The organism is Mycobacterium sp. 050134 (assembly GCF_036409085.1).
Classification (GTDB): domain Bacteria; phylum Actinomycetota; class Actinomycetes; order Mycobacteriales; family Mycobacteriaceae; genus Mycobacterium.
In genome coordinates, this window is the sequence record NZ_JAZGLV010000001.1 from 226,743 (window position 1) to 282,867 (window position 56,125).

57 protein-coding genes, 4 tRNA genes and 1 pseudogene (2 of these 62 only partly in view) are annotated in these 56,125 nt (G+C 67.6%); 38 read left to right on the top strand and 24 right to left on the bottom strand.

Annotated elements, in window-relative coordinates:
* The 4 genes from SKC42_RS01160 to SKC42_RS01175 all read right to left on the bottom strand — a co-directional run.
* Positions 1-446: the beginning of an MFS transporter gene (locus tag SKC42_RS01160; RefSeq protein ID WP_330962639.1), read on the bottom strand. The gene continues 817 nt to the left of window position 1, outside the view; only the first 446 of its 1,263 coding nucleotides appear in the window; it begins with the start codon at positions 444-446; its stop codon lies off the left edge, out of view.
* A gap of 141 nt (positions 447-587) precedes the next feature.
* A complete protein-coding gene (locus tag SKC42_RS01165) occupies positions 588-1,394 on the bottom strand; it encodes a methyltransferase domain-containing protein (protein WP_330962487.1) in 807 nt (268 codons plus the stop codon).
* A gap of 60 nt (positions 1,395-1,454) precedes the next feature.
* The gene (locus SKC42_RS01170; protein WP_442931927.1) at positions 1,455-2,147 is read right to left on the bottom strand and encodes a M15 family metallopeptidase; all 693 of its coding nucleotides are present in this window, start codon (positions 2,145-2,147) and stop codon (positions 1,455-1,457) included.
* A 57-nt stretch (positions 2,148-2,204) separates the two neighbouring features.
* Entirely contained in the window at positions 2,205-2,804 is a 600-nt protein-coding gene (locus tag SKC42_RS01175) for a TetR/AcrR family transcriptional regulator (RefSeq protein ID WP_330962488.1), read from the bottom strand.
* A 61-nt stretch (positions 2,805-2,865) separates the two neighbouring features.
* On the opposite strand from SKC42_RS01175, the gene SKC42_RS01180 reads away from it, so the two are divergent.
* Positions 2,866-4,584, top strand: a complete 1,719-nt coding sequence (locus tag SKC42_RS01180) for a CocE/NonD family hydrolase (protein ID WP_330962489.1) — start codon at positions 2,866-2,868, stop codon at positions 4,582-4,584.
* Positions 4,585-4,844: 260 nt separating this feature from the next.
* On the opposite strand, the gene SKC42_RS01185 is transcribed toward SKC42_RS01180, so the two are convergent.
* Entirely contained in the window at positions 4,845-5,504 is a 660-nt protein-coding gene (locus SKC42_RS01185; RefSeq protein ID WP_330962640.1) for a TetR/AcrR family transcriptional regulator, read from the bottom strand.
* 99 nt (positions 5,505-5,603) lie between these two features.
* Between SKC42_RS01185 and SKC42_RS01190 the strand changes: the two genes are divergently transcribed.
* From SKC42_RS01190 to SKC42_RS01205, 4 genes are all read left to right on the top strand, one after another.
* Positions 5,604-6,509: an alpha/beta hydrolase gene (locus tag SKC42_RS01190; protein WP_330962490.1), complete on the top strand. Its 906-nt coding sequence runs from the start codon at positions 5,604-5,606 to the stop codon at positions 6,507-6,509.
* Positions 6,493-7,128, top strand: coding sequence for a maleylpyruvate isomerase family mycothiol-dependent enzyme (locus tag SKC42_RS01195; RefSeq protein ID WP_330962491.1), 636 nt, complete (start codon positions 6,493-6,495; stop codon positions 7,126-7,128). The genes SKC42_RS01190 and SKC42_RS01195 overlap by 17 nt, the downstream gene beginning before the upstream one ends.
* A gap of 548 nt (positions 7,129-7,676) precedes the next feature.
* Positions 7,677-9,413 (top strand): alpha-keto acid decarboxylase family protein, encoded by a 1,737-nt coding sequence (locus tag SKC42_RS01200; protein WP_330962492.1) that lies wholly within the window; start codon positions 7,677-7,679, stop codon positions 9,411-9,413.
* A 416-nt stretch (positions 9,414-9,829) separates the two neighbouring features.
* Positions 9,830-11,038: an AI-2E family transporter gene (locus tag SKC42_RS01205; protein ID WP_330962493.1), complete on the top strand. Its 1,209-nt coding sequence runs from the start codon at positions 9,830-9,832 to the stop codon at positions 11,036-11,038.
* Between the two features lie 223 nt (positions 11,039-11,261).
* Here the strand turns inward: SKC42_RS01205 and SKC42_RS01210 are convergent.
* The 3 genes from SKC42_RS01210 to SKC42_RS01220 form a co-directional block, all read right to left on the bottom strand.
* Positions 11,262-11,338, bottom strand: a tRNA-Phe gene (locus SKC42_RS01210).
* 29 nt (positions 11,339-11,367) lie between these two features.
* Positions 11,368-11,444: transfer RNA gene (locus SKC42_RS01215), tRNA-Asp, on the bottom strand.
* Positions 11,445-11,473: 29 nt separating this feature from the next.
* Positions 11,474-11,546, bottom strand: a tRNA-Glu gene (locus SKC42_RS01220).
* Between the two features lie 132 nt (positions 11,547-11,678).
* Between SKC42_RS01220 and SKC42_RS01225 the strand changes: the two genes are divergently transcribed.
* Positions 11,679-11,751, top strand: a tRNA-Lys gene (locus SKC42_RS01225).
* Positions 11,752-11,903: 152 nt separating this feature from the next.
* Positions 11,904-12,713 carry a TIGR04255 family protein gene (locus tag SKC42_RS01230; RefSeq protein WP_442931928.1) on the top strand — a complete coding sequence of 270 codons (810 nt, stop codon included), beginning with the start codon at positions 11,904-11,906 and terminating at the stop codon, positions 12,711-12,713.
* Between the two features lie 12 nt (positions 12,714-12,725).
* On the opposite strand, the gene SKC42_RS01235 is transcribed toward SKC42_RS01230, so the two are convergent.
* Positions 12,726-13,634 carry a class I SAM-dependent methyltransferase gene (locus SKC42_RS01235; RefSeq protein WP_330962495.1) on the bottom strand — a complete coding sequence of 303 codons (909 nt, stop codon included), beginning with the start codon at positions 13,632-13,634 and terminating at the stop codon, positions 12,726-12,728.
* A gap of 164 nt (positions 13,635-13,798) precedes the next feature.
* On the opposite strand from SKC42_RS01235, the pseudogene SKC42_RS01240 reads away from it, so the two are divergent.
* From SKC42_RS01240 to SKC42_RS01250, 3 genes and pseudogenes are all read left to right on the top strand, one after another.
* A pseudogene (locus tag SKC42_RS01240) lies at positions 13,799-13,948 on the top strand (nucleoside deaminase); the annotation flags it as partial.
* A gap of 44 nt (positions 13,949-13,992) precedes the next feature.
* Positions 13,993-14,373: an ArsR/SmtB family transcription factor gene (locus tag SKC42_RS01245; RefSeq protein WP_330962496.1), complete on the top strand. Its 381-nt coding sequence runs from the start codon at positions 13,993-13,995 to the stop codon at positions 14,371-14,373.
* A 37-nt stretch (positions 14,374-14,410) separates the two neighbouring features.
* Positions 14,411-14,614 carry a zinc transporter Slc39a7 gene (locus tag SKC42_RS01250; RefSeq protein ID WP_330962497.1) on the top strand — a complete coding sequence of 68 codons (204 nt, stop codon included), beginning with the start codon at positions 14,411-14,413 and terminating at the stop codon, positions 14,612-14,614.
* A 21-nt stretch (positions 14,615-14,635) separates the two neighbouring features.
* Here the strand turns inward: SKC42_RS01250 and SKC42_RS01255 are convergent, their stop codons facing one another.
* Positions 14,636-15,661 carry an oxygenase MpaB family protein gene (locus tag SKC42_RS01255; RefSeq protein ID WP_330962498.1) on the bottom strand — a complete coding sequence of 342 codons (1,026 nt, stop codon included), beginning with the start codon at positions 15,659-15,661 and terminating at the stop codon, positions 14,636-14,638.
* Between the two features lie 65 nt (positions 15,662-15,726).
* Here SKC42_RS01255 and SKC42_RS01260 point away from each other — a divergent pair, with 65 nt between their 5' ends.
* The 5 genes from SKC42_RS01260 (at position 15,727) to phoU (ending at position 21,714) form a co-directional block, all read left to right on the top strand.
* The gene (locus SKC42_RS01260) at positions 15,727-16,341 is read left to right on the top strand and encodes a TetR/AcrR family transcriptional regulator (protein ID WP_330962499.1); all 615 of its coding nucleotides are present in this window, start codon (positions 15,727-15,729) and stop codon (positions 16,339-16,341) included.
* 172 nt (positions 16,342-16,513) lie between these two features.
* Positions 16,514-17,530 carry an acyl-ACP desaturase gene (locus tag SKC42_RS01265; protein WP_330962500.1) on the top strand — a complete coding sequence of 339 codons (1,017 nt, stop codon included), beginning with the start codon at positions 16,514-16,516 and terminating at the stop codon, positions 17,528-17,530.
* A 6-nt stretch (positions 17,531-17,536) separates the two neighbouring features.
* A complete protein-coding gene (dusB, locus tag SKC42_RS01270) occupies positions 17,537-18,670 on the top strand; it encodes a tRNA dihydrouridine synthase DusB (protein ID WP_330962501.1) in 1,134 nt (377 codons plus the stop codon).
* A gap of 199 nt (positions 18,671-18,869) precedes the next feature.
* On the top strand, positions 18,870-20,990 hold the full coding sequence (locus SKC42_RS01275; protein ID WP_330962502.1) for an LCP family protein: 2,121 nt from the start codon (positions 18,870-18,872) through the stop codon (positions 20,988-20,990).
* A 55-nt stretch (positions 20,991-21,045) separates the two neighbouring features.
* Positions 21,046-21,714, top strand: a complete 669-nt coding sequence (gene phoU / locus SKC42_RS01280) for a phosphate signaling complex protein PhoU (RefSeq protein ID WP_330962503.1) — start codon at positions 21,046-21,048, stop codon at positions 21,712-21,714.
* 3 nt (positions 21,715-21,717) lie between these two features.
* On the opposite strand, the gene pstB is transcribed toward phoU, so the two are convergent.
* The 4 genes from pstB to SKC42_RS01300 form a co-directional block, all read right to left on the bottom strand.
* The gene (pstB, locus tag SKC42_RS01285; RefSeq protein WP_330962504.1) at positions 21,718-22,494 is read right to left on the bottom strand and encodes a phosphate ABC transporter ATP-binding protein PstB; all 777 of its coding nucleotides are present in this window, start codon (positions 22,492-22,494) and stop codon (positions 21,718-21,720) included.
* 112 nt (positions 22,495-22,606) lie between these two features.
* A complete protein-coding gene (gene pstS / locus SKC42_RS01290) occupies positions 22,607-23,734 on the bottom strand; it encodes a phosphate ABC transporter substrate-binding protein PstS (protein ID WP_330962505.1) in 1,128 nt (375 codons plus the stop codon).
* Positions 23,735-23,842: 108 nt separating this feature from the next.
* The gene (mshD, locus tag SKC42_RS01295; RefSeq protein WP_330962506.1) at positions 23,843-24,754 is read right to left on the bottom strand and encodes a mycothiol synthase; all 912 of its coding nucleotides are present in this window, start codon (positions 24,752-24,754) and stop codon (positions 23,843-23,845) included.
* Positions 24,751-25,527, bottom strand: a complete 777-nt coding sequence (locus SKC42_RS01300) for a winged helix-turn-helix transcriptional regulator (RefSeq protein WP_330962507.1) — start codon at positions 25,525-25,527, stop codon at positions 24,751-24,753. The genes mshD and SKC42_RS01300 overlap by 4 nt, the downstream gene beginning before the upstream one ends.
* A gap of 176 nt (positions 25,528-25,703) precedes the next feature.
* Between SKC42_RS01300 and lmeA the strand changes: the two genes are divergently transcribed.
* The 9 genes from lmeA to SKC42_RS01340 all read left to right on the top strand — a co-directional run bounded on the left by lmeA (position 25,704) and on the right by SKC42_RS01340 (position 33,780).
* Positions 25,704-26,516, top strand: coding sequence for a mannan chain length control protein LmeA (lmeA, locus tag SKC42_RS01305; RefSeq protein ID WP_330962641.1), 813 nt, complete (start codon positions 25,704-25,706; stop codon positions 26,514-26,516).
* 73 nt (positions 26,517-26,589) lie between these two features.
* A complete protein-coding gene (locus SKC42_RS01310) occupies positions 26,590-27,012 on the top strand; it encodes a thioredoxin family protein (RefSeq protein ID WP_330962508.1) in 423 nt (140 codons plus the stop codon).
* Between the two features lie 28 nt (positions 27,013-27,040).
* Positions 27,041-27,133, top strand: coding sequence for an Ms5788A family Cys-rich leader peptide (locus SKC42_RS27650; protein WP_442931930.1), 93 nt, complete (start codon positions 27,041-27,043; stop codon positions 27,131-27,133).
* Between the two features lie 101 nt (positions 27,134-27,234).
* Positions 27,235-27,708, top strand: coding sequence for a DUF4395 domain-containing protein (locus SKC42_RS01315; protein WP_330962509.1), 474 nt, complete (start codon positions 27,235-27,237; stop codon positions 27,706-27,708).
* A 45-nt stretch (positions 27,709-27,753) separates the two neighbouring features.
* Entirely contained in the window at positions 27,754-28,587 is an 834-nt protein-coding gene (locus SKC42_RS01320) for a sulfurtransferase (RefSeq protein ID WP_330962510.1), read from the top strand.
* A gap of 1 nt (position 28,588) precedes the next feature.
* On the top strand, positions 28,589-28,891 hold the full coding sequence (locus SKC42_RS01325; protein ID WP_330962511.1) for a DUF1416 domain-containing protein: 303 nt from the start codon (positions 28,589-28,591) through the stop codon (positions 28,889-28,891).
* Positions 28,892-29,031: 140 nt separating this feature from the next.
* On the top strand, positions 29,032-29,703 hold the full coding sequence (locus SKC42_RS01330) for an FABP family protein (RefSeq protein WP_330962642.1): 672 nt from the start codon (positions 29,032-29,034) through the stop codon (positions 29,701-29,703).
* Positions 29,704-29,785: 82 nt separating this feature from the next.
* Positions 29,786-32,188, top strand: coding sequence for a hypothetical protein (locus SKC42_RS01335; RefSeq protein WP_330962512.1), 2,403 nt, complete (start codon positions 29,786-29,788; stop codon positions 32,186-32,188).
* Between the two features lie 80 nt (positions 32,189-32,268).
* Positions 32,269-33,780, top strand: coding sequence for a sensor domain-containing protein (locus tag SKC42_RS01340; protein WP_330962513.1), 1,512 nt, complete (start codon positions 32,269-32,271; stop codon positions 33,778-33,780).
* Positions 33,781-34,028: 248 nt separating this feature from the next.
* Here SKC42_RS01340 and SKC42_RS01345 read toward each other — a convergent pair whose 3' ends face one another.
* Complete coding sequence (locus tag SKC42_RS01345; RefSeq protein WP_330962643.1) at positions 34,029-34,898, bottom strand: aminodeoxychorismate lyase; 870 nt, start codon at positions 34,896-34,898, stop codon at positions 34,029-34,031.
* 82 nt (positions 34,899-34,980) lie between these two features.
* Positions 34,981-35,562 carry a hypothetical protein gene (locus SKC42_RS01350; RefSeq protein ID WP_330962514.1) on the bottom strand — a complete coding sequence of 194 codons (582 nt, stop codon included), beginning with the start codon at positions 35,560-35,562 and terminating at the stop codon, positions 34,981-34,983.
* A 159-nt stretch (positions 35,563-35,721) separates the two neighbouring features.
* On the opposite strand from SKC42_RS01350, the gene SKC42_RS01355 reads away from it, so the two are divergent.
* The 3 genes from SKC42_RS01355 (at position 35,722) to SKC42_RS01365 (ending at position 37,538) form a co-directional block, all read left to right on the top strand.
* Positions 35,722-36,102, top strand: coding sequence for a metal-sensitive transcriptional regulator (locus tag SKC42_RS01355; protein ID WP_330962515.1), 381 nt, complete (start codon positions 35,722-35,724; stop codon positions 36,100-36,102).
* 9 nt (positions 36,103-36,111) lie between these two features.
* Positions 36,112-37,206 carry a CAF17-like 4Fe-4S cluster assembly/insertion protein YgfZ gene (ygfZ, locus tag SKC42_RS01360; protein WP_330962516.1) on the top strand — a complete coding sequence of 365 codons (1,095 nt, stop codon included), beginning with the start codon at positions 36,112-36,114 and terminating at the stop codon, positions 37,204-37,206.
* Positions 37,207-37,352: 146 nt separating this feature from the next.
* Positions 37,353-37,538, top strand: a complete 186-nt coding sequence (locus tag SKC42_RS01365; protein WP_330962517.1) for a DUF3073 domain-containing protein — start codon at positions 37,353-37,355, stop codon at positions 37,536-37,538.
* Positions 37,539-37,596: 58 nt separating this feature from the next.
* On the opposite strand, the gene purM is transcribed toward SKC42_RS01365, so the two are convergent.
* The 3 genes from purM to SKC42_RS01380 form a co-directional block, all read right to left on the bottom strand.
* Positions 37,597-38,691 (bottom strand): phosphoribosylformylglycinamidine cyclo-ligase, encoded by a 1,095-nt coding sequence (gene purM, locus SKC42_RS01370; RefSeq protein ID WP_330962518.1) that lies wholly within the window; start codon positions 38,689-38,691, stop codon positions 37,597-37,599.
* Between the two features lie 72 nt (positions 38,692-38,763).
* The gene (purF, locus tag SKC42_RS01375; protein ID WP_330962519.1) at positions 38,764-40,299 is read right to left on the bottom strand and encodes an amidophosphoribosyltransferase; all 1,536 of its coding nucleotides are present in this window, start codon (positions 40,297-40,299) and stop codon (positions 38,764-38,766) included.
* Positions 40,300-40,436: 137 nt separating this feature from the next.
* Positions 40,437-40,826, bottom strand: coding sequence for a sterol carrier family protein (locus SKC42_RS01380; protein WP_330962520.1), 390 nt, complete (start codon positions 40,824-40,826; stop codon positions 40,437-40,439).
* Between the two features lie 19 nt (positions 40,827-40,845).
* On the opposite strand from SKC42_RS01380, the gene SKC42_RS01385 reads away from it, so the two are divergent.
* Positions 40,846-42,060 carry an MCE family protein gene (locus tag SKC42_RS01385; RefSeq protein WP_330962521.1) on the top strand — a complete coding sequence of 405 codons (1,215 nt, stop codon included), beginning with the start codon at positions 40,846-40,848 and terminating at the stop codon, positions 42,058-42,060.
* Between the two features lie 12 nt (positions 42,061-42,072).
* Here SKC42_RS01385 and SKC42_RS01390 read toward each other — a convergent pair whose 3' ends face one another.
* The 4 genes from SKC42_RS01390 to SKC42_RS01405 are packed head-to-tail and all read right to left on the bottom strand — an operon-like array spanning position 42,073 to position 46,677.
* Positions 42,073-42,693 (bottom strand): Rv0804 family intramembrane glutamic endopeptidase, encoded by a 621-nt coding sequence (locus SKC42_RS01390; protein WP_330962644.1) that lies wholly within the window; start codon positions 42,691-42,693, stop codon positions 42,073-42,075.
* Positions 42,690-44,999, bottom strand: a complete 2,310-nt coding sequence (purL, locus tag SKC42_RS01395; RefSeq protein ID WP_330962522.1) for a phosphoribosylformylglycinamidine synthase subunit PurL — start codon at positions 44,997-44,999, stop codon at positions 42,690-42,692. The genes SKC42_RS01390 and purL overlap by 4 nt, the downstream gene beginning before the upstream one ends.
* Before the next feature lie 60 nt (positions 45,000-45,059).
* Positions 45,060-45,407, bottom strand: coding sequence for a VOC family protein (locus tag SKC42_RS01400; protein ID WP_330962523.1), 348 nt, complete (start codon positions 45,405-45,407; stop codon positions 45,060-45,062).
* A 10-nt stretch (positions 45,408-45,417) separates the two neighbouring features.
* Complete coding sequence (locus SKC42_RS01405; RefSeq protein WP_330962645.1) at positions 45,418-46,677, bottom strand: M18 family aminopeptidase; 1,260 nt, start codon at positions 46,675-46,677, stop codon at positions 45,418-45,420.
* Positions 46,678-46,795: 118 nt separating this feature from the next.
* On the opposite strand from SKC42_RS01405, the gene SKC42_RS01410 reads away from it, so the two are divergent.
* The 3 genes from SKC42_RS01410 (at position 46,796) to SKC42_RS01420 (ending at position 49,419) form a co-directional block, all read left to right on the top strand.
* Positions 46,796-47,812, top strand: coding sequence for a Dyp-type peroxidase (locus SKC42_RS01410; RefSeq protein WP_330962524.1), 1,017 nt, complete (start codon positions 46,796-46,798; stop codon positions 47,810-47,812).
* A complete protein-coding gene (locus tag SKC42_RS01415; protein ID WP_330962525.1) occupies positions 47,809-48,609 on the top strand; it encodes a family 1 encapsulin nanocompartment shell protein in 801 nt (266 codons plus the stop codon). Before SKC42_RS01410 ends, SKC42_RS01415 begins: the two co-directional genes overlap by 4 nt.
* A 66-nt stretch (positions 48,610-48,675) precedes the next feature.
* Positions 48,676-49,419, top strand: coding sequence for an SDR family NAD(P)-dependent oxidoreductase (locus tag SKC42_RS01420; protein WP_330962526.1), 744 nt, complete (start codon positions 48,676-48,678; stop codon positions 49,417-49,419).
* Between the two features lie 33 nt (positions 49,420-49,452).
* Here SKC42_RS01420 and SKC42_RS01425 read toward each other — a convergent pair whose 3' ends face one another.
* On the bottom strand, positions 49,453-50,277 hold the full coding sequence (locus SKC42_RS01425) for an SDR family oxidoreductase (protein ID WP_330962527.1): 825 nt from the start codon (positions 50,275-50,277) through the stop codon (positions 49,453-49,455).
* 148 nt (positions 50,278-50,425) lie between these two features.
* Between SKC42_RS01425 and SKC42_RS01430 the strand changes: the two genes are divergently transcribed.
* The 7 genes from SKC42_RS01430 to SKC42_RS01460 all read left to right on the top strand — a co-directional run.
* A complete protein-coding gene (locus SKC42_RS01430; RefSeq protein ID WP_330962528.1) occupies positions 50,426-51,304 on the top strand; it encodes an alpha/beta fold hydrolase in 879 nt (292 codons plus the stop codon).
* 71 nt (positions 51,305-51,375) lie between these two features.
* A complete protein-coding gene (locus tag SKC42_RS01435; protein ID WP_330962529.1) occupies positions 51,376-52,071 on the top strand; it encodes a TetR/AcrR family transcriptional regulator in 696 nt (231 codons plus the stop codon).
* An 18-nt stretch (positions 52,072-52,089) separates the two neighbouring features.
* Positions 52,090-52,752 carry a TetR/AcrR family transcriptional regulator gene (locus tag SKC42_RS01440; RefSeq protein WP_330962530.1) on the top strand — a complete coding sequence of 221 codons (663 nt, stop codon included), beginning with the start codon at positions 52,090-52,092 and terminating at the stop codon, positions 52,750-52,752.
* A 147-nt stretch (positions 52,753-52,899) separates the two neighbouring features.
* Positions 52,900-53,949 carry a zinc-binding dehydrogenase gene (locus tag SKC42_RS01445; protein ID WP_330962531.1) on the top strand — a complete coding sequence of 350 codons (1,050 nt, stop codon included), beginning with the start codon at positions 52,900-52,902 and terminating at the stop codon, positions 53,947-53,949.
* A 50-nt stretch (positions 53,950-53,999) separates the two neighbouring features.
* Positions 54,000-54,881: a DUF427 domain-containing protein gene (locus SKC42_RS01450; RefSeq protein WP_330962532.1), complete on the top strand. Its 882-nt coding sequence runs from the start codon at positions 54,000-54,002 to the stop codon at positions 54,879-54,881.
* 88 nt (positions 54,882-54,969) lie between these two features.
* Positions 54,970-55,677: a haloacid dehalogenase type II gene (locus SKC42_RS01455; protein ID WP_330962533.1), complete on the top strand. Its 708-nt coding sequence runs from the start codon at positions 54,970-54,972 to the stop codon at positions 55,675-55,677.
* A gap of 13 nt (positions 55,678-55,690) precedes the next feature.
* Positions 55,691-56,125, top strand: partial view of a dihydrolipoyl dehydrogenase family protein gene (locus SKC42_RS01460; protein ID WP_330962534.1) — the start only. Its footprint extends 1,014 nt past the window's final position; 435 of the gene's 1,449 nt are visible here — the first part of the coding sequence; it begins with the start codon at positions 55,691-55,693; its stop codon lies beyond the right edge, outside the window.

The window sequence follows — 56,125 nt, forward strand, 5'->3', positions numbered from 1 at the left end:
AGGACGAGGGCGACGCCGACGCCCAGCGGCGTGAACATGCCGTAACGGCCGCGCTGGGAGGCGGGCGCGTATTCGGCACCCAGCAGCGCCGATCCCGCCCACTCACCACCGACGGCGAACCCCTGCAACAGCCGCAAGGTGAGCACGATCAACGGCGCGGCGGCACCGATGGTGGCGGCGCCCGGGGTGAGGCCGACCGCGACGGTCGAGAGCCCCATGATGAGCAGCGTCGCGACCAGGGTGGCCTTGCGGCCCAAGCGGTCACCGAAGTGGCCGAAGACCGCACCGCCGACCGGGCGGGACACGAAGGCGGCCGCGAACGTCCCCATCGATGCGATCGTCGCCATGGTGTGGCTCAGGTTCGGGAAGAACACGGCGGGGAACGTGAGGGCCGCCGCGGTGCCGTAGATGTAGAAGTCGTAGAACTCGACGGCCGTGCCCACCATGCAGGCGATGGCGACGCGCGTCCGGGAGCCGGCCTCCGGCGGCGCGACGGCCGATGGTGAAGCGCCGATTTCCGGAGCCTGTTCGCTGCGCATCGTGCTGATGCTACAAAGCGCGCTTCGGCGAGCTGACCGAAAGTCGACCTACGCCCGACAGAGGATTTCGCCGTGCGGGATCGACAACCAGCCATCGGGATCGGCGGCCCACGCACGCCAGGCCGCGGAGATCGCCCCCAGCTGCGCGGATGTGGCGAGGCGTGAGTCCACCAGCTGGCGAGCCAGGTCTGAGTCGAGGATCCGGTCGGCCCACATCCCGCCCCACCAGTCGCGCGTCGCGGGAGTGGCATAGCACCAGACGCTGGCCGACGGCGCGACATCGTCGAATCCGGCCGCGTGGGCCCAGGCCACCAATTGCCGGCCGGCGTCGGGTTCACCACCGTTGGCGCGGGCCGCCCGGCTGTAGAGGTCCAGCCAGGAGTCCAGCGCGGGGAGGCGGGGGAACCAGATGAATCCCGCATAGTCGGCGTCGCGGGCCGCCACGATGCCGCCCGGCCGACAGACCCGCTTCATCTCCCGCAGCGCCCGCACGGGATCGGCCACGTGCTGCAACACCTGGTGAGCGTGGACGACGTCGAACGAGTCGTCGGGAAAGTCGAGGGCGTGGACGTCGGCCACGGCGAACGCGACGTTCGGCAGCTCGCGGCGCCGCGCTTCGGCTTCGGCGACCCCGAGGACTTCGGCGGACCGGTCGACGGCAGTCACCGGTCCGGCCGAGACCCGGGCGGCGAGGTCGACGGTGATGGTCCCGGGTCCACAGCCGATGTCGAGCACCGACAGCCCCGGGCACAGATAGGGAAGCAGGTAGGCCGCCGAGTCTTCGGCGGTGCGCTGCCGATGACTGCGCAACACTGACTCGTGATGGCCGTGCGTGTATTTGGCGTCGCTGCTCATAGATGCAGCCTACCGACCGCCGCCCATATTTTGGAATGCAAATCTCACATTATGGGACATTTAGTCGACGGGTACGTTGAGGATCGGTCGATCGACGGCGGCGCCCGGGGCGTCGAAGTGCCACCACTCCCCCGAGTACGGGGCCAGGCCGCCGTACGTCATGGCGTCGCGGAGCTGGGCACGGTTGGCCTGGGCAGCGGCGCTCACCCCCTGCGTCGCATATGCCGTTGCGCGAGAGGAGAAGTCGTCGAAGTCGGTTCCCATATCGGCCAGGCAGAGGCCATTCACCTGTCGGTCGGACGGGCACTGCGCTTGGACGGCGGTGAAGGTTACGTCGACCGAAAGCCCGGACTCGTGGCTGTGCGCGTACCTGCCGGGGCGCGCGACCCAAGCCGGGTTCGGAACGACGTTGAACATCCTGACCTGGACGTCGTGCGGCCGGTAGCAGTCCCAGAAGACCATTAGGTGGCCCTGCGGGCGCAGCGCGGCGGCGGCCGCCCCCAAACCGGGAGCCATGGATTGATGCACGAGGCACCGGGCGTCGGACGGATACAACTGCGTGTGCGTGAAGTTGTTCGTGGTGGCGTAGCGCAGGTCGATCACCCCGTCGGGAACGACGGTGCGGACGTCGACGAAACCGGCCGCGCGGGCGGCGTCGCTGACCGGCGGCACGTCCGCATGGGCCGGCGCGGGCACCACACCCCAGACCGCGACGGCGACCGCGGCCGCAAACCGGTTTCTCCGGCGAGCCATCCCAACATTGTCGGGGCTAGCGGCTCCAAATGCCGTGCGCCACACCCGCCGCTGCCCCTAACCAATGTCGCCGTCGACGTAGCGCTGCAGATTCGGCGCCACCGCGGCCACCACTTCGTCGTCGGGCATCGACGCCAGCGGCTCGATCCTCCACACGTAGCGCAGGAGCGCGAAGCCAATGAGCTGGCTCGCGATTAGGCCGCTGCGACGCAGGCGGTCGGCCTCGTCGTCGCCGAGCGTGGATTCGCCAATCAGGCCGCGCTCCACGATCATCCGGAGCTTCTCGCGAGTCTTGGGCTCATGCGCGGCGGTCAGCACGATCGCCCGCAAGACCGGGCCGACGTCCGCGTCGTCCCACGCCTCCAGCACGTTGCGGATCAGCCGCGCGCCGAGATCGGCCCGGGGGACCGCCCATGTGGCGACGACTGAATCGAGCCACTTCCGCGGCGGCGCCGTGGCCGCGTCGAGCAGGCCTTCCTTGGAACCGAAGTAGTGGTAGATCAAGGCCGGGTCGACGTCGGCGTTGCGGGCGACGGCCCGGATCGCCGTGCCGGCCCAGCCGTGCTCGGCGAATTCGTTGCGCGCCGCGGCCAGGATGCGCGCCGCCAGCACGCCGCGCTCGTCGCGCGGTCCGGGAGAAATCGATCGCTTCGCCACGCCGCCACCCTACGTCAAGTTTCATCTTGCGTTGAGACTTATCTCAACATACGGTGAAACTATGGCCGCCTCCAGGACACTCAACGGTCCGCAGACCACCGGGCGCGAGTACCGCAACCTCAGCGAGCCGCGGTACGCATCTCGCACGGACATCAATATCGCGATCGGAATGCGCGACGGCACAGACCTTTTGGCCGACATCCACCGACCCGACGCCCAAGGGCGATTCCCCGCCCTGGTGGCGGCCTCGCCGTACCCGCGGCAGATGCAGGACCTCGGCGCCCCGGCCGGGTTCATCGAGGCCGGCGTCACGGACTTCTGGGTCCCGCGGGGCTACGCGCACGTGATCGCGAACGTCCGCGGAACGTGCGGCTCGGGCGGCACCTTCGGGTTCTTCGACGCCCAGGAACGCCGCGACATGTACGACCTCGTCGAATGGGTTGCGGCGCAACCCTGGTGCGACGGCAACGTGGGCATGATCGGCATCAGCTACTTCGCGATGACCCAGCTCGAGGCGGCCGTCGAGCGCCCGCCTCACCTCAGGGCGATCTTCCCGCTCGCCGTGACGAGTGATCTCTACGAAGGCGCCAATCACCATGGGCTGCTGAGTTCCTCGTTCATCACACCCTTCCTCGCCATGATGGGCCTGACATCCGAACGCAGCGACGGGTTGTGGCGCAGCAAGCCGGTCGGGTTGGCGCGCCGGGTGTTGCACACGCAGCGCCTACACCAGAAGTTCGAGACCATGAACGGCGAGGCGGCGGTGACCATGCTGCGTCAGCTCCTGCGCCTGCCGCACGATCCGCACCCGTGGGACGAGCTGTGGCAGGAGGCCGCGGTCAAGCACCCCGCGCGCGACGAGTGGTGGGAGGAACGGAATCTGCTCCCGCTGCTGCAGAACATCGACATTCCCGTGTACCTGGGCTGCGACTGGGAGAACGTGCCACTGCACCTGCCCTCGACGTTCGCGACGTGGGAGGCGCTGGCGCACAACACAGGTGTGCGCATCGGGATGCTGGGCCGGTTCGGCCTGACGTGGCCATGGGAGAGCATGCACACCGAGGCGCTGGCCTGGTACGACCATTGGCTCAAGGGACGCGACACGGGCATCACCGAGGGCCCGCCGATCCGCTACTTCCTGCCCGGCGCCGGCGAGTGGCGCGCCGCCGACTCCTGGCCGCCGTCTCAGGCACCGCATCGTGAGCTCGCACTGCGCGCCGACGGCGGGCTAGACGACGACGAAGGGGAACCCGGCGGCCGCGTGCTGATGGTGCTGGGAGGCGGGCTCGGCCGCGTCAAGCCGAGCGCGATCGACCCGCCGTCGACGCTGAGCTGGACCGGCGCGCCACTGGCCCGCGACATCGACGTGGTCGGCGACATCGAGCTGCGGCTGGTCGCCTCTGCGACGGCGATCGACACCGCGTGGATCGCAACGTTGCAGGACGTCGCGCCCGACGAGGAAGCGATCGACGTGACGGCCGGGTGGCTGCGCGCCAGCATGCGCGAGGTCGACGAGGCCGCCAGCCGCCCCGGCGCGCCGATGCTGCCCTGCCGCAACCCGAGGGCCGTTCCGCTGGGCGAGGATGTCGTCTACCGAATCCCGTTGGTGCCTAATGCCCGGCGCTTCGAGGCGGGTCACCGAATCCGCCTGGTGCTCGCCAGCGACGACCAGGACCCGTCGACCCCGGCGATCATGAACTTCCGGCACGCCAGCGTGGGCACGAGCAGCCTCAACACGGTCCGATCGTCGTCGAGGTTGCTGATCCCGCTGCTGGGGTAGCGCGCGACCCCGACGCCCGACCAAGCACGGGATAATCTCGGCGGTGGCAACGGCATGACCAATACCGCAGCGGCCAGCGGTACGAGATATCCGAGACGACCTTCCCAAAGGGGGCGAAGCCCATCATGGCCGGGTACCGAAAAATCGCCGCGCTGGGCAGCTCGTATGCGGCCGGCCCCGGCATCGCCTGCTCGGACCCCGGGGACGAGGCAACGAATAACGGAACCCCGATGTCTTCGTCCATCCGGGAGACCTGCCCGTCACCCTCCGAGTTCGCTGCCATCTGCCGGAATTCGAGCTTGGATGCCCGCGAGCAGCATGTCGAGAGCCCGCTCGAAATCAGCGGCCATGGTCGACTTTTGGCTGGTTTGTGCGAGCGCGGCCATACGCGGGTAGTGGCTTCCGGCCAGTCTGCCGATGCGGTCGGCGACAGTTGCGTTGGCTTGCTCTCGGTCTATTCCCGGCAGGGGACCGGCGAGCTCGACCTGGGCCGCGCCCATGACGAGGCTGAGCACCCCGCGAAATGCCGCGAGTAGGTCTCGTTCGTCGAGTTGCCTACGATCAAGGGCTTCGATGAGGCGCTCGGCCGGCGGGTAGCCGGCATCGCTGGCGGTTCGCCGGGTCAGGACCAGCGGCACGGCGTTGGGATGGCGGCGCATCGCCTCCCAGATCGCGGTCGCGATGGATTTGACGTCGGCACGCCAGTCCGCGGAGCGTGGCGGGAGATCGACGTCGGCCATTACGGCTTCGGCGACGAGCCCTTCAAGGTCGTCCCGGTCTCTGACGTAGTTGTACAGCGTCATCGGCCCCGTACCAAGCGCGGCGGCCAGTGATCGCATGCTCAGAGACCCAAGACCGTCGCGGTCGACAATGTGGATCGCCTTGGCCCGCACTTCGTCGATCGTGAACCGCGCCCGCATCGTGCGCACCACCCGCCCTTCCACCCAAACAACCCTTGACACGTACGGCGTACGTATCGTACAACAGGTACACCGTACGTATTTCTGGAAGGATTTCACATGGGGGCTCAACTCACTACGGAGAGGGTGCACTTCGATTCGCACGGCACCCGGTGCGCCGGCTGGCTGACCTTGCCCGCGGGAGTGGGCCCGCATCCGGGAGTCGTCCTCGTCCATGGCCTCGGAGCCACCCACGAGATGTCGATGGCCCAGTATGAGCAGCACTTTGCGGCATCGGGATTGGCCACTCTGGCCTTCGACTATCGCCACTCCGGGGAGTCCGCCGGCCAGCCGCGGCAGCGGTTCGTGATGCGCCGCCAGCAACAAGACGTCGAGGCGGCGCTCAACTACTTGCGGCACCACGCCGACGTCGACCCAGACCGTGTTGGGTTGTGGGGCACCAGCCTTGGCGCGATGCATGCGCTCCGGGTGGCCAGTCAGCGCGCAGATGTCCGGGCCGTGGTCGTGCAATGCCCCATCGTGCATGGGCCGGCGACGCTGTCACGAAACGGCGCGTGGCGGGCCCTGCGAATGACACCAGCGATCGTTGAAGACGCGCTGCGTCGCGTGTGCCGAGCCGGCCACAGGTACGTCCCCATCGTGGGCGAGCCAGGCAGCCTCGCCGCGGTCACCATTCCCGGGGCCCTGGAAGGGTGGTATTCGACCGTCCCGCCCGACGGGGGCTTCGACAACCGCCTTGCCGCTGCTGACGTCATCGGCATCTCAATGGCCAGCACAAAGCGCCGAGCCGCGAAAATCTCTGCGCCGCTGCTCGTTTGCGTATCTCGGCGAGAGACGCTGATGGACCCGCGCCACGCCGAGGACGTGGCGCGATCGGCCCCGGGCGGAATCGCCCGCCACTTCGACGGTGATCACTTCCAGATCTACCATCCCCCGCTGCTGGCCGAGTTGCTCACCGAGCAAACCACATTTCTGCAAAAGCAGTTGCATGTCCGCAACGACTGATTCCCTGCGGGACAACGACGCCCGATTCGCCGAGCTGGCGCGCAATCTCACTGCCGCGCAGTGGGCCCAACCGAGTCTGTGTACCGAATGGACCAATCACGACGTGTTGGCGCACCTCGTCGTCGGCTACACGGCGTCGCTCGGCTCGATCGCCACCACGATCGTGCGGCGAGGCGGTTCGTTCAACGCGACCAACACCGACCTGGCGCGCACCGTGGCGGCACAACGTGCGCCCGACGACCTGATTGACGAATTCGCCGCCCTGACAAGGGTACCCCGCGGCATCGGTCGCGTCTTCCCCCGACGTCTGCTATTGGGCGACCACGTCGTCCACGAACTCGACATCGCCTACGCGCTCGGCAGAGATTCGGAGATACCCACCGCAACCGTCGCCGCCGTCCTCGACACGCAAGTCCGCATACCCAACCCGTTCGTGCCTGCCGCCGCGCGAGCGCGCGGGCTGAATCTGGTTGCCGCCGACGCGAACTGGTCGCACCACGCGAACGGACCCACCGTCACCGGGCAGGCCGCCCACCTCGCCTCGGTGTTGGCCGGCCGGCCCTGGGCGCTGCCAAAACTGTGCGGTCGGGGCGTCGAAGTGCTTGCCGCCCGGCTGTGAGCCATCGCGACCCATTTTCCGGAGACGATGACATGTTCACCCGCCAGGACGCACGGAATGCTACGGAACCTTTCCATGGCTATTCGTAACGCCCCGCTCCCCGTTTCGTGGCGTCGATCCGGACGGCGCCACACCGATGGCCCGATCATGGTGGTCATTCGCAAGTTACGAATTGCGCCGTCCCGCCCATGCCTCATGAGAGTTCACCCATCACGCCGGGGCGCAGATCGACCGCCGTCCGGAACGTCGGCTCCAGGACGTGACGCGGTAACTCCTTGCGGGACCGTCAATTACGGCAAGCGGCCGAGCCAATTCCAATTGCGGTCGCGTCCAGCGTTCATCCGATATACGATCCTATTTGCCCTGTATACAGAGGGGTGGGATGGCATACGATCAGGCGGCTGGCGCAGTAGCGCTCCGGCTATGCGCCGGGGTTCGAGGGCTTCGACGCGTCCTTGGCGGAGGGCACCTGACGACTCCAACACCGCGCGGGTGAATACGGCGAAGCGATCAGTTCAATCAGCTCGAGGGGAAGGGACAAATCCACCATGGCCGGTCCGGCAACCAACAACAATCCGTCAGTGGTCGATTATGTGGTGCGGCGACTCGCAGCCCTGGGCATCAAGCACGTGTTTGGCGTTGCCGGTGATTTCGCTTTTCCCATCGACATTGCCATCGAGGAATTCGACGGGCTCAGCTGGATTAACTGCAGCAATGAGTTGAACGCGGCCTACTCGGCGGACGGCTACGCGCGGATAAACGGCGCCGCCATTCTCAGCACCACGTATAACGTCGGCGAAGCCGCCGCGCTGGCCGGGGTCATGGGATGCAAGGCCGAACGGGTGCCCGTCTTCCACCTGGTCGGCGCCCCGAGCGCACGGATCACACGGTCCCGCAGGCATATGCACCACTCCTACGGGGACGGAAACCTGGACCAGTTCCGTTCTTACAGCGAGGTATCCGCTTGTGTGAGCGCATATCTCACCCCGCAGAACGCCATCCCGGAGATGGAGAGGGTGATCTTCGAGGCGCTGTCGCAACGCATGCCCGCCTACATCCAGATCCCCACCGACCAGGCGATGATGCCGGTCGTGGGTACGCCGGTCCGCGGCGTACCCCTTGCCGAGGCGCCGACGTTTTCGAGCAACGCTCAGGAACTCGACGCCGCGATGACGGCGATCACGGACCGGCTTGCGACGGCACAATCGCCGGCGATCCTGGCCGCATTCACGATTGCGCGCTACGGACTGCAAAGCGAACTGGAAGCACTGCTGGCCGCGACCGACATCCCGTTCGCCACCACAGGGATGAGCAAGGGGTTGCTGCCGGAATCGAATCCGCTCTACCTCGGCCAGTACAACGGGGAATCGTCGATGGGCGACGTTCGCAAGATTGTGGAGGGCGCGGATCTCGTGCTCGACCTGGGTGGCATCGTCTACAGCGACAGCGAAACCGGTGGGTACAGCGCACACCTCGATCCCGCCAAGGTGATCACGGTTTTCCCCGACCATGTCAGAATTGGCGCCGTCGCCGAGACGGGTGGCCGCGGCGAGTCGACCTACGGGCCGGTGCACTTCAAGGACGTCCTGGTGGCGCTCACCAAGCAAGCCGCCAGATTCACCGCGCCCGCGTTCGCGCGTCCCGTGTCACCGTTCCCCGCGTCGAGCGCGCCGGGCGATCCAGTGACCGACCTGTCGCTGTTCTCGCAACTCGAGCAGTTTCTCGAGCCCGGCGACACCCTGGTCGCCGACACCGGGACCTGTGATCTGGCAGCAACGGCAATGCTGTTGCCTGACGGGGTGCAGTTCCAGCACGCGCAACTGTGGGGCTGCATCGGCTGGGGAACGGCCGCGGCCTTGGGAGTGGCCCTGGCAGACCCAGATCGGCGCGTGATCCTGGTTCAGGGCGATGGCGGCCACCAGCTCACGGCCAATCACATTGGAACAATGGGCTATTACGGGATCAACCCCATCATCGTGCTGCTGAACAACGGCATCTTCGGCATCGAAGAGATCGTTCTGGGGAACAGCGATCCCGCCAAGATCCGGTACTTCAACAAGCTGGCCCCATGGCAGTACCACAAGCTTCCAGAAGCAATGGGCTGCCGCGACTGGTACTGCACGAGCGTCCAGACCAACGCCGAGTTCAGCGCGGCATTGGACCATGCGCGAACGCACCCCGGTGCCGCATACATCGAGGTCCTGTTGGGCAGCCACGAACTGGTTCCCGCCGAATCAGCCGAGTCCGTCGACAGGATCTACCAGACCGGACCGCCGGGACTGTAGGCATCGCGGCGGTCCGGATTTGCGTCCCATCGCCGCTGCCGACCGAAATTCACAAGGCGTGTTCCCTGTGAATGTGCAGTGCGCGAACCTGTGCCGACCCGCAGTCGATAGCCCCCATACACTCTGAAACCGGAAGAGCCACCAGATCGCGCCCAGCGCCGCGCCGAGCCGACCGGCTGCCCGAAATCCCCATGGCAGCCGCGACAGCAAGCCACAGCTTGGCATCGGCCGCGTTGCTCAGCGCCTCATGGACTCAATCTATGCCCTTGGTGACATCCGTGAGGCCAGGATGATTTGTTCGCGTGTGTCCTGCTCGACGCGACCGGTTCGAAACCAGAGGTGGCATTCGTCCACGACGGCGATACCGGCGCGTCATTGTAGAGGGGCGTTCGGACGCGACGCGCTTGTCTTGACTAATGATCGGGGTTCAGACAGTGGATAACGCCAGGAAAGGTCAGCCTATCGACCACGGCCTTGCTGATCAGGGCCATCATCGCCGCGTGGCTCGACCTCACAGTGGTGATGAGGGCGCAATTGCGGCCGCCGAACACATTGCGGCACAGATTCGTTCAGATGAACAACCCCTGGGCACTCGTGGCCAACCGTTCGCTCGACGCTCTCCCTTCATCGTCGGTCTGACGGCCTCCGCCGGTGTGGCCGTCACGTACGGAGCGGTGCGTATCCTGGCCTCCGCATCATCGGTTCTGGTGTTGGTGGGCGCGGCGCTTTTCTTCGCGCTGGGACTGGAGCCCGCCGTGTCATCTCTGGTGAACCGGAAAGTTCCGCGGTGGGCGGCGGTCAGCCTGGTCGTGGTCGTGGTGGTCGGTATCATCGCGGGCGCTCTGGCGGCCGCGATTCCCCCGCTGGTGGCCGAAGCACGCCAATTCATCGAGCAGGCGCCACATTATCTACAGGACGCCCAGAACCACTCCTCGGTAATCGGCAGGATCAACGATCGATTCCACGTGCAACAACGGATCACCGATCTAGTCCACGGCTCGGGATCTTCGACGGTCGAAGGATTTGTCAGGGTCGGCGAGTCGGTGTTTGGGGCGGTGTCACACCTCGGGATCGTCGCGGTCATGACCGTCTACTTCCTGGCCGATATGCGCCGGATCCGGGCGGTGCTTTACCGGTTCGTCCCGAACTCGCGGCGCCCCCGCGCGATACTGATCGGTGACGAGATCATGGCCAAGGTCGGCGACTACATGTTCGGCAACGTGCTCACGTCGGTGATCGCCGGGGCAGCCACGGCAGCGTGGTGTTTCGCCCTCGACGTCCCATACCCCATGCTGCTCGGCGTTTTCGTCGCGATCGCAGATCTGTTCCCCTACGGGTCATCGGTCGGCGGTTTTGTGGTGGCCCTGGTAGCCCTGACAGTGTCGATCCCGGTCGCCGCCGCCACGCTCGGTTTCTACATCGCATTCCGCCTGGCGGAGGACTACCTGTTGACGCCGAAAATCATCGGACACGCGGTCAGGGTCCCCGGGGGTGTCACCGTGGTGGCCGTTCTCATAGGCGCGGCGCTGCTGGGCGTGGTCGGCGCCCTGGTGGCGATACCGGTCGCCGCGGCCCTGCAGATCTTGGTTGCGGAACTGGTATTTCCCACCCTCGACGAATCATGATCGGCCACCGCGCCGGTGCGGTGAGCACCTCGGCGCGTCCGAGCCGAGCAGATCACCGACCGGCTGGTCGAAGACAGCGAAGAGTCGAGGGGGACGGATCCGACACAGAGTTAGGAGCGACGGCACCTCGTTTTTGGCCCATATTTGCCCCATCGCCGAGTCCGAATCGGTGATGACGAGTTCGTAGACAGAGCGAAGCGAGACGCTGAACTGCACAGATGCTTGGTGGCCAGGGGCGGGATCGAACCGCCGACCTTCCGCTTTTCAGGCGGACGCTCGTACCGACTGAGCTACCTGGCCGGAAGGCATGAAAACGTGCCTCGCCGTAGTGGCGACCCTGACGGGACTCGAACCCGCGACCTCCGCCGTGACAGGGCGGCGCGCTAACCAACTGCGCCACAGGGCCTTGCTACTGCTCCGCGTTACCGCGTCGCGTACCCCCAACGGGATTCGAACCCGTGCTACCGCCGTGAAAGGGCGGCGTCCTAGGCCACTAGACGATGGGGGCCAGAACCGAATCACTCCGGGGTACTCGCAACAACGATACGTTGGAGCCCCGTCAGCTTAGGTCACGCCGGCCCGAATCCTCAAACGAGCATCGTTCGGGCCCGCGCTCGGACCCAGTATCCTGAATCTTCGCGCCCCTATAGCTCAGTTGGTAGAGCTACGGACTTTTAATCCGCAGGTCCTAGGTTCGAGTCCTAGTGGGGGCACTCAAAATGGCGCATGACCTCGGTGGACACCCCGCCCGTCCGACGTCGAACCGGCTGCGCCCGCGCCGCCCGTCGACACCATCCTGGGCCGCCCGGAGCGAAGTTCGGCCGGTCGGCGGTGTGCCGGAGTTTGTCGGCCAAACGGCTTGACTATGCTTCGCAGGATGAGTGTCGATGCGACCCACCCAAAGGCGCCCGTAGCGCTGGTAACGATGGAAATCCGCCACCCAGCAACGGATTCCCTCACCGAAACTTCGAGCGGCGAGCTCAGACGCCTGCTCACCGACCACCTGCCGATCGAGCGCCAGGCCCAGGATGTCGCGTGGGGCATGGGCGCAGGGGGAAGTCCGGCCCCCCAGGCCGAGCGTTTCGTTCGGTACACCAACCGCGACAACACGCTCGCCGCCTCCATGAAGAGCCAGGCGATCACCATCGAGACCACCGCCTACTCCAACTTCGAGCAGCTCCTCGAGGTCGTGATGCGGGTCATCGACGCCCGCTCCATGGTGTCGGACATCGTCGGGGTGGAACGCCTGGGTCTGCGCTACGTGCTGGAAGTGCACGTCCCCGTCGGGGTCGACGGCCGAGTCGAGTGGGCTAACTGGATCGCCGAGCCGCTGCTCGGACCGCAGGGAATCGCCCCCGCCGGGCTCACCCTGACGGAGTGGCAGGGCGCCGCGGTCTACCGGGAAGCCCAGCCGGGTCGGTCGATGATCGTGCGTTACGGCCCGGGGGTGGGCCAGGCGCTCGACGCCAACTACCACCTCCGCCGGACCATGCCCGTCGAGCAGGGTCCGTTCTTCCTGCTGGACATCGACAGCTTCTGGACGCCCACCGGGTCGATCCCCGAGTTCAACCGCAACGAGGTGTTGACGACGTTCCAGGACCTCTACGAGCCGGCGCGCACCGTCTTCCAGGAGATGCTCACCAGCAAGCTGAAGGACGACCTGCTCAGCCGGTAGCCGCGGCGGGAGTCAGCCCGCCTTGTGGCGAAGCACCGCGCGGCTGTAGGTGACGTCGGCGAATGCCGCCGCGAGGTCGTCGTCGGGATAGACGAAGCCGTTGGCCGCGTACAGCTCCGTCACGACGTGCGATTCGGTCTCCCAGCCCCGCTGGGTCAGGTAGCCGAGGATGTGGCTGCGCTGACCGTGGTAGACGAGGTCGTTGAAGTCGATCTCGAAGCCGAGTTCGCTCATCCGGTCGTGGTGCGCGCGCCACCGCTCGTCGGTGAAAACGGCCGTATCCGGGACGAACTCGAACGCCAGCCGGCTGCCCGGGGCGCTCAACGCGGTGATGTTGCCGAACAACGCGTCCTGCGCCTCGTCCGGCAGGTAGACCAGCAGCCCCTCGGCGCTCCACGCCGCCGGCGCCTGCGGATCGAAGCCCGCGGATTGCAGCGCCGCCGCCCAGTCGTCGCGCAGGTCCACGGCCACGGTGCGCCGTTCGGCCGTGGGCTCGGCGCCTAGGTCGCGGAGCGTCACGGTCTTGAACTCGATGACCTCGGGCATTTCGACCTCGTAGACGATGGTGCCGCCCGGCCATGCCAGGCGGTACGCCCGCGCGTCGAGTCCCGACGCTAGGATCACGGCCTGGCCGATGCCGCTCTGCGTCGCCTCGAGGAAGAACCGGTCGTAGAACCGCGTGCGGCAGGCCATGCCGCGGGCCATCCGCTGCGGGTCGAACTCGGAGTCGCCGCCCACGGGAATCTCGCCGTTCACCAGGCGGACGTAGACGTCGATCCCGACGGCCCGCACCAGCGGCGCGGCGTAGGGATCGTCGATCAACTTCTCGTCGGAGGACAGCGCCCGCTGCGCGGCGACCATCGTCGCCGTCGCACCGACGCTCGTCGCGAGATCCCAGCGGTCACGAGCCGTGCGCGCCATTGTGGCTTCCTCCCGGCCAAAGAAATATAGACAAGCTAGTTACTACCACAGGGGGTCAACCGGGGCGGTCGGACTACCCGGCGCAATGTTCCCTACGCCGGAGGTCGCCGTGCCAGATTTCATCCAGCGCACCATCGACCTGGCGCGCCAAAACGTCGCCGACGGCGACGTTTTACGACGAGTTCGCCAAGAGCTGGGACCGGCGGCGCCTGCCGATGCGCTACGCACCACAGGAGTCGGCCGTCGATGTCTACCGGCTGTGGAACGAGCGCAATGGCGGACGGCGCCGGTCGACGGTCGTCCCGCCGGCCTGAACGCGATAGTGGCACAGGGAGTCGTCGTTCGTTACTATCTGCGTATGCATGCAGGTAATAGCGAAGGCCGCCTGCCCGACGACCAAGCCGGCCTGGTGGTCGAGGTGTTCCGAATGCTGGCCGATGCCACCCGGGTCCAGGTGCTGTGGTCGTTGACCCACCGCGAGATGTCGGTCAACGAGCTCGCCGAACACGTGGGGAAGCCCGCCCCGTCGGTTTCCCAGCACCTCGCCAAGCTACGGATGGCGCGGCTGGTGCGCACTCGCCGGGAGGGCACGACAATCTTCTACAGCCTCGAGAACGACCACGTGCGACAACTCGTCATCGACGCCGTCTTCAACGCCGAGCACGCGGGGCCCGGCGTCCCGCACCATCATCGCAGCGAGGGCGAGCTGAAGGCAGTCCGCTCCAGATCGACAAAATGACCTACCCGCCAACACATTTCAGTAGGGAGATGGCAACATGACCGAACACCACCCGCACGACGCCCCGCACGCGCACGCGCATCAGCACGGCGACGAGACGCACTCGCACGCGCACACCACCCATGAGCACAGCCATGTGACCCACGAGCATTCACACAGCCACGAGGGCGGCGCCGAGCACACACACCAGCACGTGCACGAGGCCGGCCTCGAAGACGTTCACGCCCACACTCACCCCTGACGCGCGGTCTCCCCGCCGAGGCTAAGACACGTTGGGGCAGTAATGCTTCGGGTCGTCCCGCTCGCGCAACGGCGGGAGATTTCGCGCGGGCGTCTGCACCAGCGGCGTGTCGGCGGGAATGCGGCCCAAAGCACGGTCGACCCCGGCTCGTGCGCGCGGGTGCTTGCGGAACCTCCCGGGGACGAACGTGAAAGCCAGCCGAACGACATCACCGAAGCGCCGGTGCAGCCATTCGTCGCGGTCCGACCACGAGTAACCCATCAGCTCGCGAACGGGCGGATCGTAGAGTCCCACGGTCACCCAGACGAAGAATGGCGCAAGGAGCTTTCGCTGCGCGGCCCACAACCAATCCGGAACCCATTGAGCGAAGGGAGGTTTGGGTAACTCGGTCAGGTCAAGCACGGCCCGCGCCGCCCAGTTGTTCTCTAACACGTTGCGGCACATATCGTCCCAATAGACCTGGAATTCCTCCCAGGATGCCGGCACCGGCCGCATGCTCATCCCGTACATGCGGTACCACTCGACGTGCTCGTCGAACAGCTGGCGCTTCTGCGCCTCGGTCAGGCCGCCGCAGAACCGCTCGGCCACATGAATGGTGCCGACGAAGAAGGTGGCGTGCGCCCAGTAGAAAACGTCGGGGTTGAGCGCGTGGTACCTGCGGCCCTGCTCGTCGACACCTTTGATGGCGGTGTGATACTCGCGCACCTCGGCGCCGGTGACCGGCGCGCGGTCGCCGTCGAAGACCACTCCCCCGATCGGATACAGCGAGCGCAGCAGTCGCTGCCAGCGCTCGATGAAGAACGTCGAATGGTCGACGACCGCCGCACCCAGCTGGGGGTGCATGTTCTGCATGGAGCCGGCCCATGGCCCCTGCAGCATGCCGCGCCAATCCCCGAAGTACCGCCAGGTGAGCGACTCGGGGCCGAGCGGGGCGGGCGGCGCCTCGTAGCCCGTGGGCCCCATCGGGCATCCGCTCGAGAGACCGCCGGGATCGCCGTGCGCTGAGCCGCTGGTCCGCGGGCGGGCGGCAGACGTATCTTGAGTCACTATTAGATCCCCATATTCAACAATTCTGACTATGTGCGTTGTCAATTTTCTAGCTTAGGAGCGATGTGCCGACGGGTCAACGACGAAGCCGTTGGACCGGCGTCCCTCTGGAGAGTCGCCTGGCGCTCCGCCGGGACAACCTGATCGCCGCGGGCGTGCAACTGCTCGGCAACGACCGAGGCCCGGCGCTGACCGTGCGCGCGGTATGCCGCAAAGCCGCGCTGACCGAGCGCTACTTCTACGAGAGCTTCGCGGATCGCGACGAATTCGTACAGGCGGTGTACGACGACGTCTGCACACGCGCGATGGATACCCTCACCCTCGCGAAGACCCCACAGGAAGCCGTCGAACAATTCGTCGAGCTCATGGTCGACGACCCCGTGCGCGGCCGCGTACTCCTGCTGGCGCCCGCGGTGGAACCGGTCCTGACCCAGTCGGGCGCCGAGTGGATGCCCAATTTCGTCGACCTGCTGCAACGCAAACTCTCGCGGATCGGCGATCCGGTGCTGCAGAAGATGATCGCGACCAGCCTGGTCGGCGGTATGTCGAGCCTTTTCACCGCCTACCTCAACGGCCAACTCGGCGCGAGCCGCAAGCAATTCATCGACTACTGCGTCCGAATGCTGTTCACCACGACCGCCCCGTATGTGCCCTCGCCCGAGCCCGGAGTAACCGAGTAAGGCGTTTCAGCGGCAGCCGTTCCGGCAAGCCGCAAAGAGGGGGCAAGACCCCTCGGAGTGCCTCTAGCAGCCGGCGCATATCGCGGCGTGCCACGCGGCGCGGAAACTTGATGCTACTGGGAGGCACAGATATATTGACTGCTACCCGCAGACACAGATAACTGGAGGCCCTATGTCAGCCCAGCTGACCGACCTACAGCTGTTGCACGAACTTGAGCCGGTCGTCGAGAAGAACCTCAACCGGCACATCACCATGCATAAGCCCTGGAATCCGCACGACTACATCCCGTGGTCCGACGGCAAGAACTACTACGCCCTCGGCGGCCAGGACTGGCACCCCGAGGAGAGCAGGCTGTCGGACGTCGCCCAGGTGGCGATGGTGCAGAACCTGGTCACCGAGGACAACCTCCCGTCGTACCACCGCGAGATCGCGATGAACATGGGCATGGACGGCGCCTGGGGGCAGTGGGTGAACCGCTGGACCGCCGAGGAGAACCGGCACGGCATCGCCCTGCGCGACTACCTGGTCGTGACCCGCTCCGTCGACCCCGTCGAGCTGGAGAAGCTCCGCATCGAGGTGGTCAACCGCGGCTTCAGCCCCGGCCAGAACCATCAGGGGCACTACTTCGCGAACAGCCTCACCGACTCCGTTCTCTACGTCAGTTTCCAGGAACTCGCCACCCGGATCTCGCACCGCAACACCGGCAAGGCCTGCAACGACCCGGTCGCCGATCAGTTGATGGCCAAGATCTCGGCCGACGAGAACCTGCACATGATCTTCTACCGCGACGTCAGCGAGGCCGCGTTCGAACTCGTCCCCAACCAGGCGATGAAGTCGCTGCACCTGATCCTGCGGCACTTCCAGATGCCCGGCTTCCAGGTGCCCGAGTTCCGGCGCAAAGCCGTGATCATCGCCATGGGAGGCGTCTACGATCCGCGCATCCACCTCGACGACGTGGTCATGCCGGTCCTCAAGAAGTGGCGCATCTTCGAGCGCGAAGACTTCACCGGTGAGGCGGCGGAGTTGCGCGACGACCTTGCCGTGCTGGTCAAGGAACTCGAGGCGGCGTGCGACAAGTTCGAGATCTCCAAACAGCGCCAGCTCGAGCGGGAGGCCCGCACCGGCAAGAAGACCACGGCCTTCGAGCTGCACAAGACGGCGGGCAAGCTGGCGATGAGCCGCCGGTAATTCAACGTGCGCATCGGTTCGATCACGCTCGCCAGCCCGGTCGTACTGGCCCCGATGGCGGGCGTGACCAATGTCGCGTTCCGCACGCTTTGCCGCGAATTGGAGCAGGCGAAGGTCGGCACGGTCAGCGGCCTGTATGTCTGCGAAATGGTGACCGCACGGGCGCTCGTTGAGCGCCACCCGGTGACCATGCACATGACGACGTTCGCGCCGGACGAGTCGCCGCGCTCGCTGCAGCTGTACACCGTGGACCCGGCGACCACCTATGCCGCCGCGCGGATGATTGCCGACGAGAACCTGGCCGACCACATCGACATGAATTTCGGTTGCCCCGTGCCGAAGGTGACCAAGCGCGGTGGCGGGGCGGCACTGCCGTTCAAGCGGCGTCTGTTCGGGCAAATCGTCGGTGCCGCGGTGCGGGCCACCGAAGGCACCCGGATCCCGGTGACCGTCAAGTTTCGCGTTGGCATCGATGACGAGCACCACACCCACCTGGACGCCGGCCGCATCGCCGAAGCCGAGGGCGCGGCCGCGGTGGCGTTGCACGCCCGCACGGCCGCACAGCGGTACTCCGGCACCGCCGACTGGGAGCAGATCGCGCGGCTCAAGCAGGAGGTGCGGACGATCCCTGTGCTCGGGAACGGCGACATCTACGACGCCAGTGACGCGCTCGCGATGATGGCCAGCACCGGCTGCGACGGCGTCGTCATCGGCCGCGGTTGCCTGGGCCGGCCCTGGCTGTTCGCGGAGCTCTCGGCGGCGTTCACCGGCAGCCCTCCCCCCGCCCCGCCCACGCTCGGCGAGGTCGCCGACATCGTCCGCCGGCACGGCGAACTGCTTACCGCGCACTTCGGCGAGGACAAGGGCATGCGCGACATTCGCAAGCACGTCGCCTGGTACCTGCACGGGTTCCCCGCCGGGTCCGAACTGCGCCGGGATCTGGCGATGGTCAAGACCCTCGACCAGCTGGATTCCCTGTTGGACCGCCTGGACCGCAGCGTCGCGTTCCCCGATGCCGCCACCGGGCCGCGGGGACGGCAGGGCTCGCCCGCCCGCGTCGCCCTGCCGGAGGGATGGCTGGCCGACCCGGACGACTGCACCGTGCCGTCGGGGGCCGACGTCATGCACTCCGGCGGCTGAACCCGCACCGCCACCGAAATCGCGTTCGGCCCGATAACTCAGTACGATGTGGGCCTTGTTGCATTGAGCTTCGGTGGGGGATCCGAGCGGGCCACCAACCGAGCGTGAAAACGCCGCGCTCCCCGCGGCGGGTATGACAGAAACGTGCGCGGCGGACGCCCCGACGTCCGGAAGTGTTGAGTTTCGGAGGCGATAGGACATGGGTGACGGCGGGCACGACGCCACTCCTGACCACCAGCGCGCATCGGACGCCGGCGACGGTGACGCTCCGGGCCCACGGCTGACGGTGGCCGCCCCTTGGGAGCGATTCGCGGAACCATCCATCGATCACGACCTGCACCGCTGGCAGGCCGAGCCGTTCGCCGACACCCCCACCGGGCCGGCCGAGGCCCAGCCCGAATCCGAGGCCGAGGAGACCGACGCCGCAACGGCCGGCTGTCACACCGACGGCGCGCTGACCGTCGCGGAGCTGATCGCCAAGATCGGTGGCGCCACCCCGAAGCCGGCCACCCATCGACACGTGACCGCCGACGAGGACCCCGCCCCTCAGTTGCCGGTCGAGCTGCAGGACACGCAGGTGATCGACGCGGTGCCCTACTCGCTCGGCGTGGTCTCGGAGCTGCCCGACCTCAGCGCCCTCAACTACCCCGGCGACGACGACCAGCCCGAACCGGACGGACCGCGCCGCGGACTGAGGAGACGCAAGCGGGCAGCCGCAACCGCCGACGCCGCGCAGTCCGGCCAGCGCCGCCGTCCCATCCTCATAGCGGGGCGGTCCCTTGCGGCCCTGTTCGCGGTGCTGGCGGTGGCCATGACGGGCGGGGCCTGGCAATGGAGCACGTCGAAGAACGCCCGGCTCAACACGATCAGTGCGCTCGACCCCCACTCGTCGGACATCCGCGACCCCGGCGGGCAGTACGGCGACGAGGACTTCTTGATCGTCGGCATGGACTCCCGGGCCGGGGAGAACGCCAACATGGGTGCCGGGGACAGCGAAGACGCCGGGGGCGCCCGGTCGGACACCGTGATGCTGGTCAACATCCCCGCGAACCGGAAACGGGTGGTCGCGGTGTCGTTCCCCCGCGACCTGGCGATCACGCCCATCCAGTGCGAGGCCTGGAACCCGGACACCGGTAAGTACGGGCCCGTCTACGACGAGAAGAAGGGCACTTTCGGACCGAAGATGGTCTACACGGAGACCAAGCTGAACTCGACCTTCTCCTTCGGCGGTCCGAAGTGTCTGGTGAAGGAAATCCAGAAGCTGTCCGGCCTGAGCATAAACCGCTTCATTGCCGTGGACTTCGCCGGCTTCGCCCGCATGGTCGACGCACTCGGCGGCGTCGAGGTGTGCACCAAAACCCCGCTGCACGACTACGAATTGGGCACCGTCCTCGAACACGCGGGACGCCAGGTCCTCGACGGGTCGACGGCGCTGAACTACGTCCGAGCCCGCCAGGTCACCACGGAAACCAACGGTGACTATGGACGCATCAAGCGCCAGCAGCTGTTCTTGTCCTCGCTGCTGCGGTCGCTCATCTCCGAGGACACCCTGCTAGATCCCAACAAGCTGAACAACGTCGTCAACCTGTTCATCAGCGACACTTACGTGGACAACGTCAAGACCAAGGACCTCGTCCAGCTCGGACAATCGTTGCAGGGCATGGCCGCCGGGCACATGACGTTCGTGACCGTGCCGACCGGTGTGACCGACCAGAACGGCGACGAGCCGCCGCGGATGGCCGACATGCGAGCCCTCTTCGACGCCATCATCAACGACGACCCGCTCCCCGAGGAGAACGACCAGAACGCCCAGCCGCTGAACGACATCGGCCCGACCGCGGGCCCCACGAAGGTGCCCACCACCAAGAAGACGCCGACGCCCGCCCCGGTACCCGAGGCGCAGCACGAACAGATCACCACGACCGCGCCGGGTGACGTCACCGTGCGGGTATCCAACGCGACCACACAGAGCGGCCTGGCAGCCAACGCGACGAGTCAGCTCAAGCGCAACGGCTTCAACGTGATGACCCCGGACGACTATCCGAGCTCGGTGAACACGACGACGGTCCTGTTCTCGCCGGGCAACGAGCAGGCCGCGGCCACGGTGGCGTCCTCGTTCGCCAACGCGAAGGTCCAGCGGGTATCCGGCTACGGGCAGGTGGTCCAGGTGGTGCTCGGCCCCGACTTCAACGCGGTGGCCGCTCCCGCCCCGAGCGGGTCGTCGGTCAGCATGCAGATCGAACGCAGCGCCGGCAGCGCGCCGGTCAAGCTTCCCGAGGACCTGACGGTCACCAACGCCGCCGACACCACCTGCGAGTAGCCGAGATTAACCGCTGCGCTGCCCGTTTTCCACGTGGAGAACGTAGGCTTGCGATATGCGGACCGCTTATCATGAGCAGCTCGACGAGTTGTCCGAGCGGCTCGGCGAGATGTGCGGGCTGGCCGGGATCGCCATGGAGCGCGCCACCCAAGCCCTGCTACAGGCCGACCTCGTGCTGGCCGAACAGGTGATCTCCGATCACGAGAAGATCGCGACGCTGAGCGCCCGCGCCGAAGAGAGCGCATTCGTGTTGCTCGCGCTGCAGGCGCCGGTGGCCGGCGATCTCAGGTCCATCGTCAGCGCCATCCAGATGGTCGCCGACATCGACCGGATGGGCGCGCTGGCGCTGCACGTCGCCAAGATCGCGCGCCGCCGGCACCCGCAACACGCGCTGCCCGAAGAGGTCAACGGTTATTTCGCCGAAATGGGTCGAGTGGCAGTCGATTTGGGGAACAGCGCGCAAGAGGTCGTGCTGTCCCGTGACCCGGAGAAGGCCGCCCGGATCCGCGAAGAAGACGACGCCATGGACGACCTGCACCGGCATCTGTTCTCGGTGCTGATGGACCGGGAATGGAAGCACGGCGTGGCGGCCGCCGTCGACGTGACGCTACTCGGCCGGTTCTACGAGCGCTTCGCCGACCACGCCGTCGAGGTGGCACGCCGCGTCATCTTCCAGGCGACCGGCAGCCTCCCCGAAGACGACGCCAAGCCCGCGTCGCGTTAGCGCCTAGCCGAAGCGGCCGGAGATGTAGTCCTCGGTCGACTTCTGGCTCGGGTTGGAGAAGATCTTCTCGGTGTCGTCGAGCTCGACCAGCCGGCCGGGCTTGCCCGTGGCCTCCAGGTTGAAGAACGCCGTCATGTCGCTCACCCGCGCGGCCTGCTGCATGTTGTGGGTCACGATGACGATCGTGTACTCCTGCTTGAGCTCGCTGATCAGGTCCTCGATGGCCATCGTGGAGATGGGGTCCAAGGCAGAGCACGGTTCGTCCATCAGCAACACGTCGGGCTGGACGGCGATGGCCCGCGCGATGCACAGCCGCTGCTGCTGACCGCCCGACAGCCCGCCCCCCGGCCTGTCCAAGCGGTCCTTCACCTCGTCCCACAGGTTGGCGCCGCGAAGCGACCGTTCGGTCGTCTCTTCGAGCACCTTGCGGTTGCGCACGCCCTGCAGCTTCAACCCGGCCACCACGTTGTCGCCAATCGACATGGCGGGGAAGGGGTTTGGCCGCTGGAAGACCATGCCGATCGCGCGGCGCACCCCGACCGGGTCCACACCGGGGCCGTAGATGTCCTCGTCGTCGAGCAGCACGCTGCCCTCGACCCGGGCGCCGGGGACCACCTCGTGCATCCGGTTCAGGGTGCGCAGCACGGTCGTCTTGCCGCAGCCCGACGGGCCGATGAAAGCCGTCACGCTGCGGGGCAGAACCGACAAGGTCACATCCGCGACGGCCTTGAACGACCCGTAATAGATGTTGACGCTCTTGAGGTCCAGCCTCTTGGCCACTTAACGCTCCTGCCTAGTGTCGGCGCATCCGGCGCGCCCCGATCCTGATGGTGGCGCTCACCAGGATGAGGCCTGGCGCGTCCCCTCACAACCGATGGGCGCCGCGCGTCGGTCACTGCATCGCATCGATGGCCGTGACCAGCCGCTGCTTGACATTGTTGGGCAGCGGAACGTAACCGGCCGACGGCAGGGTGGCCTGCCCGTCACCGGCGGCGGCGGTGAGGAACGACTTGACCGCGCCGGCGGTGTCCCGGTCGTAACCCTTCGAGCAGACAATTTCGTAACTGGCCGGAACCAGCGGATAAGCGCCCGCCTCCTGAGTGCTGTACATCGGGTTGAGGTCGAGCACCAGGTCGTTGCCGTCGGCGACGAACGTGGCTGCCCTGACGCCGCCGGCCGCCGTCTGGTCGGTGAGCGGAACGACACCGCCACTGGTCGCAATCCGGGCATAGGGCACACCGGCCTGGTCGGCGAAGCCTTTCTCGACGTACCCGAGCGCACCCGGCGTGCTGCGCACGGCCGCGACGACCCCATCCGATCCGGGCGCGCCGTCGCCGACGCCGCCCAGGAAGTCGGTGCCGACACCCTTGGCCCAGCTCTGGGGAGCCGCGGCCGTCAGATACTTCTGCACGTTGTCGGTGGTTCCCGAAGAGTCCGACCGATAAATCGGCACGATCCTGGTGTCGGGCAACGCGACGCCGGGATTGAGCGCCGCCAGGATGGAATCGTTCCAGGTCGTGATCCGGCCGCTGAAGATCCTGGCCAGGGCGTCGCTACTGACCACCAGGCCGGGGACGCCCGGCTGGTTGTAGACGAGCGCGACGGGCCCGAAGGCGACGGGCAGGTCCCACGCCGGGTTGCCGTCGCAGCGCTTGGCTGCCGGCCCGATCTGATCGGCCACCAGCGGCGAGTCCGACGCCGCGAAATCAACGTGACCGGCGATGAACTGCTCGCGGCCCGCGCCGGAGCCGCTGGGCTTGTACGAGATGCTCTTGCCCGCGCAGTACCTACCCCACACCTGATTGAACATGGCGAGCGCGCGCTGCTGGGCGGTCGACCCTTCGGCGGTCAAAGTGTTCTTACCCCCGCAGGCCGGCGGGCCGACGGATCCGCGCGCGGCGGTCAACGAGGCGCCGCGGCCGCCGTCGATCCCACAGGCCACCGTCGTCCCGGCGCAGAGCGCCATCGCCACCGCAAAAGCCACCGGGGCCAGCGCCCCACCCTCCCCAACGAGCCTCACCGATCTCGCTCCCTGACACGCCCCGGACGAATGCGGCTCACCGGCCACCCCGAGGGAGGTAGCCAAGTCACTGCGAAAGTATGCGCCCGCGCGCCCGAAGTGGCTCGCTCAGCCGCGGCCCGCCGCCGCGTATGCGGTGTCGACGCTGAAGGTGGTGAAGCCCAAGCCCTGGTAGGTCCGCACGGCGGCGGTGTTGTCGGCCTCCACGTAGAGCATGACGGTCGGTTCTGGCGATCCCGCCAGCCGGCGCGCCAGTGAGGCCACTCCTACGGCCGTCAGCGTTTTGCCCAGGCCGAGGCCCTGCGCAGACGGGTCGACGCCGACGACGTAGACCTCACCCAGGCCCGGCTGGTCGAGGTGGATCTTGGTCCAGTGGAAACCGAGCAGCCTGCCCCGCCCGTCGAACGCCAGGAGCAGGCCTTCCGGGTCGAACCACGGCTCGCCGCGCCGCTCGATCAGCTCCGCCTCGGTCCAGCCACCCTGTTCTGGGTGGGTGGCGAAGGCGGCATTGTTGACGCGAAGCAATTCGGCGTCGTCCTCGGCCCCGGCGTACGTACGAATCCGAACCCCGGGCGGAGCGGACCCCGGCTCCGGGCTGTCGCGTAGCGACCTTCGCATCTGGAGCAGCTCGCGCACCGGAATCAGGCCCAGCGCGGAGGCGGTCGCCCGGGCGGCCTCGAGCGTTCCGTGCGCCCAGAACCGGTTGCTCCCGGAGGTTTTGGCGGCCGCCGCGCGCACCAACGCCGCGCCGATCCCGCGTCGGCGCTTCTGGGGGTGGACCACCAGCTCCGCCATGCCCGCGCCCCCGTCGTGCGGCGGGCTGAGGTTGAGATACCCGACGACCCCGTGGGCCCCGCCGCCCCTCACCACCAGATGGCCCGTCCGGTCATGTCCCAGTTCGCGCAGGACCTGTTCGCCCACGGGCGCGACCCCGTCGAATTTCGTTGCCGCAGCAATTAATTCGCGAACCTCCCGCTGCTCGTCGGCTAACAGCGCCGAACGCCACTCGGGCGAGGTCACTGACTGCGCAACGGGTCAACCAGCGGATCTCGCAGGTCCATCGGCTCGGAGTCGTCGGCATCCAGGTCGTCGGCGTCATCGGGGTCGGCGATCGGTGCACGCCCCCGCGCCGGCCGGACCGCCTTGTAACCCACGTTGCGCACCGTGCCGATCAGCGCCTCGTACTCGGGTCCGAGTTTGGCCCGCAGTCGACGCACGTGCACGTCGACGGTCCGGGTGCCACCAAAGAAGTCGTAGCCCCACACCTCGTGCAGCAGCTGCGCGCGGGTGAAGACCCGGCCGGCGTGCTGGGCCAGGTACTTGAGCAGCTCGAACTCTTTGTAGGTGAGGTCGAGCGGGCGTCCCCGCAGCCTCGCGGTGTAGGTGCCTTCGTCGATGACCAGCTCGCCGAGGCTCACCTTGCCGGCGCTCTCCTGATCCGCCAGGCCGCCGCGGCGGCCGACGACCAGCCGCAGCCTGGCGTCGATCTCGGCCGGCCCGGTACTGGGCAGCAGGATTTCGTCGAGGCCCCAATCCGCGCTGACGGCCACGAGGCCACCCTCGCTCACCACCGCGAGGACGGGGATGGACCGCCCGGCCGTGCTCAACAGGCGGCACAGGCCCCGGGCCGAGGACAGATCGGTGCGCGCATCGACCAGAACGGCATCGGCGGTGCCCGCCTCCAGCAACGACGACGGTTCTGGAGGAGCCGTCCGGACAGTGTGGGGAAGTAGCGACAACGACGGCAGGACCGGGTCCGGATGCAACTCCGCGGTCAGCAGTAACAGCTCCAACTAAGGCCCCTCCAGCTCGTGGGAAAGGCATATCCCATTGGTGACGCAATCACGCGTTAGTGGCCAGGTCATCTAACGATAACGTGTGACCAGGCCGCTGGCCCGGCGTAAAAGTAAGTGTGAGCCCGGCCACGGGGCGATCCGAGCGCGGCGACGGCAACCAACTGCGCCACAATATGCGAGTGCGCAAAGTGCTGATCGCGGCGCTGGCGACGGCGGTCACCGCGGCCGTGCTCGCGGTCGCCGCCGTCGGCGTCGACTACGGGACCAGCATCTACGCCGAATACCGGCTGTCTTCAACCGTCCGCAAGGCGGCAAATCTGCAGTCCGACCCGTTCGTCGCCATCCTGGCTTTCCCGTTCATTCCGCAGGCGATGCGCGACCACTACAACGAACTCGAGATCAAGGCCAACGCCGTCGATCATGCGGTCGTCGGCAAGGCCACGCTCGAGGCGACGATGCACTCGATCGACCTGACCTACGCGTCGTGGCTCATCAGACCCGACGCGAAACTGCCGGTGGGCAAGCTGGAAAGCCGGATCATCATCGACTCGATGCACCTGGGCCGCTACATGGGCATGAGCGATCTGATGGTCGAGGCGCCGCCGCAGGAGACCAACGACGCCACCGGCGGGACCACCGAGTCAGGGATCTCCGGCAGCCACGGGCTGGTGTTCAGCGGGACACCGAAGTCGGCCAACTTCGACCACCGGGTGAGCGTCTCGGTGGACCTCTCCATCGCCCCCGACGACCAGGCGACGCTGGTGTTCACGCCGACTGGGGTCCTGCTGGGCCCAGACACCGCCAACCAGCAGGTCCCGGACGACAAGCGCGACGCTGTGCTGCATGCGTTCACTCTCAGGCTGCCCGATCAGAGACTGCCGTTCGGGGTGGCGCCGACATCGGAGGGGGTGCGCGGCTCCGACGTGATCGTCGAGGGCATCACCCGGGGAGTAACGGTGACCCTCGAGGGGTTCAAGCAGTCATGACGCGCGCGATCGTCGATCCAGAACGCAGTGCTGAGGTGGGGGCACCTCCCGCTTGCGGGGGAGATTGGCGCGAATGACCACCGTCATCGTCACGATCGTCGCCGCCCTGGCCGTGGCGAGCCTCGTCGGCTGGCTGATGACCCGCCGCTCGGGCCACATTCGGGAAGTGCAGCCCGGCCCCGCCGGCGGCAGCGACCCCGACACGGCCGAACTGGGCCTGTCCAGCAGTGGCCCGACGGTGGTCCACTTCAGCGCCCCATGGTGCGGGCCGTGCGACCGGGTTCGGCGGGTGGTCGACCAGGTCTGCCACGACCTGGGCGACGTCGCGCACGTCGAAATCGACCTCGACGCCAACCCGGCGGCCGCCCAACGCTTGTCGGTGCTGTCGCTGCCGACCACCTTCATCTTCGACGTCGAGGGTCGGCAGCGGTACCGCGCGTCCGGAGTGCCCAGGGCGGCCGACCTGCGGTCCGCGCTGGAACCGCTGTTGGCTTGACGACGGGGGTATTGGGTAAGCTGGCCGCGTGCCAACCCGCCTCGAGCCTTCGCTCACCAAGCGCCGCGCAGTCGATCTGTGCCGCATTGCGGGTTGTTGTTGTTGCTGCTGTAGCTGCTGAGCAGCCACGCCTTTCTGCGTCGCGCTCGTAGCAGCCTCGGAGTCCCCGGTGGCGTGCCCCCACCCCTTTCCGCGCAACAGGCATCTTCAAGGAGCAATCACATGCCCAACAGCAACACCACCACAACTGACCCGGGCCTCGTCGACGTCCGCGGGCCGCGGTTCGCCGCGTGGATCACGACCGCCGTGCTCGTGCTCGCGCTCATCGTCTCGGCAGTCAGTCCGCCGGTGTCCGCGGCCATTCTCGGTGTCCAGGCGGTGATCTTCGCCGTCGGCGCCGTCGGCGGTCCGCGCCGTCACCCGTACGGCCGGCTCTTCGCCGTCCTCGTCGCACCGCGGTTGGGGCCGGTCCGGGAGCGCGAGCCCGTGCCGCCCCTGAAATTCGCCCAGCTCGTCGGCCTGGTCTTTGCGGTGGTTGCCGCGGCCGGGTTCGCTTCGGGTGCCTTCCTGGTGGGCGTCATCGCCGCGGCGGCCGCCCTGGTGGCCGCGTTCCTGAATGCCGCCTTCGCCATCTGCCTGGGCTGCCAGATCTACCCCCTGGTCGCCCGCCTGCGCCGCGGCCCCCAACCCGCATAGACCCGCCGACCCGCGGCTTTAGAAGTGATCGAAAGGACTCTCACCATGGCTCGCTCCGACGTCCTGGTCTCCCCCGACTGGGCTGAGAGCAATCTCGACGCCGCCAACGTCGTCTTCGTCGAGGTCGACGAAGACACCAGCATCTACGACGTCGGGCACATCCCCGGCGCGATCAAGCTGGACTGGCGTGACGATCTTCAGGACCCGATCAGGCGCGATTTCGTCGACGCTCAGCAATTCTCGAAACTGCTGAGCGAACGCGGCATCTCCAACGACGACACCGTCGTCCTCTACGGCGGCAACAACAACTGGTTCGCGGCCTACGCGTACTGGTATTTCAAGATCTACGGCCACTCGCAGGTAAAGCTGCTGGACGGCGGACGCAAGAAATGGGAACTCGACGGCCGGCCCCTGACCAGCGACACCGTTACCCGGCCCGCGACCTCCTACACGGCGGCCGCCCCCGACAACACCATCCGGGCGTTTCGCGACGAGGTGATCGCGGCGATCAACGTCAAGAACCTGGTGGACGTCCGTTCCCCCGACGAGTTCTCCGGCAAGATCCTGGCGCCGGCACACCTGCCCCAGGAGCAGAGCCAACGGCCGGGCCACATCCCGGGGGCGATCAACGTCCCGTGGAGCAGGGCCGCGAACGAGGACGGCACCTTCAAGTCCGACGAGGAGCTCGCGAAGCTGTACGCCGCCGCCGGTCTGGACGATTCGAAGGAGACCATCGCGTACTGCCGCATCGGGGAGCGCTCGTCGCACACCTGGTTCGTGCTGCGCGAACTGCTCGGGCATCGGAATGTCAAGAACTACGACGGTAGTTGGACGGAATACGGCTCCCTGGTGGGCGCCCCGATCGAGTTGGGAAGCTGATATGTGCTCTGGACCCAAGCAAGGACTGACGTTGCCGGCCAGCGTTGACCTCGAGAAGGAAACGGTGATCACCGGGCGCGTCGTGGACAGCGACGGCCAAACGGTGGGTGGGGCGTTCGTGCGCTTGCTGGACTCGTCGGACGAGTTCACCGCCGAGGTCGTCGCATCCGCGACCGGTGAGTTCCGCTTTTTCGCCGCGCCGGGATCGTGGACGCTGCGCGCCCTGTCGCGGATCGGCAACGGCGACGCCGTCGTGACTCCGGCCGGCGCCGGCATCCACGAGGTGGACGTCAAGGTCGCCTGACCGACCGGGATGTGCCCGGAGCCCCGCGGGACGAATAGACTCGTTGCCGTGGTGCTCTTCTTCGAGATCATGCTGGTCGCGTCCGTCGTGGTGATTTCCTGGTTCGCGCTGTACACGCTGTACCGGCTCATCACCGACGAATCGTGACGGCCGGCGAGGACCCCGACGGATCGGTGAACCCGCCCGGCTCGGGCGACCGTGCGGTGGCCGCCGCCGCCGAACGCGCCAAGGTGACCGCGGCCCGCAACATTCCGTCCTTCGACGATCTGCCGGTTCCGGCGGACACCGCGAACCTGCGCGAGGGCGCCAACCTCCACGACGCCCTGCTGGCCCTGCTGCCGCTGGTCGGTGTGTGGCGCGGGGAGGGCGAGGGCCGCGCGCACGACGGTGACTACCGGTTCGGCCAGCAGATCGTGGTGTCACACGACGGCGGCGACTACCTGAATTGGGAAGCGCGGTCCTGGCGGCTCGACGACGAGGGCCAGTACCACCAGCCGGGATTGCGTGAGACGGGGTTTTGGCGCTTCGTCAACGACCCCGACGATCCCACCGAATCCCAGGCCATCGAGCTGTTGTTGGCACACTCGGCCGGCTACGTCGAATTGTTCTACGGACGGCCGCGCAACCAGTCGTCATGGGAATTGGTGACCGACGCGCTGGCCCGCAGCCGGTCGGGCGTGCTGGTCGGTGGCGCCAAGCGGCTCTACGGCATCGTCGATGGCGGCGACCTTGCCTACGTCGAGGAACGGGTCGACGCCGACGGCGGCCTGGTACCGCACCTGTCGGCGCGGTTGTCGCGGTTCGCGGGATAGGCCCCGCTCCCCCTTTCTGCGTGTACTGTTTCGTCGTCCGAGCAGCCGAGTTCCGCGCCGTCGCAGAAAGGTAGGTCGGCGGATGGGTCGCACGAGGACGCCCTCGGCCGCCCCGCGCTGGGTGGCAACCGGGACCAGCCTGCTCCTCGTCGCGTACCTGGCCGCGCTTGCGCTGCGGCCCGCCCTCATCGATGGGCTGCCGAGATGGCTCGCGTGGTTCGGCCGTCCGGGATCGATGCCCACCCTCGCGGTCGTGGTGACCGTGATCGTCGTCGCGTGTCTGCTGACGTTCAGATCCGACAGGAGTCACCGCATGGTGGGGGTTTCCTTCACCGTGATTGCTGTGCTCATCAGCATGAGCGCCGTGCTGGGCATGACCTCGTATTGGGGCTGCCACGACGTCAACCACCCGGCCTTCTTCACCCCGCTGATGGCGACGGCACAACTGGTCAAGGGCAGCACCAGCGACTTCTCGATTGGCGGCCGCACCTGCCCCGCCCCCACCCCGGTCGGGCTCGAACTCGCCCGGATCGCCGCGCTGGCGGCCATCTTCACCGGTCTGGGCGGTGTGGTGGTGGGCGTCTTCCGCTCCCAGGTGGACCGCCTGCGGGCCAACCTCGCCGACTCCGTCACCGTCATCGTCGGGATCGACGACGACACCCAGTCCCTGATCAGCGGGGTCGCGCGCACCCTCGACCGCCGCAGCACCTTGGTCGTCATCACCGGCGCGGGCGACGACCGCGTGCAACGGGCGCGCAGGCAAGGTGCCCGGGTGGTGCTGGTGGACTTCGACAATCCGGAGACGCTGGTGTCGCTGCGGCTGTGGCGCCACCTGTCCCGGCTGTATCTCATGGCGCCCGACCCGGCGATCAACCTGTTGTGGCTGGATCAGATCAGTCGGCGGCTCGCCGAGGTCGGACACAAGCGGCGGCTGCCTCTCATCGTCCGGATGGACGACCCCTGGCTCGCCGAAGCCTGGCGCGCCCAGCAGTTCGGCGGCTCCGACACCCGGTGGGCCGCCGACGTGGTCGGCAAGTACGAGGTGACCGCGGCCCGGCTGCTCGACGGCATCGTCGCGGCGGGGCAGGTCAAGCGGGTGTTCGTTTGTGGCACCTCGCAATTGACGCTCGCTCTGTGCGCCGACCTGACCCGCCGCGCGCTGGAACGCGACTTCTACACCCCGCCCGGGGCCGTCCCGCTGCCGGCGCTCACCCTCGTCGAGAAGGACGCCGACGAGTACCTGCGCGACCACGAGTTCTACCGGCAGCAAGCGGGATTCATATCCGAGGGGCCGACCATCGACGCGATCGGCGAGCCGCCGACGATACGGGGCCTGCTCAAGCTGATCGGTGATGGTGACCCGGCCACCAGCGCGGTGATCCTGGTCGACGCCCACAGCGCGACGACCGGCACTCGGCTGGCCGCCCGCTTCCCCGAGATGTTGGTGTATGTCTCGGACCTCAATACGAATCTCGCCGACGACTCGATTCAGGTCGTCGGCATGCTGCAGTCCTACTCCCTGGTGCTCGACACCCGTGAGGGGCAGGTCCAGGACACCTGGGAGCGCGCCGCACGGCTCATCCACGAGCGGTATGTGTCGACGATCGCCGCCGCCGCCCCGCGGACGCCGGCCACCCAGCCCTGGGCCAAGCTCGGCGAGTTCTATCGCGGCTCGAATCGGCGCCAGGTGCGCAACGCCCTGTGGATGGTGGAGCAGATCGCGGGACACACCTGGAACACCTGGGGCAGCCCGCCGCCGCAGTTGTCCGGGCACCACATGGCGGGGCTGCCACCGCTGGAGCAGCTTGCGCAGATGGGCTTCGACCGGCGCTCCGCGATGAGCATGGCCCAGGCTGAACACGAGGACTGGTGCCGCTATTACCGCCGCAACGGCTGGAAATACGGTTCACCACGCGACGACTCACGCAAGATCCATGACAAGCTGGTCGACTGGTCGGTGGTGCAGAGCACCCCCGACATGCTCAACGCCGCGGTGCGCAGCCTGGCGGGCACGCTGTGGAGCCTGCGCCAGCTCGGCTTCCGGTCTCGCCCACTCTGGCGTTCGTTCACCCGGGTGGGAACGGTCACCGCGGAACGAAAAACCGGACCGTGGACGTGGACGTCGGATTCGGGGCACACGATGCGCGCCGGCGCCGGCGACTGGGCGGTGCACGAAAACGGCAAAGTCTGGTCGGTGCGCGACGACATCTTCCGCGAGACGTACGAGCCCGCGGGCGACGGGCACTGGCGAAGGAAGGGCAGGGTCCAGGCGCGACCCGCCCAGCCCGGCGAGACCGTCAACACCCTGGAGGGCCCCGCGGCGGCGGCCGACGGCGACTGGATCGTGCGCGGGCAGCAAGGCGAGCAATGGCCGGTCCCCAAAGACGAATTCGCGCTCCGCTACGCCGAATACGTGCCGCCCGCGGAAGTGGGCGTTCTCGGTGGCGGCGAATCAAATCCGCAGGCCGATGGGCCTGGACACTGATACGGTATCGGCGCATGTCCAATAGCCGCATGCAGGGTTTCGCCCCGCTCGTTCGCTCCCGCTCAACCTAGGAGACTGCGATGCCGCTGTTCATCAGCTACTCAAGCCAGGACAGGTCGACGGTCGACGCGTTGACGACCGCTCTTCGGCGCGCGCAACAGCAGGTGTGGTTCGACCAGGAGCTCGGCGGCGGCGAGTCCTGGTGGAACAAGATTCTCGAGCAGATCCGATCGTGCGACGTGTTCATCGTCGCGCTCTCGAACAACTGGCTGCAGTCCAAGCCGAGCCAGGCCGAGCTGCGCTACGCCAGGGCGCTGAACCGACCGATCCTGCCCGTGCAGATCGGCGACATCGACAGCATGCGGGTGAATCCCCTTGCCACGTTGCAGATCATCGACTACCGGGATCCGACCGTGGATGCCGGCATTCAGTTGGTCACGGCGGTTCACGCGCTGCAAAGCACGCCCGTGCCGCTGCCGGATCCGCTGCCCGATGAGCCGGCGGTGCCGTTCGGCTACATCACGCGGATGGGCAACACCCTTTCCGAGAAAGAACTCAGCCCCCAGCAGCAGACCCAATTGCTGATCGAGCTCCGCACCGGGTTCGACGAGGACGGTGACGACCCGAGCGCCCGGGGCGACATCGCCCAACTGCTACGGATGCTGCGCCTGCGGCACGACGTCACCTACCGGACCCGAACCGAAATCGACAACGTGCTCGCCGAAATCGAGGCCAGGGACCGGTCGGCGGAGGGCACGCCGGCGCCGGAGGATGCGGCCACCCAGCGCGTCACGGCACCCTCGCCCGCTCCCCCCGCTTCGGCGGCCGCCGCCCAGCCCGCGGCAAGCGGCGCGGCGACGAAGAGGTCGAACAAGCGCCTGCTCGTCATCGGCGGGGCCGCGGCGGCCGTCATGGCCGCGATCGCGGTAGTCGCCGTGGTGGCCACCCAGGGCGGCAACAGCAAGCCGGCCCCGAAGGCCAGCCCGGGTCAGACGCCCAGTGCCACCGCTTCGGCGAACCCCACCAAGCCCGACTCCTACCTGCTCGGCGCGCAGGAGATCGGCACGATCGTCGGTGACCCGAACATGATCGTCTCGGACAAGGTCGACCAGTTGCGCACGACCCGGGGCACGCTGTCCCTCCCCGACTGCATCGGCGCGTACGAACCGATCGAGGACAGCGCGTACTCCGGCGCCACGGGGTTCGTCGGGGCTCGGGGGCAGGCCGTGCACTCGCCCGGGGAGAACCAGGCGCGCCGGGCGTTCGAGTCGGTGGTGACCTTCGCTTCGGCCGACAATGCCCGCGCCTTCGTCGATGCGTCGGCGGAGAAGTGGAAAGCCTGTGCGGGGCAGGCGGTCACGATGGCGGTCAACGGCAAGACGTATGCCTACACGTTCGGTCAGGTGACGGGCGTCGCGCCCAGGATCGCGCAGGAGCGAGTTCCTTCGGACGGGGGCGACCGGGTTTGCCATCACGTGCTGCACGCCGCGTCCGAGGTGGTGATCGACGTGTTGCTGTGCGGGGTGGACGTCGCGCCCGGTGAGGCCGGCCGGATCGCCGAGCAGATAGCCGGCCGGGTCGCGCAGCAATAGCTCCGTTCCGTCCGGGTCGTGACATGGGTCGGCCCCCGAGCAAAGCTCCTGGTTGGACAGACCGGAAGCTCGGGGGCCGGGTGACTGCGGGGAATTCGCCAGCGCAATTGGCCGGTTCATCCGAGTCACTGCTGCTAGCGCGCAGCCACCTCACATGTCCATGAAGCTAACAATTCGCGGACCACCTCCTTCCCTGTGTACGGCCGACCGTACCCGTAATTGGGCGAGGCGACAACACAATTCAGCGCTTAGCGATCACAGACGACAGCCGAGTCGACCAGTTGTGCGAAATCACCAGCCAGCGGCGAGGGTGGTAGCCGCCGCCCGTCGAGCGTGTGCACACGAGCGGCCAGGGTCATGCTCGACACCAGCCAGATCCCTTGGGCCCCATGCAGGTCCGAGACGCGGAGCGCGCGGTAGTCGCAGTCGTAGCCCTTGGAACGCGCCACCTCGAACAGCGCCTGCTGGGTGGTGCCCCGCAGGATCGGGTACCACGGGGGCGGCGTCACCAGGCACCGGTCGCCACCGCCGGGCTCCGGTTCGGTGGCGACCACCACCGTCGATCGCGGGCCCTCCAGCACATAGCCGTCCGAGCTGACGAAGATGACGTCGCCCGCGCCCTGGCTGTCGGCGTGACGGAGCGCCGCCATGTTGATCGCGTAGGACAGCGTCTTGGCGCCGGAGAGCAGCCACGGCATCGCGTCGGCACCGGCGGCGGACAACCCGCGGGCCAGCGTGATCGCCGCGATCCCGTCGCGCCGCACCGCCGTCACCCGGTCAGGGACGGCGGTGACCATCACGTAGGCGGTCGGCGCCGAGCCGCCCTCGCGGCCACGGCTGTAGATGAGCCGCATCGCGCCTTCGCCGGTGGTGTGATCGGCCCATCGCCGGGCGGCCACGCCGATCGCTTGCCGCCAGCTTTCGCGATCCGGGGCGGCCAGATCCATCGCTTTGGCCGACTGGGCCAACCGCTGCAGGTGCGATTCCACCAGGCAGGCCGCGCCGTCGCGGACGAGCAGCGTCTCGAAGACGCCGTCGCCCCGAACGACAGCGAGGTCGTCGGCGTGCAGCAGGGGCACATCCGGCGGATGCGCCTTGCCGTCCAGGGTGACGATCACGCCCATCTCACCGGCCATGAAATGGCAGCCTAATCGCGGGTCCGGAAGGCGCGGTGCCGGCTCGGCAGTCGACGCGACAGCGTCAGGGGCGGTTCATCATCCCCGGCCCCATCATTCCGGGACCCATCATGTCGCAGCCCATCATTCCCCGCATCGCCGCCGGCATGCCGTCGCGCACGAATCCGGACACCTCTTGCGCGTGCGCACGGATCACGTCGGTCAGTGCGGGATCGTCGGAGGTCTCCTCGGTGATCACGCCGTCCGGCGTCAGGGTCATGACGCGGCGGTAACCGCCGGCCCGTCGGAACAGCGTGGGCAGGCTGGCGCTCGCACACATGACCTCAGTGCGCTGGTCGAGTCGCGCATACATGCTCGAGACGTGGGCTTGCAGTTGGGCCACCAGGTCGGGTGCGCTCGACCGGGTGGTCGTGCGCACCCCGCCGGGAATGTCGTCGACGCTGCGGGTGATCTCCGTGTGCCGCCGGAACATCTCGGCGTAACGCATCATGTCCGCGTGGCCGACGCCCATGCAGCCGTCATGATCGGCCAGCCGCACGTCCGGGATCGGCCACTTCATGACCCCACGGAGGAGGTAGCCGAAGACGGCGGCCCCGGAGCCGGCACCGAGCGCGACCAGGGCGGCCCGCCGCGTCAAAGCCCCCATGGCGGCCCCTTCCGTCTCGACGCCGGACGCGCATCGACACGGGCCCAGCATCCGCCACCGCCCACGTTACCCCCACCCAGGGTGGGGTGGGGGTAACGCGCCACTACACTGGCGAGGTGCTGGTCGCGGCCGTCGCGAGGGCACGGGAGGGGCTGGGCGATGGCGCACGAGCTGACCGAAAAGAAGCGCGCCGCCCTCAATCGGTTGAAGACAGTGCGGGGCCATCTGGACGGGATCATCCGGATGCTCGAGGCGGACGCTTACTGCGTCGACGTCATGAAGCAGATTTCCGCGGTGCAGTCGGCGCTCGAGCGAACGAACCGGGTGGTGCTGCACAACCATCTGGAAACCTGCTTCTCGGAGGCTGTCATCGGCGGCCGAGGGCAGTCCGCGATCGACGAACTCGTGACGGCGCTCAAGTTCAGCCCCGCCCTGACCGGTCCGGACGCGCGCCTCGATGGCGACAGGGGCGCGGACCTCGGTGCCGCCGCCCGAACGCGGGGGTTTGCCGTCAATCCCGGCGGGGCGACGGATCCGTAGAGTTGAGCTGTGAGCGCCGTACCAGCACCCGATCCCGGACCCGACGCCGGCGCCGTATGGCACTACGGCGATCCCCTGGGTGAGCAGCGCGCTGCCGAAACCGCGGCGGTGGTGGTGGATCGCTCGCACCGCGGGGTCATCACGCTGACCGGCAAGGATCGCCAGACGTGGTTGCACAGCATCTCCAGCCAACACGTCAGCGAGCTGCCCGACGGCGCCAGCACGCAGAATCTCAGCCTCGACGGGCAGGGCCGGGTCGAGGACCACTGGATCCAAACCGAACTGGGCGGTACCACGTACCTCGACACCGAACCGTGGCGCGCCGCACCGCTGCTGGAGTATCTGCGCAAGATGGTGTTTTGGTCCGAGGTGACGCCGTCCGCCGCCGACATGGCGGTGCTGTCGCTCCTGGGCCCCCGGCTCGCCGACGATGCAGTGCTCGGCGCGCTCGGCCTCGAGGCTCTGCCCACACAGCCGACCGCGGTTCCGTTGCCCGGCGGCGGCTTTGCGCGGCGGATGCCGGGCGGCCCGGTCGGCCAGATCGAATTGGACCTGGTGCTTCCGCGCGCCGAGGCGGCGGGATGGTGGAGCCGCTTGACGGCGGCCGGCCTGCGACCGGCCGGCGTGTGGGCCTACGAGGCCCACCGGGTGGCCGCGCTGCGCCCCCGGCTGGGTGTCGACACCGACGAACGCACGATCCCGCACGAAGTCGGTTGGATCGGCGGCCCCGGCGAGGGGGCCGTCCACCTCGATAAGGGCTGCTACCGCGGTCAGGAGACCGTCGCGCGGGTGCACAACCTCGGTCGGCCGCCCCGGATGCTGGTGATGCTCCATCTGGACGGCTCGGTGGAGCGACCGTCGACCGGAGACGCCGTCCTGGCCGGCGGCCGCGTCATCGGGCGGCTGGGTACGGTGGTCGACCACGTGGACCTCGGGCCGGTGGCGCTCGCCCTCGTCAAACGCGGCCTGCCCGCGGACACCACCCTGACGACCGGTCCCGAAGGCTCGGTGGCCGCGGCGATCGACGCCGATTCGCTGCCACCCGCCGAAGGGGTGGGAGCCGGGCGGTTGGCCGTTGAACGGTTGCGGGGCGGTGCGAGATAATCGTCGATGACGTCCGCCACAGCGGGCAGGGGGCACGACGTCCGGCCGTGAGGCACGGTAAACTGTCGACAGGACAATAACGACACCAGGAGATCGGAGCCGCCTACTTGTTAGGCCGCTCCGTTATTGCGCGAGGGGGTTCCCCCATGGGCCGCGGCCGGGCTAAGGCGAAGCAGACCAAGGTTGCGAGAGAACTCAAATACAGTTCCCCGCAAACCGACTTTCAGCGGCTACAGCGCGAGCTGTCGGGAACGAGCGCCGACGACTCCAGCGAGCTGGAGGAGGACGGGCTCGACGAATCCTGGGCCGAGCGGGACGACTGGCGCCGCTGAGACCGTCGCTACTGTGCCGATGACGTAGTCATCGGCACAGTCTTTGTCACCAGCCCCTTTAGAACCGCGGGTGCTGCCCGACCAGTTTCGCCCGCGGGCCTTCCTTCCCGCCCTTGCAGACGGTTCCCAGCACCCAGCAATCCAGATGCCGCGCGGTCAGTATGGCCAACGCGCGATCGGTGTCCTCCGGCGCGACGACGGCGACCATACCGACGCCCATGTTGAACGTCTTCTCCATCTCCTCGCGCGTGACCCGGCCGCGCTGAGCGATCATCGCGAACACCGGTGCGGGCGTCCACGTGCCGCGGTCCACCTCGGCGACCAGCCCTTGCGGGATGACGCGCTGCAGGTTGCCCGCGAGGCCACCCCCGGTTACGTGGCAGAACGTGCGCACATGGGTTTCGGCGGCCAGCGCGAGGCAGTCTTTAGCGTAGATCCGGGTGGGTTCCAGCAGCTCCTCGCCGAGCGTGCGCCCGAACTCCTCCACGTATCCGGCCAGGTTCATCCGGTCGATCTCCAGCAGGACCGTGCGGGCCAGCGAGTACCCGTTGGAATGCAGGCCAGAAGAGCCGAGACCGATGATGACGTCGCCGGGTTTGACCCGGTCGGGACCCAGCACATCGTCGGCCTCGACGACACCGATGCCGGTGGCCGAGATGTCGTAGTGGTCCGGCTCCATCAGGCCCGGGTGTTCGGCCGTCTCACCGCCCAGCAGCGCGCAGCCGGCGCGCACGCATCCCTCGGCGATGCCGGAGACGATCGCGCTCAGCCGTTCCGGCACCGTACGGCCCACGGCGATGTAGTCCTGCAGGAACAGCGGCTCGGCGCCGCACACGACCAGGTCGTCGACGACCATGGCGACCAGGTCCAGGCCGACGGTGTCGTGCTTGTCCATCGCCTGGGCCACCGCCAGCTTGGTGCCGACGCCATCGGTGGACGCCGCCAAGAGCGGCTCGCGATAGTCACCCCGCAACGCGAACAGGCCCGCGAATCCGCCGAGCCCCCCGCGCACCTCGGGGCGGGTCGCTTTCGTGGCCAGGGGTTTGAACAGTTCGACGGCGCGGTCACCAGCTTCGATGTCCACCCCGGCCGACGCGTAGGTAATGCCCTGACTGCCCGGCTCACGTCCGGGGCTTTTTCCGGGATCCGTCATCGCGATAAAGGCTACCGGTCGGCCCCGACCGCCGGTATCGAGCGTCCTCGGCGGCTGGGCACAGGCTTCCGGTCAGTGCACAACCGGCACTTCGTCTTGCGCGAGATCCTCGAGCTCGACGCCCCGGGCGGCGTTGGCGAGCATCTGCTCGACAACGTTTTTGCCCAGCGCGGTCTCGCCGGGCAGTTCGATCGGGTACCTGCCGTCGAAGCAGGCGGCGCAGAGCCGTGACGCGGGTTGCTCCGAGGCGGCCACCAGGCCGCGCAGCGAGATGTAACCCAGGGTGTCCGCTCCGATGGCGTGCCGCACCGCCTCGAGCATCTCTTCTTTGTCTTCGACGGCGTTGGCGATCAGCTCCGCCGGCGACGGGAAGTCGATGCCGTAGAAACACGGCCATTTCACCGGCGGCGAGGCGATCCGGACGTGCACTTCGACGGCGCCGGCCTCGCGCAGCATCCGCAGCAGCGCACGCTGGGTGTTGCCGCGCACGATCGAGTCGTCCACGACGATGAGCCGCTTACCTCGGATCACCTCGCGCAGTGGGTTGAGCTTGAGCCGGATGCCGAGCTGCCGGATGGTCTGTGACGGCTGGATGAAGGTGCGTCCGACGTACGCGTTCTTCATCAGGCCCTGCCCGTACGGGATTCCGGACTCCTGCGCGTACCCGACCGCGGCGGGGGTGCCGGATTCCGGCACCCCGATGACCAGGTCGGCGTCGACGGGGCATTCGCGAGCCAACCGGCGACCGATCTCGACCCGGGTGCCGTGCACCGACCGGCCGGCGATCGTGCTGTCAGGACGCGCCAGGTAGACGTACTCGAAGACGCAGCCCTTGGGCGTGGGGTTGGCGAACCGCGTGGAGCGCACACCGTCGGCGTCAATCGCCAGCAGTTCGCCCGGCTCGATGTCGCGGACGAAGGACGCGCCGACGATGTCCAGCGCGGCGGTCTCCGAGGCGACCACCCACCCGCGGTCGAGGCGTCCGAGCGAGAGTGGCCGCACGCCATGGGGGTCGCGTGCGGCATACAGTGTGTTCTCGTCCATGAAGGTCAGGCAGAACGCGCCACGCACGGTCGGTAGCAGTTCCAGCGCGGACTGTTCGAGGGTGGAGTCGGCGGCGCCGTGGGCGAGCAGGGCGCCCAGGATGTCGGAGTCCGTCGTCGCCGGGGCGGGGCAGCGCCGGGCGATCAGCCCGGCGTCACGCGCGCGGGCCGCGAGTTCGGCGGTGTTGACGAGATTTCCGTTGTGTCCCAGCGCCACCCCGGTACCCGCGGCGGTGTTGCGGAATACCGGCTGAGCGTTCTCCCAGGTGGTGTCGCCCGTGGTGGAATAGCGGCAGTGGCCGATGGCGACGTGGCCGTGCATCGCGGCAAGGGTCTGCTCATCGAAGACCTGGCTGACCAAACCCAGGTCCTTGAAGACCAGCACCTGCGATCCGTCGGCGACGGCGATGCCGGCCGCCTCCTGCCCGCGGTGCTGCAGCGCGTACAAGCCGTAGTAAGTGAGCTTGGCGACTTCCTCGCCCGGCGCCCAGACCCCGAATACACCGCATTCTTCACGGGGTGAGTTCAGGTCCTGCTCGGGTGCTTCTGGTCCTGAGACGGTCACGATGCGGCGGCTCCCTGGGGAACGATTGGTGACGCAACAGAGTCTACGGGCACGGTGCGCAGCACGCGCAACTGACAGCGCGTGTTGGGCGGCAAAAATTCCCCGCCCCGGGCTAAACGTGCACTTCAGGGTTACATTCAGCCGATATCGAACAGTGGCAACCAGTGGTCAATCTCACCGGCCCGCGCGCCCGAAAGGGTGAGCGCACCGGCGGTTTTCGCCTCCGCAACCGACGACATCCCGGTGACCAGCAGCAGCCACGTTCGCGGATCGGTTTCGACCACGTTGGGCGGGGTGCCGCGGGTGTGCCGCGGCCCCGCGATGCATTGCACCGCGACGAACGGCGGGACACGGACTTCGACGCTGGCGCCGGGAGCCTCCGCAGCCAGCGTGCGCGCGGTCAGGCGCACCGCGGTCGCCAGGCTTCCCCGGTCGGGCGCCGGGTGGGATCCGTCGCGCAACCAGTCCGCGACAGTCAACACGGCCTCTCGCGTCTTCGCCGGATCGGCTCTGTCACGGGCGGCCATACCCTAGGGTCTCAAAAGCATGGAGCGCCGTCGCTCGAGGCCGCCGCCCCACTACAAGACCATCGGCCTCGTGACACTCCTGATCACGGGGCTGGTCGGGGTCGTCCTCTATCTCCAGTTTCGCGGGGAGTTCGCGCCGAGCACGAAGCTGACCATGGTCGCTGCCCGCGCCGGCCTGGTGATGGACCCCGGCTCGAAGGTCACCTTTAACGGAGTACAGATCGGCCGGGTGTCGGCCATCTCGGAGATCACCCGCGATGGCAAGCCCGCCGCCCAGCTGGTCCTGGACGTCACCCCCAAGTACGTCCACCTGATTCCGGCCAACGTGGCGGCCGCCGTCAAGGCCACCACCGTGTTCGGGAACAAATACGTCGCGTTGACCTCCCCGAGCGAACCGGCGGCCCAGCCGATCACGCCCGCCGCGGTCATCGACGCGACGTCGGTGACGACCGAGTTCAACACGCTGTTCGAAACGCTGACCGAGATCACGGGAAAGGTCGACCCCGTCAAGGTGAACCTCACCCTCAGCGGGGCGGCGCAGGCGCTCGCCGGGCTGGGCGACGAGTTCGGCGCCTCGCTGGTCAACGGCGACGCGATCCTCGACGACGTCAACCCACGACTGCCCCGCCTCCGCGGCGACGTCCGACTGCTCGCCACCCTGGGGGACACCTATGCCGACGCGGCACCGGACCTCTGGGACGCCCTGGCGAACGCCGTGACCACGGCGCGCACCTTGCACCGGCAAGAGCGCGACCTCGACGGGGCCTTGCTGGCCGCGGCCGGGTTGGGCAACACCGGCGCGGAAACGGTCGGCCGGGGCGGACCCTATCTCGCGCGCGGGGCCGCAGACCTGGTCAGCACCAGCCGACTTCTCGACGAGTACAGCCCCGAGATCTTCTGCACCATCCGCAACTTTCACGACGTCGCCCCCAAGATCTCCGCTGACCTGGGCAACAACGGGTTCTCGCTGGGAGCACGCTCGTCGGGCGCCATCGCCGGGGCGCCCAATCCCTACGTCTACCCGGAGAATCTGCCGCGGACCAACGCCCACGGAGGGCCCGGTGGGCGACCGGGATGTTGGCAGACCATCACACGGGAACTTTGGCCGGCGCCGCTGCTGGTGATGGACACCGGCATCAGCATCGCCCCGTACAACCACTTCGAACTCGGTTCACCGCTGGTCGTCGACTACGTGTGGGGGCGCCAGGTGGGTGACTACACCATCAATCCCTGACGGCACCAATCCTCATGTGGCGCAGCGATTCCGCCGCACCAGCAGCGCGGCGACGGCGCCCGACTCGTTGATGGCCAGGTGCGCCAACATCGGCGCGGCGAGGCTGCCGGAACGCTCGGCCAGCCAAGCGAAGAACCAGCCCGCGCCCGCGGTGACCAGTACCGTGGGCAGCACCGGCTCCCCCGCCGAACGGGCGTCGGGGACGTGGGAGAGCCCGAAAGAGAGAGCCTGCAAAGCTTTTCCGCCCTCCGCGCCGAAGGATCGGGAGGCGACGGCGGCGAGCGCCGCGCGGAACGCGGCCTCCTCGGCCCACACGGTCCCCACCGGTATCCGCACCAATAGCCAACCCGGTGCCGACGGCGGTGTCGGGCGGGCGGCCATCGACGCGCGAACGGGCCCGAGTCGCGTCGTCGCGGCGACCGCACCGACCGCCGCGGCCCCCACCGCCGAGCCCGTCCGCAATCCCGCCCACAACCGCGGCGGTCGAAGACCCAGCTCCGCCCGGGTCACCAACACCAGCAGCCCGCCGACACCCGCCTGCAGCGCCACCCGCCGCCCGGTCGGTAGCCGCGGAGTCAGGAAACTCCAGCCGACCAGGGCGGCTGCCAACGACAGCGCCCACAGCCGCCTTATCCGAAGAATCGCGGCAGCACCGCCTCCGACGTTTCGCGCAGTTCGGCCAGCGGCACCGTGAACAGCCCCTGCATCTCGATCGCATCCGAATCCTGGTCCGTCACACCGATCCGCGCCGCGGGCAGCCCCCGAGCCTCGCACATGGACCGAAATCGGCTTTCCTCGGTCCGCGGCACGGCCACCAGCACCCGACCCGCGGACTCGGAAAACAACATCACGAACGGATCGGTGCCCTCGGGAAGCACGAGACGACAACCCGTTTCACCCGCCAGGGCCGATTCGACGACGGCCTGGGCCAGCCCACCTTCCGACAGGTCATGGGCCGCGGATACCAGGCCGTCGCGCGAGGCGGCGGTCAGCACGTCGGCCAAGAGCTTCTCTCGCGCCAGGTCGACCCGCGGCGGCAGCCCGCCCAAATGGTCGGCGGTGACCTGCGCCCAGATGGAACCGTCGAACTCGTCGCGGGTGTCGCCCAATAGCATCAGCGTCTCTCCGGGTTCACCACCCAGTGCGGTGGGGATGCGGCGGGTGACGTCGTCGATCACGCCGAGCACGCCCACCACCGGCGTCGGCATGATCGCCGTCGACCCAGTCTGGTTGTAGAAGCTGACATTGCCGCCCGTCACCGGAATCCCAAGGGCGGCACAGCCATCCGCGAGTCCCCGGACCGCCCGCTCGAACTGCCACATCACGCCGGGGTCCTCGGGTGAACCGAAATTGAGGCAGTTGGTCACCGCGACTGGGGTGGCACCGGTGACGGCGACGTTGCGGTACGCCTCTGCCAGCGCGAGCTGGGCGCCGGTGTACGGATCGAGCACGGTGTAGCGCCCCGACGCGTCGGTCGACAGGGCGATCCCGCGCCCGGTGGACTCGTCGATGCGCAGCACGCCGCCGTCGGCGTGCTCGGCCAGGACGGTGTTACCGCGGACGTATCGGTCGTACTGCTCGGTGATGAACTTGCGGCTGCACAGGTGCGGGCTGCCAACGAGCGCAAGCAAAGTCGCCCGCAGCTCGGCGCCCGTACCCGGCCGCTTCAGCCCGGTCGAGCGGTCCGCGTTCAGGGCGTCCTGCGACTCGGGTCGCGCGACCGGGCGGTGGTACACCGGACCCTCGTGCGCAACGGTCCTCGGTGGCACGTCGACGACAGTCTGGCCGTGCCAGGTGATTTGGAGCCGATCGCCTTCGGCGACCTCACCGATCACGGTGGCCAGCACGTCCCATTTGCGGCAGACCGCCATGAACGCATCGACGTTCTCCGGCGATACCACCGCGCACATCCGCTCCTGCGACTCGCTGCAGAGCACCTCGGCAGGTGCCATGAACTGCGTCCGCAACGGGACGGCGTCGAGCCGAATCGCCATACCGCCGTCCCCTGCGGACGCCAGTTCAGATGTGGCGCAAGCCAATCCGGCACCGCCGAGATCCTGGATGCCGATCACCAGACCCCCGGCGTAGAGCTCGAGGCAACACTCGATGAGGACCTTCTCCATGAAGGGGTCGCCCACCTGGACCGAGGGCAACTTCTTGCGCGCCGGTCCGCCGCCGTCTTCAAGATCAAACGTGTCGGACGCCAGCACCGAGACCCCGCCGATCCCGTCCAGACCCGTCCGCGCACCGAAAAGAATGATCTTGTTGCCCTGGCCCGAGGCGAAAGCCAGATGCAGATCCTCCTGCCGTAATACGCCGACGCACAACGCATTCACCAGGGGATTGCCGCCGTAGCAGGCGTCGAACACGGTCTCGCCGCCGATGTTGGGCAGCCCGAGCGAATTCCCGTAGCCACCGATCCCGCGGACCACGCCGTCGACCACACGACGGGTGTCGGGCCCGTCGGCCGCCCCGAACCGCAGCTGGTCCATGACGGCGATGGGCCGCGCGCCCATGGCCATGATGTCGCGGACGATGCCGCCGACGCCGGTGGCGGCGCCCTGGTAGGGCTCGACGTAGGACGGGTGGTTGTGCGATTCCACCTTGAAGGTGACCGCCCAGCCGTCGCCGATGTCGACCACGCCGGCGTTCTCTCCGATGCCCGCCAGCATGCCGGCGCGCATTTCATCGGTGGTGGTCTCGCCGAAGTAGCGCAGGTGGACCTTGGAGGACTTGTAGGAGCAGTGCTCGCTCCACATCACCGAGTACATCGCCAACTCGGTGTCCGTGGGCCGGCGGCCCAGGATCTCGCGGATCCGCTCGTACTCGTCCTCTTTGAGTCCGAGCTCGGCGTAGGGCTGCGGTTGTTCGGGGGTGGCGGCGGCGTACTCGACGGTGTCGAACGCCTGGGCGCGTTCGCTCGTCCCGGAGACAGTCACGCCCCACAGTCTAGGGGGCCGCGGCACGGGGGGCAGGCGGGCGCTGGCGGGGACGCCGAGCTAACGCCCCACCACACAAAACACGTTGCCCTCGGGGTCCGCGAGGACCACCCAGCGCATCTTGTCGCCAAACGTGTGCCGCCCCGTTTCTCCCGCACCGGCCGCCACGAGCCTTGCCACTTCGCCATCCACATCGGCCGCACCGAAATCGAGGTGTACGCGGTTCTTCCCGGGAGTCGGTTCGGGTACTTTTTGAAATCCGAGCCGCACGCCGTCCGGCAGTGTCACCGTGGTGAACTCCCCGGCCAGCAGCTCGTGCGCGGTGCCGCCGAACTGCGCGGCCCACCACCCGCCCAGGGTCGCGGGGTCGTGGCAGTCGAAGGTCACCATGTCCAGGCCGAGCGCCATATCCACGCCCCTAAGACGCCGGTACGAGGAAAGCGCCCATCGCCGCCGAGTACGCGGCGACATCGTGCGCGCCCATCAATTCGCGCGCCGAGTGCATGGCGAGCTGGGCGGCGCCCACGTCGACGGTGGGTATGCCGGTGCGCGCGGCGGCCAGCGGACCGATCGTCGACCCGCACGGCAGGTCGGCGCGATGCTCGTAGCGCTGCAACCCGACCCCGGCCTGCCTGCAGGCCAGCGCAAACGCCGCCGCGGTGGGCCCGTCGGTGGCGTACCGGAGGTTCGGGTGCACCTTGAGTACCGGCCCGGCATTGACCTCGATCAGGTGGCCGGGCTCGTGCCGCTCCGGGTAGTTCGGGTGCGTGGCGTGCGCCATGTCCGCCGAGGCCAGCAGGGAGGTCGACAGGCGGCGCAGGTAGTCCTCCCGGCTGCCGCCGGCCGCGAGGACGATGCGCTCCAGCACCGTGCCGAGCAGGTTCGACTGCGCGCCGTGGTCGGAGGACGACCCCACCTCCTCGTGGTCGAAGAGGACCAACACCGGCAGGAAGCCCCGCGGTTCGGCAGCCAACAATGCCTCCATGCCGGCGTAGCAGCTGGCCTGGTTGTCCAGCCGGGGGGCGCTCACCAGGCTGGCGTCGCTCCCGACCAACGCCGACGGCGTCAGGTCGTGCGTCATGAGGTCGGCCGCCAGCACGTCGGCCGGTGCCACCCCCGCGCGTTCGGCGACGTAGTCGACGAACGAAACGGCTTGGGCACCAACGCCCCAGACCGCGTTGACGTGCCGCTGCGGGTCCAACGTGAGCGACCTGCGATCCTCCGCCAGGTGGATGGCCAGCTGAGGCACCCGCAGGATCGGATCATCCACCCGCACCAGTCGGTGAGCGAGGCCCGCGCCTTCGCGGACCGACAGGCGGCCGCTGATCCCGAGGTCCCGGTCCAGCCAGGAGTTGAGCCACGCTCCGCCATACGGCTCGAGCGCCACCACCCGCCAGCCCGCGACCACCCGGTCCGGGTGCTGCTTGACCCGCAGGTTGGGGCTGTCGGTGTGCGCCCCGATGATCCGGAACGGTCCGTCGGGCCCGCCGGAATTCCAGGCGATCAGCGAACCGGACCGGACGACGAAATAGCGGCCGGGTCGCTCCGGCCAACGGTCCGCCTCGTCGAGTTCGACGTAGCCGGCGGCGCCCAATCGGGCGGCCACCGTCGCGCAGGCGTGGTACGGGGACGGGGACGCGTCGATGAAATCGCAGAGACCTGCGGCGCTGGCCGACATGCCCACCATCATCGCGTCCGGCGCTCGCCGTCGCCACGGCAGCCACATCGCGCGGCTCCTCACTCGCGCCGCCTCCGGCGCTCGCCGTCGCCACGGCAGCCACGCTAGGGTCAGCAGAGTGCCTCCGGTCCAGCCGCAACCCATCCTCGAGCCGTTGACGCCCGCCGCGATATTCCTCGTGGTCATGATCGACGGCGGCGGGGAGGAGACCGTCCATGACGCGCTGCCTGGCATTTCCGGGCTGGTGCGCGCGATCGGGTTCCGCGAGCCGCCGAAACGCCTGTCGGCGATCGCCTCGATCGGGTCCGACGCCTGGGACCGGCTGTTCTCCGGCCCACGCCCCAAGGAGCTACACCGGTTCGTCGAGCTCAACGGCCCGCGGCACCACGCGCCCGCCACGCCCGGGGACCTGTTGTTCCACGTCCGCGCCGAGAGCCTCGACGTCTGCTTCGAGCTCGCCGACCGGATCCTGCGGTCAATGGAAGGCGCGGTCACCGTCGTCGACGAGGTGCACGGCTTCCGATACTTCGACAACCGCGATCTGTTGGGGTTCGTGGACGGCACCGAAAACCCCGACGGCGCAGTCGCGCTCAGCGCCACCCGGATCGGCGACGAGGATCCCGACTTCGCCGGCTCCTGCTACGTCCACGTGCAGAAGTACGTGCACAACGTGTCGTCCTGGAATGCGCTGTCGGTCACCGAACAGGAGCTGGTGATCGGCCGGACCAAACTGGAAAGCCTCGAACTCGGTGAGGACGAGAAGCCCGCGAACTCCCATATCGCGCTGAACGTCATCACCGACGACGACGGCACCGAGCTCAAGATCGTGCGGCACAACATGCCGTTCGGCGAGCTCGGCAAGAGCGAGTACGGGACGTACTTCATCGGCTACTCGCGGACACCGCAGGTCACCGAACGAATGCTGGAGAACATGTTCTTCGGCGATCCTCCGGGCAACACCGACCGCATCCTGGACTTTTCCACGGCGGTCACCGGTGGGCTGTTCTTCTCCCCCACCGTCGACTTTCTCGATGATCCGCCTCCCTTGCCCGGTGCGGCCAAGGAAGTAACGGCCGCACCCACTTCTGTTGAAGGCTCACTGTCGATCGGCAGCCTGAAAGGAACCGCCCAATGAAAAACAACCTGTATCGCGACCTGGCACCGATCACCGACGCCGCGTGGGAAGAGATCGAGTTGGAGGCGACGCGGACGTTCAAACGCCACATCGCCGGACGCCGTGTTGTCGACGTCAGTGGGCCCGGCGGGCCGGTCACCGCGGCCGTCAGCACGGGCCGCCTGCAAGATGTCGCCGCGCCTACCGACGGGGTGATCGCACACCTTCGGGAAAGCAAACCGCTTGTGCGGCTGCGGGTTCCGTTTACCCTGTCGCGCACCGAGATCGACAACGTGGAGCGAGGCGCCAACGACTCCGACTGGGATCCGGTCAAGACCGCGGCGAAGAAACTCGCCTTCGTGGAGGACCGGACCATCTTCGAGGGTTACGGCGCCGCGTCCATCGACGGCATCCGGAGCTGCAGCTCCAATCCGGCGCTGACGCTGCCCGAGGATCCCCGTGACATGCCCGACGCCATCTCTCAGGCGCTGACCGGACTGCGCCTGGCTGGTGTCGACGGGCCTTATTCGGTGCTGCTGGCCGCCGACGTCTACACCAAGGTGAGCGAAACCACCGCGCACGGCTACCCGATCCGCGAGCACTTGAACCGACTGGTCGACGGGGACATCATCTGGGCGCCCGCCATCGACGGCGCCTTCGTGCTGACCACCCGCGGCGGCGACTTCGACCTGCAGCTGGGCACGGACGTCGCCATCGGCTACCTCAACCACGATGCCGACACGGTGCAGCTGTATCTCCAGGAGACGCTGACGTTCCTGTGTTACACCGCCGAGGCGTCGGTCTGCCTGGCCCCGTAGGAATAATCGCCGGCCGCCCACCGCTTACGAGGGGAGTTACTCAACTACTCCTGAAGGCAGGATTCGATGGCAGCAACATTGTCCGGCTCCACCGCTTTGGTGACCGGGGCGACGTCGGGAATCGGCCGCGAAATCGCGCTTCAGCTCGCCCGCCGGGGCGTCCAGGTGGTGGTGCATGGCCGCAGCGCCGACCGTGGAGCCGAGACGGTCAACGACATCAAAAAAGCAGGCGGCGAAGCGCGATTCGTCGCCGCGGACCTCAATGACGCCGACGATGTCCGCCGGTTGGCCGCCGAGGCGGGACCGGTGGACCTGCTGATCAACAACGCCGGCATCTACAGATTCGGCGGCACCGTTGAAACCGACGACAAGGCTTTCGACGAACATGTGAACGTCAACCTGCGGGCGCCCTACATCCTAGTTCAGCAATTGGCTCCGGCCATGGCTACGCGTGGTCACGGGGCGGTCGTCAACCTAAGCACCGTCGCGGCTTCGACGCCAGCTCGTGAAGCCGGGATCTACGGGGCAACGAAAGCCGGGCTCGAGCAGCTGACGCGCGTATGGGCGGATGAATTCGGCCGGTCGGGCGTGCGGGTGAACGCACTGGCCCCCGGTCCGACCGAAACGCCCGGCACCGCCGTCACCCCCGGCCTCGTCGAGGGCCTCGGGGAGGCAACCACCACGCTGGGCAGGGCGGCCGAGGCACGCGAGATCGCTAGTGCGGTTGTCTTCCTCGCCTCCCCGGAGGCGAGTTACATCAACGGCGAAATTCTGCACGCTACCGGCGGTCAGCGCGCACTTGCCCCTTAGCGCAACGGTTTCCCCGGGTGACCGCCCGGACGCTTAGACCAGCGGCTCTCCCCCATCCACTTTCAAGGTCATGCCGGTCATGAATGTGCTTGTCATCGCGAACAGCGCGGTTCGTGCGACGTCGTCCGCGGTTCCGATTCGCCCCACCGGGTTGTGGTCGGCGATGTGTGCGAAGTAATCGCGCTTGCCCTCGCCCCCAAGCGAGTCCCAGGCGCCGGTATCGATCACTCCGGGCGATATTGCGTTGACGCGTATCGGGGCCAGTTCGACGGCCAGCCAGCGGGCGAGGAAATCCACGGCACCGTTGGTGATACCCACCCCCAGATAGCCGGGATTGAGCTTGAAGGCGTGAACACCTGAGAAAAGCACGAACGAGCCTCCCGGGTTCATCTGCGGCGCAAGATATTTGGTCAACATCGTCGGACCGATGACCTTGGTGTCGAACGACAGCTGCAAGTTCCGGCGTTCCAGGTCGCGCAGGCTCCCGCGGGCGCGAGCCGAAGCGGTGGACACCACATGGTCCACAGCCCCGACCCGGCCGGCGAGGGCGGCGATCGACTCGTCGTCGGTGATGTCCACGACCTCGGTGGTGATCCCGGTGCCTTTGTAGACATCGGCAAGTTGGGTTTGGTTCCGGCCGGCCGCGATAACTCGCGCGCCCCCGGAATGCGCCAGCCGGGCGATAGCTCGCGCTATTCCGCTGCCGCGTCCGACGACCACGACGGTCGAGTCCCGCAATGTGCCACCCATCGCTTGGCCGCTCCTCCCGAGTCCCTCAAAATGGGACATACAGCCCACAATATGCCCACCCCGCCTGAGTGTGCCAACGCCTGGCTTGCCCACCTTTCGAGTCGGCATCCGAGCCTGAAGGCTGTTGCGGAACGCCCGTTCTGGTGCATACTGGGTTATACGACCCAAAGTCGATGAGGAGTCTCGCCGGTTTGGTGAACGTTCGCCAAACTGTGCGTGGCGCTCAGCTGCCGATCGCTTCGGCCAGGAGGATGCTATGCCGGCTGTCCACCATCGCTACGTCACCATCGACGGGCATCGGCTCTTCTACCGCGAGGCGGGCCCCGCCGACTCCGCCACACTGGTGTTGTTGCACGGGTTTCCCACGAGCTCGTACATGTTCCGAAACCTGATCCCCGCGCTCGCGGACCGCTACCACGTGATCGCGCCCGACCATCTGGGCTTCGGGCTTTCGGACGCCCCGCCGACCGCGGAGTTCGACTACACCTTCGACGCGCTGACCGACCTGACCGAGCGACTGCTGCAGGCCCTCGGGGTCGACCGCTACGCGGTGTACGTGCAGGACTACGGCGCCCCCATCGGGTGGCGGCTGACGCTGCGCCGGCCGGCCACAATCACGGCGATCATCACGCAGAACGGGAATGGATACGACGCCGGGTTCGTCGACGCCTTCTGGAAGATTGTCCGGGCTTACCAGGATGAGCCGACCGTCGACACCGAAAGTGCGGTGCGGCAGTTCTTCACGCTGGAGGCAACCCGTTGGCAGTACCTCACCGGCGTCGCCGACGAGACGCTGGTCGACCCCGAGTGCTGGCATCATGACTTTGCCTTGATCTCGCGTCCCGGCAACGACCTGGTCCAGCTCAAACTGCTCAGTGACTATGCAACCAACGCGCCGCTCTATCCGCGCCTGCACGAGTATTTCCGCGCCACCGGGGTGCCGTTGCTAGCAGTATGGGGTCGCGGTGACGAGATCTTCGGTCCGGCAGGTGCCGAGGCGTTCGCCGACGACCTTCCCGATGCCGAGATCCATTTGCTCGACGGCGGGCACTTCCTCCTCGAGTCCGCCCTGGCCGATGTCACCGGGCTGGTCCGCGACTTTCTCACCAGGCGGCTCCCGACCGGCGCCACCTAGGCGGATCGGCCGGCGCGCCCGATGGGCTGGATATCCCATAACAGGGGTGCCGCGAGAGTTAGCCTGACGCGATGGCCGACCCGGACGTTCGCGACGAACAACGGTTGACCGCCAAAGGGCGCGCCACCCGGGATCGGATCGTGCGGGCGGCCGCCCAGCTGATCGTCAACGAGGGCCTGTCGCTGGCCAGCATGGAGAACGTGCGCAAGGCCGCGTCGGTCAGCGGCTCTCAGCTCGCCCATTACTTCGCGGACAAGGGCGCGTTGATCCGCGCGGTCATCAAGCGTCAGATCGGTGTGGTGCTTGATTTCCACCGGCAGCCCCGCCTCGGTGGCCTGGAGTCGTTCGACGACTTCGAGCGGTGGATCGATCTCAACATGCGCTACCTGCGGCGCATCGGATACGTCGGCACGCCCACCTTCCACGCTCTCGCCGCGCAGCTGGTGAAGTCCGAAGACACCACGCGCGCCACGCTGGCCGAGGGGTACCGGCAGTGGATCGACCTGCTCGAACAGTCGATCACACGGATGAGAGATCACGGTTTACTGATCAAGGACGCCGACCCACGGCGGCTGGCGTTGGTAATCGTGAGCGCCCATCAGGGTGGCGGCACTCTGGCTTTCACCTACCGGGCAGAGTGGCCCCACGCGGACGCTGTTCGGTTCGCGGTCAACTATCTGAGATTGTTCGCCGCCGATCCCAACGAACGAAGACCGCGCCCCGCCAGGCGCCCCCGCGCGCGGCGCCCGGCGAGGCAGGCAGGTTGACGGGCCGGCGGAGGCAATGTGTCTGACGAATTGCGGCTCACTAGGAAAGGCATGGCGACGCGGGCGCGCATCGTCGACGCCGCCGCCCGGCTGATGTTCGCCCGCGGGGTCGCCGACACCAGCATCGATCAGGTGCGGCGGGCGGCGCGGGTGAGCGGATCGCAGATCTCACACTACTTTCGCGACAAGCGCGAATTGACCCGCCAGGTCGTCGCCGCACGCCGACGGGATGTCCGAACGTTTCACACCCGGCCAGATCTGCACGCCCTCGACAGTTTGGCCGCCCTGCAGGCGTGGGCCGACGCGTGCGTTGCCGACATAGATTCCGTCTACCGCGTAGGCGGCTGTGTTTACGGCTCCCTCGCCGGTGAGTTGATCGAGGCGGACGACATTTTGCACGAAGCACTTTCAGCGGGATACGACGAGTGGATCACGCTGTTTTCGGCCGGCCTGACGGCCATGCGTGACCGCGGAGAGCTGCGCCCGGACGCCGACCCGCGACACCTCGCCGTGTCATTGGTCGTGGCTCATCAGGGCGGCGCCATGCTGACCCATGCCACCGACGACTCGGAACCCATGCGGGTGGCCGTCAGTGCCGCGGTTGACTACGTGCGATCCTTCGCCCTTCGCACATCGAGCGGCCGCCGAACGACTCGACCGCGCCGAGGTCCTCAATCCTGATTCACGCGACTCTGGACATGCCCGGACCCAGCGGCCCATAATGGGTTAGATGGCCCAATTCTACGCGCGGGACGCCCTCGGGCCTCACTGACTTCTTCCACAAGACCAATACCACGTCGTACCAACGTTTTAAGGAGATGCAGGGCCATGTCGACCCCGAGCCCAATCACCGCGCCGTCGGCGGCGCCGGCGGTGGTCCGCGAACAGCCCGGCGGGGAAACGATGCGGGCGATCATCCTGCAGGGCTTCGGTGGACTCGAAAACCTGGTCTACACCGACATCCCCAAACCTCTGCCCAAGCCCGGCGAGGTCGTGCTCGAAGTGAAGGGATTCGGCATCAACCACGCCGAGATCCACATGCGCCGGGGGGAGTGGGCCGAGGCGGCCGAAGTCAGCGGCATCGAATGCGTCGGCATCGTCGACTCGTGCCCCGGCGGCGAATTTCCCGTCGGTGCCAAGGTAGCGGCGCTGATGGGTGGCCTGGGGCGAACCATCAACGGCAGTTACGCCGAATACACGCGCGTGCGCGCGACCAACGTCGCGCCCTTGGAGTCCGATCTGCCGTGGTCGGTCCTGGCCGCGCTGCCCGAAACCTACTCGGTGGCCTGGACATGCCTGTTCCGCAACCTCGGCCTGAAAGCGGGACAGACGCTGCTGATCCGCGGGGCAACATCATCGTTCGGCCAGGCGGCGCTCAAGATGGCGGCAGCAGCGGGCGCGCGCGTCATCACCACCACGCGCAGCAACCGGCGCATCACGATGCTCGAAGAGCTCGGTGCATTCCGGGTTGAGTTGGAACGGCCCGACCTGGCCGCGCACCTCGCCGAATCCGGAGAACTCGACGCCGTCCTCGACCTGGTGGGCAACAGCACCATCCTCGATTCACTGGACATGCTGCGCCGTGGCGGCACGGCATGCCTGGCGGGGTGGCTCGGTGGGCTCGACCCCATAGCGGATTTCAACCCGCTGCTGCGCATGGCCAGCGGGGTGAACTTGAACTTCTTCGGCAGCTTCGTGTTCGGGACGCCGGGTTTCCCGCTTGCCGATGTTCGGCTACACGACATCGCCCGGCAGGTCGCCGACGGCACGCTCGACGCCAAACCGTCGCGCGTCTTCTCGTTCGACCAGATCCGGGAGGCACACCGAGTCATGGAGGCGGGTGAAGCGGGCGGCAAGATGGTCGTCGTGTTGGAGTGAGAAGAGATCAACGATCCCGCAACATGATTCGATAAGGGAGGGGCGCGGCGATGGGCTTGGCGTGGCAACAAGGACCCTTGGCGACCGGGTCGGTCGGACACTTCCTCACCGAACGGCCGCTCCCGCACCGGCTGCTGTTCGCAGAGCCGCTGCGCCGCCGCATGCGGGTGCGTTTCGCCGACCACTGGATCGCGGACAGCGAAGACGTCCTCCTCTTACACGAACCCGGCCGCTACCCGGTTGCCTACTTTCCGCGCGGTGACGTCGAAGAGGAGATCCTGATCCCAGAGGAGCGGGCGACCCGGCACACCGATCTCGGCGAAACACAGTGGTTCACCGTCCGGGTTTCGGAACACGAGGCCGGCCACGGCGCCTGGTCGCATCCGAGTGTGCCCGAGCATGCGGCGGCATTGCACGGCCGGGTGGCATTTGCCTGGCGCGCCATGGACGCCTTCTACGAAGAGGACGAACGCATCATGGGGCACGCCGCCGACGCCTATCACCGCATCGACATCCGTTCTACGTCAAGACACTTGGCTGTCCGCGACGGCGAGCGGGTGATCGCCGACACCGACCGTCCGCTGGCGCTGTACGAATCCGGTTTCGCCCCGCGCTGGTACGTCCCGCGCGAAGACGTCGACGTGACCGCTCTCGATCTCGTTGAGCTGCAAACATTTTGCCCTTACAAGGGAATATGCTCTTACTACGACGTCGGCGACCGGAAGCGCGCCGCCTGGTCCTATGTCAACGCATGGCCAGAGGTTGGACGGGTGACCAACCTGGTGTCCTTCGAACCCGACAAGATCGCCGTCTATCTCGACGGCAGGCAGCTGCAACTCGAACCCGGGCAAACCGTTCTGCCCCATGGCGTCGACCGCGGGCTCGACACCGACGAGATCGTGGGCAGACCTCCCGCAGGGAGTAGGCGATGAGGACGGCATCCGTGGTGCTGATCTGCCTGGATCGGGTCGGGTACCTGCGCCCGGACACTCCCGATCGAAAGGTTACTGACCGCTGATCATGTCGACCCCTACTCCGCCCTACCACGCACCTTCCGTACTCGTCTTCGACGTCAACGAAACCCTGCTCGACATCGATTCGCTGGCACCGCTATTCGGTGACTTGTTCGGCAATGAACGAGTGCTGCGTGAATGGTTCGCTCAGCTCGTCATGTATTCGATGACCATCACCCTGGCGGACAGTTACGTCACCTTCTCGACCCTTGCGCAGGGCGTGCTGCGCATGTTGGGCGACATCTACCGGGTGAGCGTCACCGACGACGACCTGGAGCGCCTGAGGAGGGGCTTGCTCATCATGCCGGCACACCACGACGCAGCAGATGCGCTTGTCAAGCTGCGCGACAACGGTTTTCGTCTAGCAACGCTGACCAACTCACCCCCCAACCCGGACGGTCCGACGGCGCTGCAGCACTCCGGACTGGGTGAATTCTTCGAACACCAGTTGACCGTGGACTCCTGCCAGGCCTTCAAACCCTCACCGGCGGTTTACCGACACGCGTGCGAGCAGATCGGCGCCGAGCCGCAGGAATGCATGATGGTGGCCGCGCACGTGTGGGACACGCTGGGCGCGCAGAACGTCGGATTCAGCGCCGCCCTGATCACCCGCCCAGGCAATCCCCCGCTGCCGGTGCACGGCCTGCCGCAGCCAGACCTCGTCGTGAGCGACCTGCGGCAGCTGGCCGAACGACTTATCGGTACCCGTCGCTGACCGGAAGGATGAAATGTCCGCAGACAACGCCTTCGACGTCGTGGTGATCGGGGCGGGACCAATCGGCCAGACCACCGCCGAACGTGCTCGTGCCGCAGGCCTCGCCGTTGCCGTGGTGGAGCGTGAGCTCGTGGGCGGCGAATGTTCCTACTGGGCCTGCGTGCCCAGCAAGGCGCTGCTGCGCCCGGTGATCGCGCTGTCGGACGCCCGCCGAATCGACGGCGCCCGCGAGGCGGTAACCGGATCCCTCAGCCCGGCCGGTGTTTTCACCCGTCGCAACCGTTACGTCACCGACTGGGACGACAGCAGCCAGGCCGACTGGGTGCGCGGAATCGGCGCGACGCTGGTGCGCGGCCACGGGCGGTTGGACGGCCCGCGGCGGGTCGCCGTCACGGCGCCCGGCGACGACCGGGTGACGCTGACCGCGCGCCACGCCGTCGTCATCTGC

Excerpts from the sequence above, each read along its gene's own strand:
- SKC42_RS01170 (WP_442931927.1), bottom strand. The coding sequence starts at position 2,147 with ATGGCTCGCCGGAGAAACCGGTTTGCGGCCGCGGTCGCCGTCGCGGTC.
- phoU (WP_330962503.1), top strand. The coding sequence starts at position 21,046 with ATGCGGACCGCTTATCATGAGCAGCTCGACGAGTTGTCCGAGCGGCTC.
- SKC42_RS01365 (WP_330962517.1), top strand. The coding sequence starts at position 37,353 with ATGGGCCGCGGCCGGGCTAAGGCGAAGCAGACCAAGGTTGCGAGAGAA.
- SKC42_RS01335 (WP_330962512.1), top strand. The coding sequence starts at position 29,786 with ATGGGTCGCACGAGGACGCCCTCGGCCGCCCCGCGCTGGGTGGCAACC.
- SKC42_RS01180 (WP_330962489.1), top strand. The coding sequence starts at position 2,866 with ATGGCCGCCTCCAGGACACTCAACGGTCCGCAGACCACCGGGCGCGAG.
- SKC42_RS01340 (WP_330962513.1), top strand. The coding sequence starts at position 32,269 with ATGCCGCTGTTCATCAGCTACTCAAGCCAGGACAGGTCGACGGTCGAC.
- SKC42_RS01445 (WP_330962531.1), top strand. The coding sequence starts at position 52,900 with ATGTCGACCCCGAGCCCAATCACCGCGCCGTCGGCGGCGCCGGCGGTG.
- SKC42_RS01165 (WP_330962487.1), bottom strand. The coding sequence starts at position 1,394 with ATGAGCAGCGACGCCAAATACACGCACGGCCATCACGAGTCAGTGTTG.
- SKC42_RS01200 (WP_330962492.1), top strand. The coding sequence starts at position 7,677 with ATGGCCGGTCCGGCAACCAACAACAATCCGTCAGTGGTCGATTATGTG.
- SKC42_RS01275 (WP_330962502.1), top strand. The coding sequence starts at position 18,870 with ATGGGTGACGGCGGGCACGACGCCACTCCTGACCACCAGCGCGCATCG.
- SKC42_RS01385 (WP_330962521.1), top strand. The coding sequence starts at position 40,846 with ATGGAGCGCCGTCGCTCGAGGCCGCCGCCCCACTACAAGACCATCGGC.
- SKC42_RS01230 (WP_442931928.1), top strand. The coding sequence starts at position 11,904 with ATGCTTCGCAGGATGAGTGTCGATGCGACCCACCCAAAGGCGCCCGTA.
- SKC42_RS01315 (WP_330962509.1), top strand. The coding sequence starts at position 27,235 with ATGCCCAACAGCAACACCACCACAACTGACCCGGGCCTCGTCGACGTC.
- SKC42_RS01205 (WP_330962493.1), top strand. The coding sequence starts at position 9,830 with ATGATCGGGGTTCAGACAGTGGATAACGCCAGGAAAGGTCAGCCTATC.
- SKC42_RS01405 (WP_330962645.1), bottom strand. The coding sequence starts at position 46,677 with ATGTCGGCCAGCGCCGCAGGTCTCTGCGATTTCATCGACGCGTCCCCG.
- SKC42_RS01400 (WP_330962523.1), bottom strand. The coding sequence starts at position 45,407 with ATGGCGCTCGGCCTGGACATGGTGACCTTCGACTGCCACGACCCCGCG.
- lmeA (WP_330962641.1), top strand. The coding sequence starts at position 25,704 with ATGCGAGTGCGCAAAGTGCTGATCGCGGCGCTGGCGACGGCGGTCACC.
- SKC42_RS01245 (WP_330962496.1), top strand. The coding sequence starts at position 13,993 with ATGCATGCAGGTAATAGCGAAGGCCGCCTGCCCGACGACCAAGCCGGC.
- SKC42_RS01355 (WP_330962515.1), top strand. The coding sequence starts at position 35,722 with ATGGCGCACGAGCTGACCGAAAAGAAGCGCGCCGCCCTCAATCGGTTG.
- SKC42_RS01250 (WP_330962497.1), top strand. The coding sequence starts at position 14,411 with ATGACCGAACACCACCCGCACGACGCCCCGCACGCGCACGCGCATCAG.
- SKC42_RS01190 (WP_330962490.1), top strand. The coding sequence starts at position 5,604 with ATGGGGGCTCAACTCACTACGGAGAGGGTGCACTTCGATTCGCACGGC.
- SKC42_RS01320 (WP_330962510.1), top strand. The coding sequence starts at position 27,754 with ATGGCTCGCTCCGACGTCCTGGTCTCCCCCGACTGGGCTGAGAGCAAT.
- SKC42_RS01380 (WP_330962520.1), bottom strand. The coding sequence starts at position 40,826 with ATGGCCGCCCGTGACAGAGCCGATCCGGCGAAGACGCGAGAGGCCGTG.
- SKC42_RS01420 (WP_330962526.1), top strand. The coding sequence starts at position 48,676 with ATGGCAGCAACATTGTCCGGCTCCACCGCTTTGGTGACCGGGGCGACG.
- SKC42_RS01430 (WP_330962528.1), top strand. The coding sequence starts at position 50,426 with ATGCCGGCTGTCCACCATCGCTACGTCACCATCGACGGGCATCGGCTC.
- SKC42_RS01450 (WP_330962532.1), top strand. The coding sequence starts at position 54,000 with ATGGGCTTGGCGTGGCAACAAGGACCCTTGGCGACCGGGTCGGTCGGA.
- SKC42_RS01265 (WP_330962500.1), top strand. The coding sequence starts at position 16,514 with ATGTCAGCCCAGCTGACCGACCTACAGCTGTTGCACGAACTTGAGCCG.
- SKC42_RS01415 (WP_330962525.1), top strand. The coding sequence starts at position 47,809 with ATGAAAAACAACCTGTATCGCGACCTGGCACCGATCACCGACGCCGCG.
- SKC42_RS01195 (WP_330962491.1), top strand. The coding sequence starts at position 6,493 with ATGTCCGCAACGACTGATTCCCTGCGGGACAACGACGCCCGATTCGCC.
- SKC42_RS01235 (WP_330962495.1), bottom strand. The coding sequence starts at position 13,634 with ATGGCGCGCACGGCTCGTGACCGCTGGGATCTCGCGACGAGCGTCGGT.
- SKC42_RS01325 (WP_330962511.1), top strand. The coding sequence starts at position 28,589 with ATGTGCTCTGGACCCAAGCAAGGACTGACGTTGCCGGCCAGCGTTGAC.
- SKC42_RS01350 (WP_330962514.1), bottom strand. The coding sequence starts at position 35,562 with ATGGGGGCTTTGACGCGGCGGGCCGCCCTGGTCGCGCTCGGTGCCGGC.
- SKC42_RS01185 (WP_330962640.1), bottom strand. The coding sequence starts at position 5,504 with ATGCGGGCGCGGTTCACGATCGACGAAGTGCGGGCCAAGGCGATCCAC.
- purM (WP_330962518.1), bottom strand. The coding sequence starts at position 38,691 with ATGACGGATCCCGGAAAAAGCCCCGGACGTGAGCCGGGCAGTCAGGGC.
- SKC42_RS01455 (WP_330962533.1), top strand. The coding sequence starts at position 54,970 with ATGTCGACCCCTACTCCGCCCTACCACGCACCTTCCGTACTCGTCTTC.
- SKC42_RS01425 (WP_330962527.1), bottom strand. The coding sequence starts at position 50,277 with ATGCCGACTCGAAAGGTGGGCAAGCCAGGCGTTGGCACACTCAGGCGG.
- SKC42_RS01310 (WP_330962508.1), top strand. The coding sequence starts at position 26,590 with ATGACCACCGTCATCGTCACGATCGTCGCCGCCCTGGCCGTGGCGAGC.
- SKC42_RS01435 (WP_330962529.1), top strand. The coding sequence starts at position 51,376 with ATGGCCGACCCGGACGTTCGCGACGAACAACGGTTGACCGCCAAAGGG.